The organism is Geodermatophilus sp. SYSU D00700, from assembly GCF_054050255.1.
Window position 1 is genome coordinate 1 of the sequence record NZ_JBJGZA010000023.1, and the last position, 57,671, is coordinate 57,671.

At 73.0% G+C, this 57,671-nt stretch carries 40 protein-coding genes and 1 tRNA gene (1 of these 41 running past the window's edge); 21 read left to right on the forward strand and 20 right to left on the reverse strand.

Annotated features, from left to right (window positions below; translation table 11 throughout):
• Window positions 1-74: 74 nt before the first annotated feature.
• Window positions 75-908 carry an undecaprenyl-diphosphate phosphatase gene (locus ACI79V_RS16230; RefSeq protein WP_456890741.1) on the reverse strand — a complete coding sequence of 278 codons (834 nt, stop codon included), beginning with the start codon at window positions 906-908 and terminating at the stop codon, window positions 75-77.
• Between the two features lie 178 nt (window positions 909-1,086).
• Between ACI79V_RS16230 and ACI79V_RS16235 the strand changes: the two genes are divergently transcribed.
• Genes ACI79V_RS16235 through dapB form a run of 3 tightly spaced genes read left to right on the forward strand, consistent with a single transcriptional unit; the run spans window position 1,087 to window position 4,876 of the window.
• The gene (locus tag ACI79V_RS16235) at window positions 1,087-2,067 is read left to right on the forward strand and encodes an aldo/keto reductase (protein ID WP_456890743.1); all 981 of its coding nucleotides are present in this window, start codon (window positions 1,087-1,089) and stop codon (window positions 2,065-2,067) included.
• On the forward strand, window positions 2,064-4,040 hold the full coding sequence (locus ACI79V_RS16240) for an AAA family ATPase (protein WP_456890745.1): 1,977 nt from the start codon (window positions 2,064-2,066) through the stop codon (window positions 4,038-4,040). Before ACI79V_RS16235 ends, ACI79V_RS16240 begins: the two co-directional genes overlap by 4 nt.
• A 38-nt stretch (window positions 4,041-4,078) precedes the next feature.
• Complete coding sequence (gene dapB / locus ACI79V_RS16245) at window positions 4,079-4,876, forward strand: 4-hydroxy-tetrahydrodipicolinate reductase (RefSeq protein WP_456890748.1); 798 nt, start codon at window positions 4,079-4,081, stop codon at window positions 4,874-4,876.
• Between the two features lie 13 nt (window positions 4,877-4,889).
• Here the strand turns inward: dapB and ACI79V_RS16250 are convergent, their stop codons facing one another.
• Together ACI79V_RS16250 and ACI79V_RS16255 are read right to left on the reverse strand one after the other, a co-directional pair.
• Window positions 4,890-5,675 carry a DUF2470 domain-containing protein gene (locus ACI79V_RS16250; protein ID WP_456890750.1) on the reverse strand — a complete coding sequence of 262 codons (786 nt, stop codon included), beginning with the start codon at window positions 5,673-5,675 and terminating at the stop codon, window positions 4,890-4,892.
• Window positions 5,676-5,776: 101 nt separating this feature from the next.
• Entirely contained in the window at window positions 5,777-6,037 is a 261-nt protein-coding gene (locus ACI79V_RS16255; RefSeq protein ID WP_456890752.1) for a hypothetical protein, read from the reverse strand.
• A gap of 130 nt (window positions 6,038-6,167) precedes the next feature.
• Between ACI79V_RS16255 and ACI79V_RS16260 the strand changes: the two genes are divergently transcribed.
• On the forward strand, window positions 6,168-6,371 hold the full coding sequence (locus ACI79V_RS16260) for a DUF5703 family protein (protein WP_089404027.1): 204 nt from the start codon (window positions 6,168-6,170) through the stop codon (window positions 6,369-6,371).
• 6 nt (window positions 6,372-6,377) lie between these two features.
• On the opposite strand, the gene ACI79V_RS16265 is transcribed toward ACI79V_RS16260, so the two are convergent.
• The 3 genes from ACI79V_RS16265 to ACI79V_RS16275 form a co-directional block, all read right to left on the reverse strand.
• Window positions 6,378-7,331, reverse strand: a complete 954-nt coding sequence (locus ACI79V_RS16265) for an NADPH:quinone oxidoreductase family protein (protein WP_456890754.1) — start codon at window positions 7,329-7,331, stop codon at window positions 6,378-6,380.
• A 165-nt stretch (window positions 7,332-7,496) separates the two neighbouring features.
• Window positions 7,497-8,303, reverse strand: a complete 807-nt coding sequence (locus tag ACI79V_RS16270; protein ID WP_456873331.1) for an SDR family oxidoreductase — start codon at window positions 8,301-8,303, stop codon at window positions 7,497-7,499.
• Between the two features lie 7 nt (window positions 8,304-8,310).
• The gene (locus ACI79V_RS16275; RefSeq protein WP_456890756.1) at window positions 8,311-9,009 is read right to left on the reverse strand and encodes an aspartate/glutamate racemase family protein; all 699 of its coding nucleotides are present in this window, start codon (window positions 9,007-9,009) and stop codon (window positions 8,311-8,313) included.
• 82 nt (window positions 9,010-9,091) lie between these two features.
• On the opposite strand from ACI79V_RS16275, the gene ACI79V_RS16280 reads away from it, so the two are divergent.
• Window positions 9,092-9,964 carry a LysR family transcriptional regulator gene (locus tag ACI79V_RS16280; RefSeq protein WP_456890758.1) on the forward strand — a complete coding sequence of 291 codons (873 nt, stop codon included), beginning with the start codon at window positions 9,092-9,094 and terminating at the stop codon, window positions 9,962-9,964.
• 7 nt (window positions 9,965-9,971) lie between these two features.
• Here the strand turns inward: ACI79V_RS16280 and ACI79V_RS16285 are convergent, their stop codons facing one another.
• Complete coding sequence (locus tag ACI79V_RS16285; protein WP_456890760.1) at window positions 9,972-11,291, reverse strand: M20/M25/M40 family metallo-hydrolase; 1,320 nt, start codon at window positions 11,289-11,291, stop codon at window positions 9,972-9,974.
• A 93-nt stretch (window positions 11,292-11,384) separates the two neighbouring features.
• On the opposite strand from ACI79V_RS16285, the gene ACI79V_RS16290 reads away from it, so the two are divergent.
• Together ACI79V_RS16290 and ACI79V_RS16295 are read left to right on the forward strand one after the other, a co-directional pair.
• Window positions 11,385-11,469, forward strand: a tRNA-Leu gene (locus ACI79V_RS16290).
• A gap of 353 nt (window positions 11,470-11,822) precedes the next feature.
• The gene (locus tag ACI79V_RS16295) at window positions 11,823-12,050 is read left to right on the forward strand and encodes a hypothetical protein (protein ID WP_456890762.1); all 228 of its coding nucleotides are present in this window, start codon (window positions 11,823-11,825) and stop codon (window positions 12,048-12,050) included.
• A 690-nt stretch (window positions 12,051-12,740) separates the two neighbouring features.
• On the opposite strand, the gene ACI79V_RS16300 is transcribed toward ACI79V_RS16295, so the two are convergent.
• Window positions 12,741-13,136, reverse strand: coding sequence for a hypothetical protein (locus tag ACI79V_RS16300; protein WP_456890764.1), 396 nt, complete (start codon window positions 13,134-13,136; stop codon window positions 12,741-12,743).
• A 224-nt stretch (window positions 13,137-13,360) separates the two neighbouring features.
• Here ACI79V_RS16300 and ACI79V_RS16305 point away from each other — a divergent pair, with 224 nt between their 5' ends.
• From ACI79V_RS16305 to ACI79V_RS16335, 7 genes are all read left to right on the forward strand, one after another.
• The gene (locus tag ACI79V_RS16305) at window positions 13,361-16,114 is read left to right on the forward strand and encodes a hypothetical protein (protein ID WP_456890767.1); all 2,754 of its coding nucleotides are present in this window, start codon (window positions 13,361-13,363) and stop codon (window positions 16,112-16,114) included.
• Between the two features lie 525 nt (window positions 16,115-16,639).
• A complete protein-coding gene (locus ACI79V_RS16310) occupies window positions 16,640-18,034 on the forward strand; it encodes a UvrD-helicase domain-containing protein (protein WP_456890770.1) in 1,395 nt (464 codons plus the stop codon).
• A complete protein-coding gene (locus tag ACI79V_RS16315; protein WP_456890774.1) occupies window positions 18,031-18,759 on the forward strand; it encodes a DarT ssDNA thymidine ADP-ribosyltransferase family protein in 729 nt (242 codons plus the stop codon). Before ACI79V_RS16310 ends, ACI79V_RS16315 begins: the two co-directional genes overlap by 4 nt.
• On the forward strand, window positions 18,756-20,615 hold the full coding sequence (locus tag ACI79V_RS16320; protein ID WP_456890776.1) for an ADP-ribosylglycohydrolase family protein: 1,860 nt from the start codon (window positions 18,756-18,758) through the stop codon (window positions 20,613-20,615). The genes ACI79V_RS16315 and ACI79V_RS16320 overlap by 4 nt, the downstream gene beginning before the upstream one ends.
• Before the next feature lie 239 nt (window positions 20,616-20,854).
• Window positions 20,855-22,909, forward strand: coding sequence for a CHAT domain-containing protein (locus tag ACI79V_RS16325; RefSeq protein ID WP_456890778.1), 2,055 nt, complete (start codon window positions 20,855-20,857; stop codon window positions 22,907-22,909).
• Between the two features lie 688 nt (window positions 22,910-23,597).
• Window positions 23,598-24,407, forward strand: coding sequence for an 8-oxoguanine DNA glycosylase OGG fold protein (locus ACI79V_RS16330; protein ID WP_456890780.1), 810 nt, complete (start codon window positions 23,598-23,600; stop codon window positions 24,405-24,407).
• 370 nt (window positions 24,408-24,777) lie between these two features.
• On the forward strand, window positions 24,778-25,530 hold the full coding sequence (locus tag ACI79V_RS16335; protein WP_456890782.1) for an endonuclease domain-containing protein: 753 nt from the start codon (window positions 24,778-24,780) through the stop codon (window positions 25,528-25,530).
• Window positions 25,531-25,556: 26 nt separating this feature from the next.
• Here the strand turns inward: ACI79V_RS16335 and ACI79V_RS16340 are convergent, their stop codons facing one another.
• Genes ACI79V_RS16340 through ACI79V_RS16360 form a run of 5 tightly spaced genes read right to left on the reverse strand, consistent with a single transcriptional unit; the run spans window position 25,557 to window position 33,542 of the window.
• Window positions 25,557-26,189: a hypothetical protein gene (locus ACI79V_RS16340; RefSeq protein ID WP_456890784.1), complete on the reverse strand. Its 633-nt coding sequence runs from the start codon at window positions 26,187-26,189 to the stop codon at window positions 25,557-25,559.
• Window positions 26,186-27,454 carry a Wadjet anti-phage system protein JetD domain-containing protein gene (locus ACI79V_RS16345; protein WP_456890788.1) on the reverse strand — a complete coding sequence of 423 codons (1,269 nt, stop codon included), beginning with the start codon at window positions 27,452-27,454 and terminating at the stop codon, window positions 26,186-26,188. The genes ACI79V_RS16340 and ACI79V_RS16345 overlap by 4 nt, the downstream gene beginning before the upstream one ends.
• Window positions 27,451-30,990: an ATP-binding protein gene (locus ACI79V_RS16350; RefSeq protein WP_456890790.1), complete on the reverse strand. Its 3,540-nt coding sequence runs from the start codon at window positions 30,988-30,990 to the stop codon at window positions 27,451-27,453. Before ACI79V_RS16350 ends, ACI79V_RS16345 begins: the two co-directional genes overlap by 4 nt.
• 3 nt (window positions 30,991-30,993) lie before the next feature.
• Window positions 30,994-31,941, reverse strand: coding sequence for a DUF4194 domain-containing protein (locus ACI79V_RS16355; protein ID WP_456890792.1), 948 nt, complete (start codon window positions 31,939-31,941; stop codon window positions 30,994-30,996).
• A complete protein-coding gene (locus tag ACI79V_RS16360) occupies window positions 31,938-33,542 on the reverse strand; it encodes a DUF3375 family protein (RefSeq protein ID WP_456890794.1) in 1,605 nt (534 codons plus the stop codon). The genes ACI79V_RS16355 and ACI79V_RS16360 overlap by 4 nt, the downstream gene beginning before the upstream one ends.
• Window positions 33,543-33,977: 435 nt before the next feature.
• Here ACI79V_RS16360 and ACI79V_RS16365 point away from each other — a divergent pair, with 435 nt between their 5' ends.
• The 4 genes from ACI79V_RS16365 to ACI79V_RS16380 all read left to right on the forward strand — a co-directional run bounded on the left by ACI79V_RS16365 (window position 33,978) and on the right by ACI79V_RS16380 (window position 44,860).
• Window positions 33,978-36,470 (forward strand): ComEA family DNA-binding protein, encoded by a 2,493-nt coding sequence (locus tag ACI79V_RS16365; protein ID WP_456890796.1) that lies wholly within the window; start codon window positions 33,978-33,980, stop codon window positions 36,468-36,470.
• A gap of 966 nt (window positions 36,471-37,436) precedes the next feature.
• Entirely contained in the window at window positions 37,437-38,099 is a 663-nt protein-coding gene (locus ACI79V_RS16370; RefSeq protein WP_456890798.1) for a hypothetical protein, read from the forward strand.
• Window positions 38,100-38,339: 240 nt separating this feature from the next.
• Window positions 38,340-40,358, forward strand: coding sequence for a DNA methyltransferase (locus tag ACI79V_RS16375; protein WP_456890799.1), 2,019 nt, complete (start codon window positions 38,340-38,342; stop codon window positions 40,356-40,358).
• A 233-nt stretch (window positions 40,359-40,591) separates the two neighbouring features.
• Window positions 40,592-44,860 (forward strand): DEAD/DEAH box helicase, encoded by a 4,269-nt coding sequence (locus ACI79V_RS16380; protein ID WP_456890800.1) that lies wholly within the window; start codon window positions 40,592-40,594, stop codon window positions 44,858-44,860.
• A gap of 271 nt (window positions 44,861-45,131) precedes the next feature.
• Here ACI79V_RS16380 and ACI79V_RS16385 read toward each other — a convergent pair whose 3' ends face one another.
• Window positions 45,132-45,446, reverse strand: coding sequence for a hypothetical protein (locus tag ACI79V_RS16385; protein WP_456890801.1), 315 nt, complete (start codon window positions 45,444-45,446; stop codon window positions 45,132-45,134).
• Window positions 45,447-45,761: 315 nt separating this feature from the next.
• On the opposite strand from ACI79V_RS16385, the gene ACI79V_RS16390 reads away from it, so the two are divergent.
• Window positions 45,762-46,097: a hypothetical protein gene (locus ACI79V_RS16390; RefSeq protein ID WP_456890802.1), complete on the forward strand. Its 336-nt coding sequence runs from the start codon at window positions 45,762-45,764 to the stop codon at window positions 46,095-46,097.
• A gap of 80 nt (window positions 46,098-46,177) precedes the next feature.
• Here ACI79V_RS16390 and ACI79V_RS16395 read toward each other — a convergent pair whose 3' ends face one another.
• The 3 genes from ACI79V_RS16395 to ACI79V_RS16405 are packed head-to-tail and all read right to left on the reverse strand — an operon-like array spanning window position 46,178 to window position 50,195.
• Window positions 46,178-46,651, reverse strand: a complete 474-nt coding sequence (locus ACI79V_RS16395) for a tetratricopeptide repeat protein (protein ID WP_456890804.1) — start codon at window positions 46,649-46,651, stop codon at window positions 46,178-46,180.
• A 56-nt stretch (window positions 46,652-46,707) separates the two neighbouring features.
• Window positions 46,708-48,387 (reverse strand): CHAT domain-containing protein, encoded by a 1,680-nt coding sequence (locus ACI79V_RS16400; RefSeq protein ID WP_456890806.1) that lies wholly within the window; start codon window positions 48,385-48,387, stop codon window positions 46,708-46,710.
• A 5-nt stretch (window positions 48,388-48,392) separates the two neighbouring features.
• A complete protein-coding gene (locus ACI79V_RS16405) occupies window positions 48,393-50,195 on the reverse strand; it encodes a tetratricopeptide repeat protein (RefSeq protein ID WP_456890808.1) in 1,803 nt (600 codons plus the stop codon).
• Between the two features lie 54 nt (window positions 50,196-50,249).
• Between ACI79V_RS16405 and ACI79V_RS16410 the strand changes: the two genes are divergently transcribed.
• Window positions 50,250-50,660 carry a DUF1471 domain-containing protein gene (locus ACI79V_RS16410; protein WP_456890810.1) on the forward strand — a complete coding sequence of 137 codons (411 nt, stop codon included), beginning with the start codon at window positions 50,250-50,252 and terminating at the stop codon, window positions 50,658-50,660.
• A 511-nt stretch (window positions 50,661-51,171) separates the two neighbouring features.
• Here ACI79V_RS16410 and ACI79V_RS16415 read toward each other — a convergent pair.
• Both ACI79V_RS16415 and ACI79V_RS16420 read right to left on the reverse strand, forming a co-directional pair.
• A complete protein-coding gene (locus tag ACI79V_RS16415) occupies window positions 51,172-52,179 on the reverse strand; it encodes an aldo/keto reductase (RefSeq protein WP_456890812.1) in 1,008 nt (335 codons plus the stop codon).
• A gap of 1,186 nt (window positions 52,180-53,365) precedes the next feature.
• Complete coding sequence (locus ACI79V_RS16420; RefSeq protein WP_456890813.1) at window positions 53,366-53,770, reverse strand: hypothetical protein; 405 nt, start codon at window positions 53,768-53,770, stop codon at window positions 53,366-53,368.
• A gap of 920 nt (window positions 53,771-54,690) precedes the next feature.
• Between ACI79V_RS16420 and ACI79V_RS16425 the strand changes: the two genes are divergently transcribed.
• Entirely contained in the window at window positions 54,691-56,301 is a 1,611-nt protein-coding gene (locus ACI79V_RS16425) for a hypothetical protein (RefSeq protein ID WP_456890816.1), read from the forward strand.
• A gap of 60 nt (window positions 56,302-56,361) precedes the next feature.
• Here ACI79V_RS16425 and ACI79V_RS16430 read toward each other — a convergent pair whose 3' ends face one another.
• Window positions 56,362-57,671: the 3' portion of an MFS transporter gene (locus tag ACI79V_RS16430; protein ID WP_456890818.1), read on the reverse strand. It continues 136 nt past the right edge of the window; the window shows 1,310 of its 1,446 coding nt (coding positions 137-1,446); its start codon lies off the right edge, out of view; the stop codon is at window positions 56,362-56,364.

A 57,671-nucleotide genomic window follows, 5' to 3' on the forward strand; every position in this document is an offset into this window, starting at 1 on the left:
AGGGCGTCCTCCCTCGTGGCCCGCCGTGAGGGAGGACGCCCGACGATCAGGTCACCTGATCCCGGCGGGACGCCTCAGTTGGGTGCCAGCACCCCCGCGCCGACCAGTGCCAGCAGCGCCAGGCCGAGCACCACCCGGTAGACGACGAACGGGGTGAACGTGCCGCGGTCGAGGTAGCGCAGCAGCCAGGCGATCACCGACAGGCCCACGCCGAACGCGATCACCGTGGCCAGGAGGGTCGGCCCCCAGGCGACGCTCTCGCCGGCCACCCCGCCGGTGAGCGCCTCGTAGGCCTGGAAGAACCCCGACCCGAGCACCGCGGGGATGGCCAGCAGGAACGAGTAGCGGGCCGCGGCGGCGCGGGTGTAGCCGAGGAACAGGCCCATCGTGATGGTGCCGCCGGAGCGGGACACGCCCGGCACCAGCGCCATCGACTGCGCCAGCCCGAACAGCAGCCCGTCGCGGACGGTGAGCTGGCGCAGCTCACGTGTCTTGCGGCCCACGCGGTCGGCCCAGTAGAGGACCAGCGAGAAGGCGACGAGCGCGATCGCCACGATCCGCAGGTCGCGGAAGGTGGTCTCGATGTCGTCCTGGAACAGCAGCCCGAGGACCACGATCGGGATGCTGCCGACGATGATCAGCCAGCCCATCCGGGCGTCGGGGTCCGCACGCATCGAGCGGTCGGTCAGCGCCCGCAGCCAGGCGACGACGATGCGCGCGATGTCCCTGCGGAAGTAGAGCAGGACGGCGGCCTCGGTGCCGATCTGCGTGATCGCGGTGAACGCCGCGCCCGGGTCACCCCAGCCCGACGCCTCGCCGACCACCCGCAGGTGCGCGCTGGAGGAGATCGGCAGGAACTCCGTGAGCCCCTGCACCAGCCCCAGGACGACCGCCTCGAACCAACCCATCCCGCTCAGCCCCGCGCTCGGGTGGGACGGCGGACAGGACGGTTCGGGACTCGCGACGGCACGGGGGGACAGCCTAGGCCGACCCCCGCGGCCGACCCGGGCACGACCCGGCGCGGCGCCGTCCACACCCGCCGCGTCCCCCGGCTCCTGTCGGCCGGCGGCGGTAGGTTGGCCCGTCGTGGAACAACGGGCGCTGGGACGCAGCGGCCTGGTCGTCTCCCGGCTGGCGCTGGGCACCATGACCTGGGGCCGCGACACCGACGAGGACGAGGCGGCGATGCAGCTGACCGCCTTCGTCGACGCCGGCGGCACCCTCGTCGACACCGCCGACGTCTACTGCGACGGCGACAGCGAGCGCACCCTGGGCCGGCTGCTGACCGACGTCGTCCCCCGCTCCGAGGTGCTGCTGGCCACCAAGGCCGTGGGCCGCACCGGGCCCGGGCCGTTGGGCCGCGGCGCCTCCCGCGGGCACCTGCTGGCGGCGCTGGACGCCTCGCTGCGGCGGCTGGGCGTCGAGCACGTCGACCTGTGGCAGCTGCACGCCTGGGACGACCTCACCCCGCTCGAGGAGACCCTCGCCGCCTGCGACGCCGCGGTCGCCTCGGGCCGGGTCCGCTACGTCGGCGTGAGCAACTACACCGGCTGGCAGACCGCGCAGGCGGCCACCTGGCAGCGCGCCTGGCCCGGGCGGGCGCCGCTGGTGAGCACCCAGGTCGAGTACTCGCTGCTGCAGCGCGGCGTCGAGCGGGAGGTCGTGCCCGCCGCCGAGGCGCTCGGGCTGGGCGTGCTGGCCTGGTCGCCGCTGGGCCGGGGGCTGCTCACCGGCAAGTACCGGGCGGCGACGCCGGAGGGCTCGCGCGGCGCCTCGCCGCAGTGGGCCGGGTTCCTCGACGACCTGCGCTCGGCCACCGCCGACCGCATCGTGGAGGCCGTGGTCACCGCCGCCGACGGGCTGGGCACCACCCCGCTGGCGGTGGCGCTGGCCTGGGTGCGCGACCGCCCCGGCGTCGTCGCGCCGGTGGTCGGCGCCCGCACCGCCGCGCAGTTGCAGGAGTCCCTCGACGCGGAGTCGGTGCGGCTGCCCGCGGCGATCCGCACGGCGCTCGAGGACGTCTCGGCGCCGCACTTCTCCTACCCCGACCAGCGGGCGGCCCGGTGACCACTCCCTCGACCGGCACCGCCCCCTCCCCCACCGCGCCCGACCCGGTCTTCGCCGCGTTCTGCGCCGCCGGGCTGTGGCCGAGCCTGGGCAAGCGGGCCGCCGCCGAGCTGCCCGGCGCGGGCATCACCTCGCCCGACGACGTCACCGTCGCCCGGCTGCTCAAGCTCCCCCGGGTGGGCAAGCAGCGCGCCGAGCGGCTGTTCTCCTCGTTCCTGGCGGCCGCGCCCACCTACGGCGTGGTCGAGCTGCTGGTGCGGGCCGGGCTGGAGGCGCGGCTGGCGTCCTCGGCGGCCGACGTCCTCGGTGACGACGCCGCCCGCCGGCTGCGCGACGACCCGTGGTCGCTGCTCGGCCTGCCCGGCGTCACGCTCACCGACGCCGACCGGCTGGCCATCTCGGTGCTGCGCGGGGCCGACCGGCAGGACTCCCGCCGCGGCCGCGCGATCGTCGTCATGACGCTGCGCACGGCCACCCGCGACGGGCACACCGTGCTGCCGGCCGACCTGGTGGTGGCGGCGCTGCGCGCCGAGGGCATCGCCGATCCCGCGGCGGCGGTCGTGGCGGCGGTCGAGTCCGGCGACGTGCTCGACCACGAGCCGCCCGAGCCGGAGTGGGACGAGGACGCCGACACCGAGCCGCCCGAGCCCGACCCGGCGCTGCGGACGCTGTCGCTGGCCCGCTACGGGATGGCCGAGGAGGCCGTGGCCGAGAACGTCGCCCGGCTGGCCGCCACCGCCGAGCGGATCGCCGACCCCGCCGCGGTCCGGTCGGTGGCCAAGGGCCTCGACGAGGCGCAGAAGCAGGCGGTCGCGCAGGTGCTCAGCGCCGGCGTCTCGCTGCTCACCGGCGGGCCCGGCACCGGCAAGAGCCGCACGGTGGCCGCCGTCGTCCGGCTGCTGCGGGCCAAGGGCACCGAGGTGGCGCTGGCCGCGCCCACCGGCCGGGCCGCCAAGCGGCTGGAGGAGCTCACCGACCACCCGGCGGTGACCGTGCACCGGCTGCTGGGCGCCCAGGGGTTCGGCGGCGGGTTCGCCCGCAACGAGGAGTGGCCGCTCGACGCCGACGTCGTCGTCGTGGACGAGGCCTCGATGCTCGACGTCGAGCTGACCGCGGCGCTGCTGGAGGCCTGCCCCGACGGCACCCACCTGCTGCTGGTGGGCGACCCCGCCCAGCTGCCCTCGATCGGCCCCGGTCACGTGCTCGGCGACCTCATCGACTCCGGGGTGGTCCCGGTGACCGAGCTGACCACGCTCTACCGGCAGGCCGAGGGCGGCGCGATCGCCCGGCTGGCCTCGGCGGTGCGCACCGGCGAGCTGCCGCCGGTCGACTCCCCCGACCGGGAGGTCGTCGTCGTGCCCGCCACCGGCAGCGGCGAGGCCGCCCGGCGGGTGGTGCAGCTGGTCACCGACTCGATCCCGCGGGCGCTGCGGATCGACCCGCGCAACGTGCAGGTGGTGACGCCGGTGCACCGCGGCCCGGCCGGCACGATCGAGCTCAACAAGGCGCTCAAGGACCGGCTGAACCCCGGCGAGGGCACGGTGTTCGGCTTCGACGTCGGCGACCGGGTGGTGGCCACCGCCAACCACCTCGACCTCGAGCCGATCGGGTTCGCCAACGGCGAGGTCGGCGTGGTGACCGCCACCGGCGAGGGCTCGCTGACCGTCGACTTCTCCTCCGGCCCGGTGACCGTGCCCGGCGACGCGCTGCCCGACCTCAAGCACGGCTGGGCGATCACCGTGCACCGGGCGCAGGGGTCGGAGTGGCCCGGCGTCGTCGTGGTGCTGCCGCCGGAGGCCGGCGGGATGCTGTCGCGGCCGCTGGTCTACACCGCGCTCACCCGGGCGCAGCAGCACCTGTCGATCGTGCACGCCTCGGGTGCGGCGCTGGCGCGGGCGGTGCGGGAGGTCGACGTCCGCCCGCGGCGCACCCGTCTGGCCGGGCTCCTCCGCGAGAACCTGTCCCCGGCGTAGGCGGCGTCCTCCGATCCGGCGCGCCGTAGGGTCGAACCGTGATCCGGGTCTGCTTCGCCGGCGTGACCGGCTGGACCGCGCCGCCCATCCTGGCCGCCATCGACGCCGCCGACGACCTGGTCCTCACCGCGGGCGTGTCCCGGTCGGCCGCCGGCCAGCAGCTGACGGCGGTCACGGCGTCGCGCAGCGAGGGCCGGGTCTCCGCCTCGGTCGCCGACGCGCTCGCGTCCGCGGAGGTCGACGTGCTGGTCGACTACACCAGCGCCACCGCGGTCGAGGAGAACGTGTGGACCGCCGTGCGGGCCGGTGTGCACACCGTCGTCGGCTCCAGCGGGCTGACCGACGACGACTACGCCCGGCTCGACCGGCTAGCCCGGGACCGGGGCGTCGGGGTGGTCGCCGCCGGCAACTTCTCCGTCCAGGCCGCCGTGCTGCAGCGCGCCGCCACGCTGGCCGCCGCGCACGTCGACCGCTGGGAGATCGTCGACTACGCGAGCGCCGGCAAGCCCGACGTGCCCAGCGGCACCGCCCGCCAGCTCGCCGAGGCCCTCGGCGCGGTGCGCACGCCGGCCCCGGCGGTCCCGCTGGCGGAGCTGCACGGCCCGGTCGAGGCGCGCGGCGCGGAGGTGGCCGGCAGCCGGGTGCACTCGGTCCGGCTGCCGAGCTTCGTGGTCAGCACCGAGGTCGTGTTCGGCGGCACCGGCGAGCGGCTGGTCCTCCGGCACGACGCCGGCGAGACCCCGGACCCCTACGTCGCCGGCACCCTGCTGGCCATCCGGCGGGTGGCCGAGACGCCCGGCGTGCGCCGCGGCCTGGACACCCTGCTGTTCGACTGAGTCGTCGTCGGGATCAGTCGCGTCGGGCGAGCCCGGCGCGCAGGGCGCAGAGCAGCCGGGACGTCGCCGCGTCGACCTGGCCCGCGCAGGTGAGCGGGCGCGGGAAGGGCACCCGGACGTCGCGGTGCCCGCCGGCGCCCTCGACGCGCAGCCGGTAGCCGAACCGGTCGAGGCCCAGCGGCCGCAGCGTCTCCCCCGCCGTCACCGGCACCCGGCTGCGCGCGACCGCGCTGCCCAGCAGGGCCAGCACCTCGGGGTGGTCGCGGTCGAGGTGGCGCAGCAGCCGTTGCTCGACGCCGGCCAGCGGGTCGGGGCGCGCGGCGGCGTAGTCGGCCGGCGAGACCTCCGCGCAGCCGGGGCCCTCGCGCAGCACGACCTCGGCGAGGTCGAGCCGCAGCAGGGTCGCCGCCCCGCCGACGTCGAGCAGCGCCTCCTCGGGGCGGACCTCGGCGAAGGCGACGGCGGCCGCGCGCCGGTCGGCCTCGGGCACCGGGGTCAGCCAGCCCGACAGCCACAGCGTGGCGCGCACCGGGTCGCGCAGCGCCACCGGCGCCCGGTCGCTGACCATGAGCAGCGCGCTCACGTCCCGGTCGGGCGCGCGGTCGAGGGCCGCGGCCACCTCCCCGTCGCCGGGCACCAGCACCAGCACCTGGCCCGCGGCGGTGGTGGCGTGTGCCAGCGGGCGGCTCGGGTCGCGGCCGGGGAGGCAGAGCGCGGCCGCGGCACGGGTGGCCACGGTGCGCGCGCGCTCGGGAGCGGCGGCGACGGACGGCGCCTGCGGACCGTTGCAGGTGGTCATGGCTCCCCCTCGGCATCGAGTTAGGGAAGCCTAACCACATCGGCGGACCCGTGGGTAGCCGCGCGCCCCCCGATCGGGCGGCGAGCCTGCGCCGGACGTCGTCAGAGGGCGCGGTCGTCCTCGTCGTAGGGCACGTCGGCCTCCTGCTCGAGGACGTCGGCCTCGTTGGCGTCCACGTCACCGACCGACCGCGGCGCGCCCGCCGTCCCCGGCGCGGCGGCCAGCTGCTGCTCGAGCGCGTCGGCCTCGGGGACGCCGTCGCCGATCGGGTCGGCGTCCCCGGCGAGCTCGGGAGCGGCCGGCTCGAGCAGCGCCTCCTGCTCCGCGCGGTCGGCGTCGCTCGCGGTACCGGGATCGGTCACGGGTCCTCCTCGTGCTGCGGACGGTGCTCGGGTGAGGCGCTGCCCATCCTGCCGCCGGGGGCTCCCGGGGGCAGGCCGGGAGGCGGCGCACACATGACCGGCAGGTGTCGTGCGTGGCAACATCGGTCGGGTGAGCGCGGCCGACGACTGGGAGTACGCGCCGCTGCGGATCCCGCCGGGCACGTCCCGTTCCGCAGCGGCGACCATGCTGAGCCTGCAGGTGGACGTCGGCGGCTGGGAGCTCGCCCGTCTGCAACTGCACGCCGACGGCACCCGCAAGGCGATCCTGCGACGCCGGGCGCGGCTGTCCTACCTGCCGATGCCGGTCACCTAGCCGGACTCAGGGGACGAGCACGACCTTCCCGACCGTGCCGCGGTCGGCGAGGGCCGCGAGCGCCTGGGGCGCCTGGTCGAGCGGCAGCACCTGGCCGATGAGCGGGTCGATCGCGCCGGCCTCGACCAGCCGGACCAGCTCGTCGTGGGTCTGGCCGATCACCGCGGGGGCCTTCTTCGCGTACAGACCCCAGTGCAGGCCGACGACGCTGTAGTTCTTGACCAGCGCGTGGTTGGCCGGCGCCTCGGGGATGCGGCCGCTGGTGAAGCCGACGACGACCAGCCGGCCCTCGAAGGCGATGCACCTGCGGCTCTTGTCGAACACGTCGCCGCCGACCGGGTCGTAGACGACGTCGGCGCCCTCGCCGCCGGTGACCTCCTTGACGACCGGGACGAAGTCCTCGGCGGTGTAGTCGATCACGTGGTCGGCGCCGAGCTCGCGGCACACCTCGACCTTGTGCGGGCCGCCCGCGGTGGCGATCACCTTCGCGCCCGCGGCCTTGCCCAGCTGGATCGCCGCCGACCCGACGCCGCCGGCGCCGGCGTGCACCAGCAGCCACTCCCCCGCCTGCAGGTCCGCGCGGCGGTGCAGGCCGACGTGCCCGGTCTGGTAGGTGAGGTAGAGCGCGCCGGCCTTCTCGTCGCTCATCGAGTCCGGCACCGGCCAGGCGTCATCGGCGTTCATCAGCGCGTACTCGGCGAAGGCGCCGGGCCCGCCCGCCGGGCTGCCGATCACCCGCCGGCCGTCCTCGGTCTCGCCGCACAGCTCCACGCCGGGCGTGTAGGGCAGCGGCGGGCGCTCCTGGTACATGCCGGCGGCCATCAGGACGTCGGGGAAGTTCAGCGCCGCCGCCCGCACCTTGACCAGCAGCTGACCCTCGCCCGGGGTGGGCCGGTCGACGTCCTCCAGCCGGAGCACCTTCGAGGGGTCGCCGAGCTCGTGTACCCGCCATGCACGCATGCGCCCGACCCTGCCAGACGCCCGGTGACCGCCGTCACCGGGCCCGGGGTGGCTCCGGCGGGATCAGGTGACCTGATCATCGGGCGTCCTCCCTCACGGTGGGCCACGAGGGAGGACGCCCTGCGGTGAGGGAGGACGCCCCGCGGTGAGGGCGGCCCGACCGCGTCAGAGCATCGACGGCGGCCGCAGCGCCTCGGGGACGACGGCGGTCTCACCGGTCGCCGTCTTGGCGCTGGGGACACCCTTGAACCGGTAGGGCACGGTGCCGACGCCGGGCTGGATGACGTACGCCGCGCCCGGCTCCCCCGACTCCCAGGCCCGGACCATCGCGTCGGCGACCTCGGCGGCGGGGATGACTGGGAAGCCGGCGGCCTCGAACTCGTGCCGGATGCGGTCGATGATCGCGGTGTCGGCGAACCCGGGGCAGATCGCGGAGATGGTGATGCCCTCGCGGGCCAGCCGCGGCGCCATCGACCGGACGAAGGCGATCGCGCCGCTCTTGGCGACGCTGTAGCCGGGGTCGCTGGGCATCGGCGAGAGGCCGGCCAGCGACGCGGTCACCACGATCGCGCCCCCGCCGGCCCGCCGGATCGCCGGGCGGGCGGCCACCGCGCCGTAGACGACGCCGAACAGGTCGATGTCGACGACCCGCATGAACTCGTCGAGGTCGAGCGCGTCGTCGCTCTTGGCGGCGGAGATGCCGGCGTTGAGGTAGGCGGCGTCGAGCCGGCCGTGCTCGGCCTCCACGCGCGCGACGACGGCCTCGTTGGCCGCGCGGTCGGTGACGTCGAGGGCGGCGAAGGGGCAGCCGAGCTCCTCGGCGACCGACCGGTTGCGCTCGGTGTCGAGGTCGGCGAGGACGGCGGTGACGTCCCGCTCGCGCAGCGCGGTGGCGAGGGCCCGGCCGAAGCCGCCGGTCCCTCCGGTGATCAGCGCGACGGAGCCGGGACCGGGAGGCGTGGGAGAGGTCACCCGGGCATCACACCACGGTCGCCGACGGCGCCAGCGCGGCGTCGACGGCGGCGGTGACGTGCAGCCGGGCGGAGGGCAGCAGCGGCACCGGGGAGTCCTCGGGCGCGAGCAGCAGCTCCAGCTCGGTGCAGCACAGCGCGACCGCGTCGGCGCCGCGTGCGGCCAGTCGGGCGACGACGCCGCGCAGCTCCGCCCGGGTCACGTCGGAGAGCACGCCCCGGCACAGCTCGCCGAAGATCGCGGCGTCCACCCGGTCGACGTCGTCGTCCGGGGGCACGAGCACCGTCAGGCCGGCGGCGGCCAGCCGCTGCCGGTAGAACGGCTCGCGCACGGTGCCGGCCGCCCCGAGCAGGCCGACCACCGGGCCGGGCGCCGCGGCGGCCACCGCGTCGGCGATGTGCAGGAACGGCACGGTCAGGCCGGTCTCCAGCGCCGGTGCGACCTTGTGCATGTAGTTGGTGCACAGCAGCACGAGCTCGGCTCCGGCCGACTCCAGCGACCTCGCCTCGGCCAGCAGCAGCGCGGCGGCGTCGTCCCAGCGGTCCTCGACCTGGCACGCCCGGACCGCCCGGAAGTCCAGGCTGCGGACGAGCAGCGAGGCGCTGGCCAGGCCGCCCTCCCGCTCGCGCACCAGCTCGTTGGCGACCCGGTAGTACAGCGCGGTCGACTCCCAGCTCATCCCGCCGAGCAGCCCGATCGTCCTCATGGCGGTCAGCCTGGCGGCGCACGAGCCTGCCGACCAGACCGAGAGGTCGACCGCCGGACCCAAGCGCTGCTTGGATGTCGCCGTGGACCCCCGCCGGTTGCTCGTCTTCCGCGAGGTGGCCCGGGCCGGCTCGCTGGCCGGCGCCGCGCGGACGCTGGGCTGGACCCAGCCGGCGGTCAGCCAGCAGGTGCGGCGGCTGGAGGCCGAGACCGGCACGCCCCTGGTGGTGCGCGAGGGCCGCGGCGTCGCGCTCACCGAGGCCGGCCGGGTGCTGCTGCGGCACGCCGAGGGGGTCGCCGACCGGCTGGCGGCGGCCGAGCAGGACCTGGCGGCGCTGACCGGGCTCGCCGCCGGGGTCGTCCGGCTGGCCGCGTTCCCGACCGCCGCCGCGGTGCTGGTGCCCCCGGCGCTGGCCGACCTGCGCGGCCGCGCGCCCGGCCTGCGGGTGCACTTCGCCGAGCTGGAGCCGCCGGAGGCCGAGGCGGCGGTGCGCGAGGGCGCGGCCGACCTCGCCGTCGTCTTCCGCCACGACGAGGACGACGACGCCGTCCCCGGCGACCTGCTGCGCGAGCCGCTGCACCGGCACGCCGTGCAGGCCGTCGTGCCCGCCGGGGCGCCGGCTCCCGTTCGGCTGGCCGACCTGCGCGACGAGCCGTGGATCGCCGGGTGCGACCGGTGCCGGCAGCACCTGCTGCGCTGCGCGCGGCGGGCCGGCTTCACCCCCGACGTCCGGTTCGCGACCGACGACCACGTCGTCGTCCAGCGGCTGGTCGCGCGCGGCCTGGGCGTGGCGCTGCTGCCGGCCTGGGCGCTGGCGGTCAGCACCCAGCCGGGCGTGACCGCCGTCGCGCTGGCCGACGTCGACGACCGGGTGGTGGAGACGCTGGTCCGGCCCGACGCCCGGCGGGTGCCGGCCGTCGCCGCGGCCCTCGAGGCGCTGCGGGCCGCCTGCTGAGGCGTCCTCAGACCGACCGGAGGAACCGGTCGAGCACCCGGACGCCGAAGCGCAGCGACTCCACCGGCACCCGCTCGTCGATGCCGTGGAACAGCGAGGCGAAGTCGAGGTCGGCGGGCAGCCGCAGCGGCGAGAAGCCGAAGCAGCGGATGCCCAGCCGCTCGAAGCTCTTGGCGTCGGTGCCGCCGCTCATGGTGAACGGCACCGGCCGGGCGCCGTCGTCCTCGCTCTTCAGGGCCGCGACCATCGCGTCGACCAGCGGGCCGTCGAAGGTGGTCTCCACGGCCTGGTCGTGGACGATCCACTCGCGCTGGATGCCCTCGCCGATGAGCGAGGCGAGCTGCCGCTCGAACTCCTCCGACTGGCCGTGCAGGAAGCGGCCGTCGACGGTGGCGCTGGCCGTCCCCGGGATGACGTTGGTCTTGTAGCCGGCGTCGAGCATGGTCGGGTTGGCGGTGTTGCGCAGGGCCGCGCCGATCATGCGGCTGATGCTGCCGAGCCGGGCGAGGGCCTCCTCGGGCTCGTCGGGGTCGATCTCGATGCCGTAGGCCTCCTCGACGGCGGCGAGGAACTGCCGCATCGGCGGGGTGAGCACGGTGGGCAGCCGGGTCGAGCCCAGCCGGGCGACGGCCTGGCACAGCCGGGTGACGGCGTTGTCGTCGTGGACGAACGAGCCGTGCCCGGGCTTGCCGCCGGCGGTCAGCCGCATCCAGGCCAGGCCCTTCTCCGCCGTCTGGACGAGGTAGAGCCGCAGGCCGTCGCGGACGGTGATGCTGAACCCGCCGACCTCGCTGATCGCCTCGCTGCAGTCGGCGAACAGGTCCGGGTGCTCGTCGACCAGCCAGCGGGCGCCGAGGGTGCCGCCGGCCTCCTCGTCGGCGACGAAGGCGAGGACGACGTCGCGCGGTGGCCGGACGCCGGTGCGGGCCCAGTCGCGCACCAGCGCCAGGACCATGGCGTCCATGTCCTTCATGTCGACCGCGCCGCGGCCCCAGACGTAGCCGTCGCGCTCCTCGCCGGAGAAGGGGTGCACGCTCCACTCGGCCGGGTCGGCGGGGACGACGTCGAGGTGTCCGTGGATCAGGAGAGGCGGTCGCGAGCGGTCGGTGCCCTCCACGCGGGCGACCAGGCTGGCCCGTCCCGGCTCGGACTCCAGGATCTGCGAGCCGATGCCGACCTCGTCGAGCTTGCCGGCCACCCACTCGGCGGCCACCCGCTCGCCGGCGCCGGTGGCGGTGTCACCGGTGTTGGTGGTGTCGATCCGGATGAGCTCGCTGAGCAGTTCTGCGACCTCGGCCTGGGCCTGGACGGGACCTTCGCTCTCCACCCGGCGAGCGTAGGGCTGGACGCCGTCCGCACGACGCAGCGCCGGGCCCTGCTCCGGTAGGCGCCGCCGGGTTGGTATCCTGGTCCCGCACTCGTCCGGGTGGCGGAATGGCAGACGCGCTAGCTTGAGGTGCTAGTGCCCTTTATCGGGCGTGGGGGTTCAAGTCCCCCCTCGGACACCCATCGCGGGGCAACCGCCCCGACCGCGGCGGCCGATCGGACTTCTGATCGGGCCGCTGATCGGGGCAGTGATCGGGCTGCTGATCGGGCTGCGGCCTTCGCCCGGCGCGCCCGCCTCGGTCGCGGGCCGGCCGGCGCGGGCCCCGGGTGGGCGCCCGGACCACCGGCCGGGTCCTCACTGGCCGGGTCCTCACCGGCCGGGCTCGCGTGGTCGGGGGACGTCACCTCGGCTTCGGCCGCGGCGGGCACGGTCGGCGCGGGCACAGCCGGGGCGGGCGCGACCCAGCCGTCGGCAGCCCAGCCGTCGGCAGCCCAGCCCTCGGCAGCCGAGCCGTCGGGGACCGGATCGGCCGTGCTGGCCGTCACCGTGCCGGTGGGCTGCCGCGTGGTGATCGAGGTGCTTGCTCCGGTCGCCGAGGCGGGTGGCAGCGGCGCGGCCGACAGCGGGCTCGCGGGCGTCCCCGCCGGTCGGCTGCGGCTGGTGCCCTCACAGCCGGCACCGCGACCGGCACCGCCGCCGGTGCCGCCGCCGGTGCCGCAGCCGGTGCCGCCGGGAGAGGCGCCGGGGGCGCGGCCGTGACCGGGGCACGGCGGGCGGCGCGGGTCGCCGACGGCGGCGGACCGGCGACCGCTGCCCGGTTGGTGTTCGTGCCCACGGCCGGTGCGCAGCCGGCGGTCGGGCCGGCGGGCCGGGCCGAGCGCCGAGCGGCGGGCCGGGCCGAGAGCCGAGCGGCGGGCCGGGCCGAGAGCCGAGCGGCGGGCCGGGCCGAGAGCCGAGCGGCGGGCCGGGCCGAGAGCCGAGCGGCGGGCCGGGCCGAGTGCCGAGCGGAGGCCGGGGTCAGGGCCGAGTGCCGAGCGGAGGCCGGGGTCAGGGCCGAGTGCCGAGCGGAGGCCGGGGTCAGGGCCGAGTGCCGAGCGGAGGCCGGGGTCAGGGCCGAGTGCCGAGCGGAGGCCGGGGTCAGCGCGGCAGCGGTGATCCGGGCGGTGTTCGCCGGCGCCCGGCCCGCCGGTGTGCTGCAGGTCCGGTCCGCACCGCCCGGCGCGGCACCGCCCGGCGCGGCACCGCCCGGCACCGTCGCCGACCGCACCGTCGCCGACCGCACCGCCGCCGACCGCACCGCCGCCGACCGCACCGCCGCCGACCGCACCGCCGCCGACCGCACCGCCGCCGACCGCACCGCCGCCGACCGCACCGCCGCCGACCGCGCGGCACGGTCGCGCGGTTCCGCGCCCGCGCGGTCGCCCGCCGGCGGTGCCGCGGGCACGGGAATCAGCGGCGGGGCGTCCAGCGGGCCGAGACCAGCCGCCACAGGGCACGGTCGAGGGCGTCGGTGAGGTCGAAGCGGTGCCGGCCGTAGCAGACCGCCAGCGCGTCACCGCCCGCGGCGAAGGCGGGCAGCATCTCGGCCAGGCCGGTGCGCAACAGCGGGCTGGCGACGGCCAGCACGGTGGGCGGATCGTCGAGGACGAGCTCGATCGGCGCCTCGGCGGCCAGCCAGCCGATCAGGTCGGCGGCGGCAGGAGGTGCGCCGTGGGCGGCCGCGGGCGGTCGCGGCGGGCCGTCGGCGGCGGCGGACAGGGTGAGGACGGCGTCGACCGGCACCGCCCATCGGGACAGGAGCGGCACCGGCAGGCTCAGGTGCACCCGCGGCACGGACAGCGGCATCCGCCCACCCTAGTTCGCTCACAGCGAAGTAGGGTGGGCGGGCACGCCGCCGCAGGCGAGGAGACCCGACGATGACCCCACCGGCAGCGCCCCCCCGGGCAACGACCCCCCGGGCAGCGACGCCACCGGCAGCGACCCCCGGCCGGGCGACGCCGCGACCGGCGATCCGGCGGGCGGGCAGTCACCGGGCCGCGCAGCCGGCCGGCACCGGAGCACCGCACCGGGTGCGCCTGGGGTCCGCCGCCGATCCGCTGCTGGCCGCGCAGCTGCGCGCGGGCCATCCGGTGCTGCTGGTGGCCCGCTACAGCGACGACAGCGGCCCCCGCGCGGTCCACCGGGCGGTGCAGCAGATCTACGCCGCCGCCCGCGGCCTGCGGGTCCACCACGTGCACGTCGAGCACCTGCTGCCGGCCGAGCCGACCGACCTGGAGGCGCAGGTCCGCGCCGACCTGGTCCCGCTGGCCAGCACCGGCTTCGACGAGCGCCGCTTCGACAACCGGTTCTTCTTCTGCGACCGCCAGCGCGCCGGCGGGCTGCTGCTGGCGGTCTCCATCGGCAGCGGCCGCAAGATCGACGCGGAGTCGCTGCACCAGCCGGCCGTGCTGCACACCGCCGCGCTGATCCGCAGCGAGCGGCCGGCGGTGCTCTACACCTCCGAGATCTCCCGGCTGGGCCGCTCCCACACCGCGTTCGGGCCGATCCCGATGCGGCTGCACGAGCTGCAGCAGCGTTTCCGGCGCGCCGGCGGCGCCGGGCCCTGGGTGGGTGATGAGACCGGCAACCGCGACGACGACGCCGGCCTGCCGCTGCGGCCCTACACCGCCGAGGTCGGCACCCGGATGATGGCGCTGGCCGCCCGGGCCGAGACCGAGGCGATCAGCATCGCCCGCCGCAACATGCGCGGCAAGGAGACCGCCACGCCCACCCGGCTGGTGCAGGGGCGGGCCCCCTTCGGGTGGGAGTTCACCCCGCCACCGGGATTCGCCACCGCCGTGCTCATGGACCCGGTCACCGGCCGCCGCGGCGGCAACCTGCTCTACCTCGACACCGCGGCCTGCCGCCCGGCGGCCGGCGAGGTCGCGCTGCGGCTGCCGGTGGTGCACGACGCCGCCGGGCAGCCGGTCGACCAGGCCGCGCTGGTGTGCTGGCTGCTCGCCCACCTGGGACGGCCCGGCTACGACTTCGCCGCCTGCGCCGACGTGCTGGTCGCCGGCGGCTTCTCCACCCCCGGGCTGCGTCGCGCGCGCGGCGCCAGCGCGGCCTGGCCCCGGCACGACCGCCGGGGCCGCAGCCTGGCCGGCAAGATCGTGCAGTCGGTGCTGCGGCACCTGCCGACGTATGAGACCGGCGTGTGGCGGGTGCAGCGCTGCGAGGCGGCGCCGATCCGGATCGAGAACATGCTGCCCGCCGCCGGCCGGTGGCTGACCGCCGCGCGGGCCGGGGAGATCCGCGCCTACCTCGCCGAGCTGGCGTCCATCCGGCCCCGGCCCCGGGTGTACACCTTCAGCGGGCATCCGGCGCGGATCGGCCCGGTGCCGGCCGCGCTGTGGGCGCGGCGGCGGGCCGACGGCGAGGTCGTCTACGCGCTGCGCACGCCGGCGGCCCGGATCACCCCCGGGGCGCTGCGGGCCGCGCCGCTGCCGCCGATCCCGGCCCGCGACCTGGCCGCCTCGCTGGCCCACGGACTGGCCGAGGCCGCCGACCACCTCACGCCGCTCATCGACGCCACCGCCGTCGCCCGCGCCGACCAGCACGCCGCCGCCGAGCAACGGCTGGCCCACCGCCGCGACGCCCTCACCGAGGCCAACCGCCGCCGGCACGCGCAGCTCGACGCCGGCGATCCGGCCTTCGAACCGAGTTCCCGGGTGCGCGCGGCCCTGCGGACCAGCCTCGACCGCGACGCCGACCTCATCGCCGACCTGACCGCCGAGCTGCATGTGCTGCAGCGGCAGGCCGCCGCCGACGCCGAGCAGGCACGCGCCGGCGTGCCCACCGAGGCGCTGCTGGACTTCGTCGCCAGCCTGCGCGACCCCTGCGCCGCCGCCTTCCGGCCGGCGCTGCGCGCGGCGCTGTCCGAGCTCGTGCTCACCCGCGTCCCCCCGCCCGCGCCCTCCCCCGCGCCCGCCGCTGCCACGGGCACACCGGCCACCGCACCCACCGGCACACCGGCCACCGCACCCGCGGTGGCCTGGGCGGCGCAGCTGACCCTGGCCGACGACACCGGCACCTGGACGGTGCCGGTCACCGGGCAGGCCACCGCCCCACCCCCGCGGCTGACCGGACCGATCGACGACCGGGTGCACCGCGCCGTCGCCGGCCTGCGCGCCGGCCGGTGCCTGCCCGAGACCGACGGGCCCAACTGGCGGCGGGTGATCCCCGGCGTGCGCGCCGCGCTGGCCGTCGCGGGGCCCTTCCACCTCGGCTCGGTCACCGATCCGCGGCTGCTGCGGCTGGGCATGGCCGTGGTCCATCCCGCGCCCGGCCGCGGCCGCCCGGCGCTGGCCGCCGACGGCGAACCGGCGCTGACCGCCGCGCCGCTGTCGACCGGCGGCCTGCGGCGACTGGCCGCCGACACCGGCGAACCGGTGGCGCTGCTGCAGCGGCTGGCCCTGCTCTACGCCCGCCCGGGGCGGCGGACCCAGTGGCTGCACGCGCAGGCGCCCACCATCACCGAGGTGTGGCTCGCCGCCCGCCAGCGCGCAGGCCGGCTGGACCGGCGCACCGTGCAGAGCATGGGCTTCGACAACCTGTGGCATCCGCGCGACCAGCTGCGGCGCAGCCCCTGGGCCGGCGGGTGGGACCTGACCGATCCCGAGGCGCTGCTGCTGGTGGCCTGTCCGCACTGCGGGCAGCACGACCTGTGGCCCTCGCGGCTACGCGAAGCCGACGGCCCGATCTGCCACACGTGCCGACACGACCGGGCCGGGGTGACCTGGCCGATGGATCCCTACACCCGCTTCGACCAGCCACCGCCCTGACCGGAGCGCACGGTGACGCCACCAACCCCCGCGGCTCGCCCGCATCCCCGCGCCCACATGACGGGCTGGCCAGGCGGGCGCGGGGGTCCGGCGCGTCGACGCGTGCGGTGGCGCCGACCGACCGGTGGGCGTCGCCCCCGCCACCCGGGCGCTGCTGCCGAGGCCGTGCCCCCACCGCTCGGCGGCCCGGTGCTCGCCATCCGGCTGGGGCCGCGCCCCTGCGGCACCACCGCCGATCCTCCCGGTGGGGGCACTTCCCCGCCGGGCCCGCCGGCGGGGCCGCCGGGATCGATGACGCCCAGCACCACGACCCCGGTCAGCCGTCGACCCGCGTCCCGCGACCGGCGAGGCGGCTCCAGCGCCTGCCGCCGCCGGACTGGCTGTCGAGTGTCGGTGACCGGCGCTGCGGGCGCCGCTCGACGACGGCCGGAGCCCGGCAGCAGGTCCGGATAGACTCCCCCCGCCTGGTGGGTCAGCGTTCGCGCTGGACTCCCGTCCATCAGGCCAAACAGGGAGGACGAGCACATGCCGCTGCCCAAGCCGGTGGGCCGCCAGACCGACGTGGTCTATCTGCCCGCCACCGGACACCTGGTCGTCCTCGGAACGGCGGGCACCGGCAAGACCGTGATGGCCATCCACCGGGCCGCGCACCTGGCCGATCCCGCCACCACCAACAACGGCCCCACGCTGCTGCTCACCCACACCAATGCGCTGGTCAACTACCTGCGGCACATCGCAGCCGACCACGCCGACCGCGTGACGATCGAGGTCTACGGCAAGTTCGCGCGCGGGTACCTGCACAGCCGGGGACTCATGCCGGCGCGCCGCGGCATCGCCGATCCCGCCGAGAAGCAGACCTTCGTCCAGCGGGCCGTCGCCGAGGTCCGCACCCGGTTCACGCCTCACCCCTTCTTCGACCGTCCCGAGACCTTCTTCATCGACGAGCTGGAGTGGATCGACGGCCACGGCCTCACCCGTCTGGACGCCTACCTGGCCGTTCGGCGGATCGGTCGATCCGCCGGGCTGCAGCCGGGTCAGCGGCGGGTCGTCTGGCAGATCCGCGAGCGCTACCTCGAGCTGCGGACCGCCGCCGGCCGCCCCTACGACTGGAGCGGTCTGCCGCTGGCGGTGCGCGCGCAGCTGTGCCAGGACCACCGTCCCCGCCGTTACCGGCACATCGTCGTCGACGAGGCCCAAGACCTGTCCCCCGAGGCGATCCGGTCGCTGGTCGACGCCGTCCAGCCCGGCGGCAGCCTGACCCTGTTCGGCGACTACGCCCAGCAGATCTACGGCCAGCGCATCTCCTGGTCCTCCGTCGGGCTGTCGGTCACCGCTCCCGAGCTGTTCACCGACAACTACCGCAACACCCGGCAGATCGCCGATCTCGCGCTGGCGATGACCGAGATGCCGCACTTCAAGGACTCCCCCGACCTGGTGGCCCCGAAGGCGCCGATCGTCGACGGTGCCATGCCGACGCTGGTGACGTGCGCCAGCCCGGCCGCGGAGGCCGCCCTGGTCCGCAGCCGCGCGGCAGCCGCCGGCCGGTACGCCCGGGTCGGCATCTTCGTGCGTACCCGGCAGCAGGTCCGCGCCATCACCGCCGGACTGCGCGGCGTGACCGTGCTGCACAAGGACATGGGCTCCTGGAGCGACGACCCCGGGGTGTACGTCGGGACCTATCACTCGGCGAAGGGGCTGGAGTTCGACGTGGTCATGCTGCCCTTCTGCAGCGCCGACCAGTTCCCCGACCCCGAGCACGTCGCCGCCTTCGGCCGCGCCGACGCCGAGAGCCGCGACGCCCGACTGCTGTACGTGGGAGTCACCCGGGCGCGCACCGAGCTGCTGGTGACCTGCACCGGCACGCTGACCCCGCTGCTGCCGGCCAGCGCGACCGGGCTGTGGACGGTGACACGACCGTGACACCGCCACCGACCACCGATCCGGACGTCGCCGCAGCCCTCCGAGCACGCGGCGTCACCCGCCTGCTGCACTTCACCCCGGCCCGCAACCTGCCTCACATCCTCGGCGACCAGCGACTGCGGGCGGTGCAGGAACTCACTTCGGACGTCCGAGCCGTCTACGCCCACACCGACCCCCACCGCCTGGACGGCCACCCGGACAAGATCAGCTGCAGCATCGAGTACCCCAACGCCTTCTACCTGGGTCGCGTGCGGGACCAGGGGCCGGCGCTCAACTACCCCGACTGGGTGTTCCTCGTGCTCGACCCGCTGGTCGCCGCCACCCCCGGCGCCCTGTTCTGCGCCCGCAACGCGGCGGCCGCCGGGGGCAGGCTGCTGCAGCCCGGCAGCGCCGGGCTGGCGGCCTGCTACGCACCCGCGGTCCCCGGCGCCCGCGGCCGCACCTACCGGCGGGGACCGCGACACGACCCCGCGGCGCCCACCGACGCCCAGGCCGAGGTGCTCGTCCCCGGTCCGATCGACCTGACCGCGGTACGCATGATTGTCGGACCCACCGGAGAGCATGTCGCCCAGGAACGGGCCCGACTGACTCAGGTCGGCCTCGATCCCGACGTGGTGCCGTGGGGCGTGGGGGCGCCGTTGTTCTCGGCGCAGGAAGCATCCGACGCCGCCCGCTTTGGCGGCACCCTCACCATCAGCCCGTGGGCGAACGGAGGAGCTCGGTGACCACGAGTGCAGGCCGGCTCGACAGCGAGCGGGTCACAGGGCTGCTGCTGGGCGCCGCCGCCGGGGACGCGTTGGGCTGGCCCCAGGAGGACCGCAGCAACATCGTCGGTGGGCAGAAAGCCCGGAACCAGCTCTCGCCCCAGCCGCACTACCACCCCTGGGAGCGCACGGCCGGCAGCCGCTTCTCCGGCCGGTACCGGGATCCGGTCCAGCCCGGGGAGTACAGCGACGACACGCAGCTGCTGTGCGCGGTGGCGCGGTCGCTGCTGACCGGACCGCGCTGGTACGAGCGGCTGACCGAGGTCGAGTTGCCGGCGTGGCGGTCCTATCAGCGCGGCGGCGGCGGAGCGGTGCTGCGGGCCGCCGCCGCCTGGGCCGAGGGACGTCCGCCCTGGGTGGCCGGCAGCACCGCCCGGCAGCGCGACGCCGCCCAGCGGTACCGCAGGGCCGGCGCCAACGGAGTGGCGATGCGCATCGCACCGCACGTGATCGCGGCCGCCAACCGCACCGAGGACGACCTCTTCGGCCGCGTCGTGACCGACGGGCTCACCACACACGGACACCCGCGGGCCCTAGTCGGCGCCCTGCTCTACGCCGGCACGCTGCGCGCCGCGCTGGGTTCGACCGAGACCGTGCCGTACGGCGCGCTGCTGGATGCCGCACGGAAATCGCTGGTCGACGAGGAGATCGCGGTTGCCGTCCTGCCCCCGGACTGGGGTGACACCGCCGCGGTTGCTCAGTTTCGGGAGGCCTGGCAGGCCGCGTTGAGCGAGTGTGGCGACATGCTCGATGCGGTCGAGCGGTCCTTGGCTCGCGGAGCCATGTCCGATCCGGAGGAGGCGCTCCGCGAGATCGGTTGCATCGACTCCGCCATCAGCGGGGCCGGCACGGTCACCGCTGTCGGCGCCGTCTATCTGGCCAGCCGCAACGCCGCCCGGCCGATGAGCGGACTGCTGACTGCGGCCTTCCTGCGCAAGGCCGACACCGACACGCTGGCGTCGATGACCGGGGCGCTGCTCGGCGCTGTCCACGGCGGCCGGTGGCTCGGTGAGCTGGCCGGCGTGCAAGACGCCGACTACCTGGTCAGCCTGGGCGAGCAGCTGGCCACCGGAGCGCGGTGGGACGCTCCGACACCCTCGCGTGCGATCCGGCAGGCAGCCACGCAGCTGCAAAGCGAAATCGCCGGCGCTGCTCCCGACCAGCACGGCGAGTTCGTGGACGGACGCTGGTACCGGCTGCTCAGCCTCCACGCGTTGGAGGACGAGACGCGAGCGCGGGCCAAGTTGGCCTTGGAGGACGGTCAGACGGTGATCGTCGACGTTCCCTCCCGCGACCTTCCCTCCCGCGACGTTCCCTCCCGCGACGTTCCCTCCCGCGACGTTCCCTCCCGCGACGTTCCCTCCCGCGACCTTCCCTCTCGCAACCGATCCCAGGATGCGCCTCCGGCGACAGGCGCGGCCGAGCGTGCACCGACCGCGCTGCCTCGGCCCGACCCGCCGGCCCGCCAGCCGTCGGGCAGGCCTGCTGCAGGTCCGGTCGAAGTCAGTCTGCTCACCGCGAACGCCCATCGAATCGGAGCGTTCTACGCGAGACTGCTCGGACGCGACGTCGAAGTCCTTCCGCAGCGGCGCGTACGGGTAGCCGACTGCCTGGTGTTTCGTGAGACGGAGGGCGACAACGTGCACGGAGCCGAGCACTCGCAGATCTGCTTCACGGTGCCCGACCTCGCGGAGTCTGCTCGCCAGCTGCAGGCCGAGATCGGTCGCGGTCCGCACGGCGACGAAGCCCGCGGACGGGATCCAGACGGCCGTTGGGTGCTGCTGCGCCAGGCGGGCGACGCCTCGCCGGCTGGCTGAGGCGGCCTGGTGGAGGCGGCTAGGGCGACCCCACCGGGCGACCCACCGGGCGGGCACCCGGCCGGTCGCGCTCACCCCAGGCGGGCCACGCCGGCGTCACCGCGTGGCGCGCAGTCGGCCGCTGACGACAGCACCGCACGCGAGCACCGCCGCCTGGGCTGTGCGCCACCGACGCAGCGAGGTGCCCCGACCGTGGAGGCGGCACACTGATGGTCCGCCTCGATGCTGTGCTGCCCCGGGTGGGCGGCCAGCTGCCCCCCGGCCTGTCCCAGTTCGATCCCGCACCCGAGCCGATGACCGCGCTGCACGTGTGGTTCGCGGTCAATGCCGCCTCCGCCGCGCAGGCTGCCCATGGCCGGAGCGCCGCTGAATGGATCACCGAGCTGGCCCTGGCCGACCTGACCGATGCCCAGGAGCAGGCCCTGCTGCCGGAGCCGACCATCGCCGCCGCACGAATCTGTGCCGTGATGGGCGTGGTGCACGGACTGATGGCCCACGGCGACGCCGATGCCGCTCGCACCTGGCTGGTCCGAGGACTGGGCGGCAGCACCGCCACCGTCACCGAAGTCGACACTGCCGGGCCGGTGCAGCTGCTCCGGCTGGCCGGGCGCGGGAATCCCACGGCGCAGGACGCCCTGGCCAGCCTCGCCGGAGCGCTCTTCGCCCTCAATCAGCACGCCGGGTACCTCCCGGAGGTTGTCGATCCACTCGCTGACTCCTTGATCGCAGCGCTGCTGGACATGCCGCCGACCGACGCGGCCTGCGATGGCGCCCGTGCGGCGCTGACCTGGGCGCGCCACCGACACCTCGACGGATACGTCCAGCCACTGGCCCGCTGGTGCCAGCACGCCGCCGGACGGGTGGGACACCCGGAACAGTCGGTGGCGCTGCTGCTGGCCGTGGCCCTCACCCGTTCCCCAGGCGAACGAGACCTGATGCTCCGGGCGCTGCGCCGCGCACTTCCGGCCTCGCTGCCGGTGGGCCTGCGGCTGCAGGTGGTGTTGGCCGCGCTCGACGGCCACACCCCGACGCCTGAGGAGCTGAACGAGGCACTGACCATGATCGACGCCCACTGGCAGCAGCTGCAGACCGAACTGAGCGCCGCGGATCTCGCCCGGCTGCGCGAGCGGACGTTCAGCACGATCGGTCCGCTGGTGACACGTCTGTCGCAGGCTGGAGCGGCAGGCGACGTGCTGCGGGTGCTGCAGCACTGGGTCGGCGTGCCCGAGGACGCCACCGACATCGACTGCCTGCTGCTGGAGCACACCGCCGACGGCATCCGCTATGTCTGGCCGGGCGGCACCTGGCTCCGTCCTGCACCGACCGGCGGGCAGAGGCTCGACGACGCCGTCAACGCCGCCCTGGGCACCGCGCTGGCCAGCACCGCCGGGGCCGGCCAGCCGGTGTACGTCGCGGCGTCCGGCCTCCCGGACCGCCCCGGCGGACTGGATCTGGACCAGGTCTGCCGGGACGTGCTCGGCCTCGCCGCGGCACCCTGGACCGCGCGGCTCCCCGAACACGCCCTCCTCGTTCCGGTGCCCGGACACCGCCTGCCCTACCAGGCCCTGCTGGCCGAACACACACCACGCTGCCCCGCCCTGTGGACGAGCCTGCGGCGACCACGAGCGGAACGCTGGCCGCAGACGGTGGTGCTGTGGGTCGGCGATACCGCGCTGTCAGCAGTCGAGGCCGCTCTGGTCGCTGACATCCTCACCGGCGCCGGCTTCGACGTGACCGCCCACCGGGGCCCGGCCGCCACGGTCGCCGCGTTCGCAGAGACCTCGGGCGATCCCGACATCGACGTGCTGTGGCTTACCTGCCATGGCCGCCAGCCGCCCTACGACCCCGACGCGGCGGTCCTCGCCCTGCACGAGGACCAGCTGCTCACGGTCGAGCATCTCCGCAGCACCGGACCCGGTTCCGGCGACCAGCGCCTGCTGGTGATCAACAGCTGCGACGGAGCGGCCACCGTCACCGCCGGCGGATTGCGGGCTCGCGGGCTGGCTGCCGAAGCCGCCGGTCCCACTCAGGCGGTGATCGGTCACCAGTGGGTGGTCGACGAGCGGCTCGCAGCCACCTTCGGCGTGCTGCTGGCCTGCGGCCTGGCCGACACCCGCAGCGCCGCAGCCGCCTTCACCGTCGCCCTCAAGGCCCTGCGCCGCCCCTGGCCGGTCATCGCCGAGCTGCTCGCCGAGCACGGCGCCGCCCCCGACGCGATCACTAGGTTGACCCCGCCCACCGGCAGCTTTGCCGACAACATCCTCGACTGGGGCGCTCCGGCGCTGTACTGCTGAGCGGCGAGGCACTGTCTCCGCAAGGCCAGCGATCCCCCTCACACCTCGGTGGTCCGTCGCTGCTCGTGCGCGCCTGGCCGCCGACGCCGGACCGCCAACGCCGGACCGCCGGCGCCGGGCCACGGCATCGCCGCGGACCTCGGCGTCCGGCGACCCTCCAGATACACCGCGCTCACCCTGGCACCAGCTCGGCACCAGCTCGGCACCGCTGTCGTGGGGTGCGGCGCCCATCGCCGGGCACGCGCATACGCGAACGGCTCGTCGCGCCGACCGCCGACACGAACCACGACCGGATACCGAGGGCGGCCTCGCCGAGCACGGCCCCAAGTGAGAAGTTGCACGCGATTGGCGGGCTCGGTCTTGCGGCCACCGCCAATGATGGCGCCGCGCCAAACAGGATTGCGTCGTGCCAATCTGCAGGCATTGGCACGACGTCAGGTTCGGCGCGTGCAAGAGATGGCACGTGCAAGCCCTCGCGGCATCGACCCGTACTGGTGAGGACCGCTTGGGCCGTCGGCCGATACGGTCGGCGAGTGCCGTACCCGCCCCGGCCTCAGCTGGCCCCTGAGCGGGCGTACGCGGGTCCGGCGAGCCCCCGACCCGATCCGGCGGTTCAGGCCGAGGTGGAGCGGTACGTGGTCAAGCAGTACGCAGCCGGCCGGAGCCCTGGGGGGGGGGGGGGGGGGCCGTGCTCACCGACCCCAGCTTCACCGCCGTGCGCAACATCCTCAGCCCACACGGTGTCGCGCCGACCTGCCGGGGCGCGACCGGTCACCGCAGACACGGAGACGTCCTGACCGACCAATCGACGTTCCCATTCCGTGGGCCGGCACCGGACCGGGACACCGTCGTCCTCGACCAGGCGACGACTGTCTCATTGGCCGCGTGGCAGGCCGCGCTGCCGCCGGAGTGGCTTCCTCTGGCGTTTCGAGCTCAGGACAGCCGGAAGGTCGTCGTGCGGCGCCGGGACGTGTTCGCGCTTGCTGAGCATGCCCACACGCCGGTCGGCGCGATGCACACCTACGTCGCGGCGGCCGCGTGGGGCAGTCGTCCCGGGCGCGAGGTCAGCCGCCGCCTGGCGGCCTTCGGCGACGTGGGGGCAGTCGCGGTCAAGCTCGCTGCGGTCACGAACATCCTGGCTACCGGTGGCGCCGTCGCCGGCTTCACGGCGTTGCGCGGTGAGCACCGGATCGCCCACGTTGGGCCGGCGTTCGGGACCAAGTTCCTCTACTTCGCGGGCTACCGGCGGGTCCCGTCCGAGCTGCAGCCGCTGATCCTGGACAAGAACACCGGGGTGGCCGTGCAGCGGCTGACGGGAGCCCCATGCCCGTACCTGGACGTCAGCACCGCCGACTACACCAGCTACCTCCGGCGGCTGCATCGCTGGGCGGAGGACTGGGGCGGCTGCGAGCCCGATGTGGTCGAGCGTGCGGTCTTCGACGTCGGCAGAGCCCCCCGGCTGGCGGTCCATGTCCTCAGCGGCGTCCCTGACCCGTGAGCCGTCGGGCGGGCTCTCGCCGGGCCCTCGGCGTCATCAGGTCCGTGGACAGGCGTGCGCGGACGAGCGACGCGCTCTTGCTGAGTAGACCTACCCGGCTGGTGGAGGGCAGCTCCTGTCACAGATCCGTGGTCCGATTCGGGACATGCTTGTGAACGTGCCGCCCGCTGAGTCGGCTCGGCGCTACCTCCGCGGCTCGCGCCACTGGGGGGGGTGAGCACGAGTGAGGGGTCACCGCGTCACGCAGGTGTGCGGCCGATGCGGGAAGCGCCGCGGGATCACCGAGTACACCCGCAGCGGATGGGGCGTGCCCGGGCAGTACTGCCGCGCATGCCGAGACGCGTACCGCCGCGGGCGGCACGACCAGACGATGAGCACCCAGCGCGCCCGCCGATCGGGCCGGTCCCTGCCGCGCGAGTTCACGCACTGCGTGAACCCTGAGTGCGGAGCCGATCTCGCCCATCTCCGCCGCGACGCCAAGTACTGCAGCCGCCGCTGCTGCAACCAGGTGAAGAACGCGGAGAAGTCCGCCGCCCGCGAAGCTCGACGCGGGCGCCCCTGGGTGCCGTCGACGACCGGCTGCGAGACGTGCGGGGCGGACCTCGGGGAACGACGTGCGGCACGCCCCAACGGCCCGGTCCGCTTCTGCAGCGATGACTGCTGGAAGGAGGCGTACTACGGCCGCCCGGAGTGGCCACTGGAACGACGGGACTACAACGCCCGGTTCAACTTCAACCTGCCGCCCGGCCGCTACATCGAGATGGTGCACGAGCAGGGTGGCCTCTGCGCCATCAGCGGCTGCGATAACGACGCCGTCTCGATCGATCATGACCACCGGTGCTGTGACGGTGCCTACTCATGTGGGCGATGCGTGCGCGCCATCCTGTGTCGTCAGTGCAACTCCGGTATCGGCATGCTGCGGGACAATGCCGCGCTGTTGCGGGCCGGGGCTGAGTACCTGCAGGCATGGGACGAACGGCTCGCGCTCGACCGCAACGACGAGCCGGTACCCACGCTGCCACCGCGGGCGCGTACCCCCGGTGCCCGCGCAGCGGGCTCGAGCGGCGGACCGTCGACATCGTCCCCGGCGGCCACCGGTGAGGCGGCCGCCGCCGTCGGCTGACTGCCCGTCCAACCCGCGGGGGACGCTCAGGGACGCGGGGTGAGCGAACCGGTGTTGCCCAAGTCGATGTACAGCTGCTTGGTGGCCTGGGTGAGCTTCGTCGCGTCGGCGACCCACACGACCGCGGCCAGCAGCCGCTCGTTCTGCGGGATGTAGCGGATTCGAGCTCGTGCCTCCGGGTCGGCATGCACGAGATCGCCGTAAAGGAAATCGCGCGCGATCTGCCTGTCTGTCCGCATCTGCCCGGCGCGGTCGCCGGGAGCCTTACTGGCGCCCATCGACCAGCGGTAGCTCTCCTCCTGCTTCTGCCACGCCTCCTTCAGCTTCTGTACCTGGACCTTCTCCGCGTCGGAGGCATGGTGCTGGGCCAGGCCCTTCAGGGCGTTGGTCACCTTTCCATGGAATACGGGGTCCTGCTGGAGGTACAGCGGGCGGACCCGCGCGGCCGCCGATTCGATGTCGGCCTCACGAGGGAGCTCGTACTCGATGCGGTGCCGGACGTCGCCGTCGATGATGGAGGCGATGAGGTTGAACGTCGTCCCGACCGTGGCGAAATCTTCGCTGCGAGCGACCTCGCTGCTCAGGACGCGATCCGCACGCTCAAGGAACTCGTCGATGGTGAACCACCACTTGCCGAGCTGACTCGTCGGCCCGCTCACCGGCTTTCACCTCTTACGGGGCTGTGCTCCTTACGGGCGCGGTCACGCCCTGCGGGAGGCGCAGGCCGGCGGGGGACGCTTGCGTCGCCACCGGCGGGCACGACCCCGTGTAAGACGTGCGCGAGGGCCACGTTCAGGGGGATGCGTTCCTGCTCGACGCGCCGATGCCGGGTCCAGTCCGGCGCGGTGAGCTGGTGGTACAGGCTGCGTTCGGCGTCGGTGAGGTGCGGCACCGGCCGCGCCGGGCGCGGCCCCAGCGGCTTGCCGTGCTGGTCGACGTTGGTCCCGAACCGCTCCCAGGCCTTGTACGCGGCCCGGTCCATCAGGATGGAGGTGGCGGGCACGCCGGCGGCCCGGAACCCGTCGAGGATCTCCAGGCCATCGGCATCCATGTCACCCCAGTAGAGGACCCGCGGCGCCGCGGTGATCCAGTCGAAGGCCGCGACCGTCGCCCCACCCCGCCCGACGCCCTCCACGGACACCCCGCCGAGCAGCGGCGGGAAGTGGATGGCGGTGTCCTTGTTCTCCGAGATCACCACTACCTGTGGGCGGTAGGGCAGGGCGACCGGGTCGCCGACGGTGGCCGAGTCGTGCAGCCGGCCGCCCGCGGCGCGGTGCCCCGGGTCGAGGTAGGTGAAATGGATCCGTGGCGGGTGCGGCGGCAGGAGCCCGAGGTCGTCGAGGCCGGCGAGCTCGCGGACCAGTGCCTGGCGGGTGTTGAGCCACTTGGCGTGCAGCCCTGCGATCGGCACCTGGCGCGGTGTGAGCCCGGCCGCGTCATGGTGGGCGAACCAGTCCGCGGCGCGGCACAGCAGGTCGAAGTCGACGTCGGTGAGCTTGTCGACCGCGGTCAGGGTGCGCTCGGGTACGGCCAGGTGGCCGTATCGGCCGGTCAGGACCACAGCCCGGGCTCGGCCGCGGGCGATGCGGTCGGGCCAGCCGTCGCCGGCCAGGCCCGCGGCGGTGTCCAGGTCGGGCACACGCACGTGGGTGGGCAGCTCCTGGTCGGTGCCCGACACGTGGCGGGCGCGCCACGTCACCTGCACACCGGTGTCCGGGAGGGTGTGGCGGGCCTGCCAGGCCCGCCACGCGGCGACGGTGTCCATCGTGGTGGTGAAGTCCGAGGCCAGCTGTGCTGAGGTCGGCTCCCCGAGCGGGAAGGTGTGCGGCCACGCGGGCGCGTCGTCCGCGCCGGTGACGGTGGCCGCCCAGGTGTTCTTCACCCGCCGGGTGATGTCGGCGGTCAGCTGTCCGGGGGTCTTCATCCCTGCCCGCCGGGTCCTCCGGTGCCGCCGGTGGTGGTGGCGGTGGCGGTGGCGGTGGCGGTGGCGGTGGCGTCGGTGATGTGGGAGACGAAGGAGTAGCCGGTGGCGGTGTCTTTCGTGATCGCCAGCAGGTCGTCCATGTGTGGCTCCAGGGCGGTGACGTTGTCCAGCGGTGCGCCGACGATGAGCTGGAAGCCCAGGCCCTTCCAAGCCTGTACAGCGCGGCCGGCGAACTCGGCGTCCGACTTGACGAAGCCCTCGTCGAGGAACACGGGTGCGAACCGTGGGCGGGTGCGCAGCTCGTCGCCGAGGCGGAAGCGGAGGGCGGCGCCAACGATGAACGCGACCAGCTCCTGGCTCTCGCCGCCGCTCTTGCCGCCCAGGGAGGAGTGGGTGCTGAGCAGCGTGCCGTCGGAGCTGTAGCGCTCGGCGGTGATCTCCACGTGCTTGCGGACGTCGAGGAGCCGGTCGCGGTCGGTCAGCTCCGCGGTGGCGCGCGGGTCGTCGCGGCGGCGCATCTGCCCCATGAACGTCTGCAGCTCGGCGAACCGGCGCTCCAGGGCGCTGTCCTCCAGGCCCTTCGTCGCGGCCGAGGACAGCTGGCGCAGGTCGCGACGGAACTGCAGCACGTGTTCAGGTGCCAGGCGGCGCAGCCGGATGCGCAGCCGGTCGCGGTTCGCGCCGAACGGCAGCGTGGCCAGGATCGCGTTGATGGGCTCGAGGCGGTCCTCGATGTCTTCGACGGCGGCGTCCATCGTGCCCGACAGCGGCACCAGGTCCTGCCCGCTCCAGGTGGTCAGCCTGCGGCGCCACTCCTCCCGGCGGGTGTGCAGGCCGGTGGTGACGATGTGGTCGAGGATGTCGGCGTAGTCGCTGTAGGAGGCGGCGGTGCGGCCGAGGTTGGGGTCCTCCCACCGGTCCTGGTAGGCCTCGAAGATCCGCGCGAGGTCGCCCTCGGTGCGGGTGACCTCGGTGCGGGCGGTCGACAGGGCGGCGAGCAGCCGGTGGCGCAGCCGGCTGAGGTTGGTCCCGAACTCGGCCAGGTTGGCCGGGTCGGCCGGCGCGGCGGCGGCGGTGAACTCCGCGTCGAGCCGGGCGGCCTGGTCGGCGTCGAGGACGACGCGCTGCTCGTCCTCGAGGCGGGCGAGGTCGAGGTGGACGATGTCCTGCCGGTCGGCGAGGTCGCCGTGCTCGCGGTCGAGCTGCTCCTTGACGCGCTTGAGGCCGAAGTGGCGCTCGCGGGCGGTGTCCAGGCGCTGCTGGAGGGCGTCGATGTGGACCTCGAGGGCGCGCAGCCGGTCGTCGGCGTCCAGGATCGCCTGCCGGTCGGCGCGCAGCGCCGTGATGCGCTGCTCGGCGCCGGTGACGTCGATGTCGTCCCACCGGGCGGCCTGCACCGCCTGGTAGGCGGCCCGCCGGCGGTCGAGGTCGGCGGCCTCGTCGGCGAGGGCGCCGCGGAGGCGGTCGATCTCGGCCAGCTGCGGCTCGAGGTCTGCCAGCTGCCGGTCGAGCTCGGCGATGGCCTCGGCGCTGGAGAAGCCGATGATGTTGGCGGTGTCGGCGCGGCCGTGGCTGCCGCGGGTGCCCGAGCGGGTCTGCCCGGCCTGGGTGACCCGGTAGCCGTCGCCGGGCAGCTCGGCGGCGGTCGGCACGCACAGCGCGTTGCGGGCGGGGTCGGCGACGTGCCGGGCGACCCACCCGCGGAACGGGGAGTCGGCGTAGAGCAGCTTGCCGGCGATCCGGCGCTCGTCGGTGCTGGGTGCGTGCGGCAGCCCGGAGGGAACGCCTTCGAACTGCAGCCGGCCGCGCAGGCGCAGCGGGTCGATGGCCGCGGAGAAGTGCTGCAGGCGCTCAAGCGGTACCAGCAGCAGCCGGGCGCTGCCACCGAGGACGGTCTCCACAGCGGTCCGCCAGCGGGCCTGGTCGGGGTCCACGTCGATGAGCTCGGCGAGGAACGGCAGCTCAGCGAGGCTCATCCCGGCGGCGGCGGCGACCTGCTGGCGCATCTCGTCGAGGAACCGGGGCACCCGCCCCTGCCGGCCGGTGAACGACTCGCGCTCGGCGGTCAGCTCCCGTTTGCGCTGCGCGAGCGGGTAGAGCCGCTCACCGAGCGCGTCGCGGCTGGCGGTGAGCGCGGCGGCCGCGGCGTCGTAGCCGGCGAGGAAGGACTCCGCGGCGGCGTGCAGCGCGGCGAAGTCCCCGCGGGTGCCCAGCGGGGCGGCCAGCGCGGTGGTGAGCTGCGCCAGGGCGGAGCGGCGCTCGAGGCGCTCGTCGCGGGTCCGCTGCGCGCTTTCGATGTCGGCGGCCAGCCGCTCGAGGTCAGCGCCGCCGCTGCGGTGGTGGTCGTCCTCGGCGGTTCTCACCTCGCGCTCCAGGTCCTCCACGGCGGTGCGAGCGTCGCGCAGCTGCCCGGCGTTGGCCGCGCGGGCGTCGCGGTTGACGTCGACGGCGTCGGTGAGCAGCCGGGCCTCGGTCTGCTGGGACCACAGCGTCAGCGGGGTGTCCCCGTCGTGGGTCAGGCCGACGGTGTCGAAGGTGTCGATCTCGGCGCGGGCCCCGACCAGCCGGGTGTGCAGATCGGTGATGGGCGCGAGCAGGTCGGCCTTCTGCTGCTCGGTCTGCATGGCCAGGTAGGCGGCCTCCAGCGCGTCGAAGTGGTCGATGGCGCGGTCGGCGGCGTCGTAGGTGGCCGGCCGCTCCAGCACCGTCTCCTTGTACAGCTCGTCGACGGTCTTGATCTGCTGGCCGGACTGAATGCGCACCAGCAGCCGCAGCGCCTTCGCGCCGTCGCCGTTGGCGCCGATGCCCAGGCGGGTGTGCAGCGTGGTGGCGAAGTTGGCGTAGGTCTTCCACGTCTTCAGGCCCGGGACGGCGGCGGTCAGCGCCGTCGGGATGAAGTGCTGGTCCCCGGTGCCGATGGCCGCGACCAGGTCGGCGAGGTCCAGGGCGCCGTCGAAGGTCGCCATCCGCATGGTGATCTCGGTGGCGCTGCGCGCGCGGGCGGGCACGTAGTAGACGCGGAAGGCGGTGAAGCGGCGGCGGCGGTCGTCGATGAAGGTCATTCCGACCGCGCCCCAGGTGGCGGCGCGGTCTCCGCGCAGCACCTTCGCTCGGTCCCGGCCGTCGGCGTCGGTGGTGGTGTCGGTCTGCCCGCGCAGGTAGCTGAGCAGGTTGCGCTGCTCGGCCGAGCGGGCGCGGCCGGCGACGGCGTCGTTGGAGGCGCCGTTGAAGGAGGTGTCACTGGGCATCATCAGCGCGATGTAGGCATCGAGCAGGGTGCTCTTGCCGGTGCCCGACGCGCCGGAGATCAGCGTCGCGCCGGGGTTGAAGGTGAACCGCACCCGCCCTTCGAACCCGCCCCAGTTGACCAGCTGGAAGGTCTCGGCCTTCCACTGCGACGTGCCCTCGGTGGCGCCGTCGACGTGGAACAGCAGTCCGGCGTCGGCGGCCACGCCGCCGACGGTGACCGGCAGGCCCGCCGGTTCGGTTGTGTCCGCGGTGGCGGCGGTGAACAGGTCGATGTCACTGGTGGTCACGGGTCAGCTCTCGCTCTCATCGTCGAGCGCGTCGGCGTCGGTGGCCTCGGCGGTGTCCTCGACGGTGTCCTCGGCGGTGTCCTCGGCGGTGTCCTCGGCGGTGTCCTCGCCTGTGTCCTCGGAGACGGCACCGCCGGAGGTGCTGTCGCCGTCGGCGTCGGCGTGGCCGGCGGTGGCGCCGGCGCCGTTCTGGGTGCGCAGCCAGGTGAGCAGCTCGGTGAGCTTGTCCATCGGCAGCAGCACCTCGATGGCGTTGCTCACCTCGAACCGGTCGGCGGTGGACGCACCGATCAGCAGCCCGGCGCGGAACAGCGTCTCGATCGCCCGGTGGGCGCGCTTGGCGTCGCCGGATTGGTCGGTGGCGTGCGCGGGCCGGTGCTGCTCGATGAACTCCAGCATCTCCTCGCGGTCGACGAACACCCGCTCGGCGCCGGCGGCCTGCTCGGCGCGCAGCCGGCGGCGCAGGTAAACCAGCAGGATGGTGTCCTCCCGGCCCCAGGGGGCGTCGTAGAGCAGGGTCGGGTACGCGCGGCCGCCGCCTTCGGGGGTGACCTGCCGCTTGTAGGCGACCTCACGGTCGGTGTCCATCTGTAGCTGGAGGAACAGGTCGTTGAGGCGGGCGCGGATCGGGCGGGGGTTGCGGATCAGTGCCCGCCACTCCTTCGGATGGGTCCGGCCGCTGATGAACCGGTGCTTGAGCAGCGCCACCAGCGCCCGGCGCTGGTCGACCTCCAGGCCACCCTCGTCGCCTTCGAACAGCGCGACGGTGGAGGTGGACTCCCGCTCGGGATCGTCGACGTCGACCGCGCTGACGGCACCGGCGGGCACGGCGTCGGCGGACTCGTCAGCGATGGGCACGTCCGCGATGGGCACGTCCGCGATGGGTACGTCACCGGCCGGCCAGGGCGGATCCACCGCAGCGGTGCCGGCGGGGTGGTCCAGTGCGCTCATCGGATCTCCTCCGCCGCAGCCGGCGTGGGCCGCGCGGGGTGGTCGGGTCGGGGGCTGGGTGCCGTGGTCGGGGCGGCGGCTGCCACCGCGCCTGCCACCCCGCCGGTCGGGTCGGGGCCATCGGCGGCGCGGGGTGCGATCCGCGGGACGGTGAACTCGCGGGCCGACCCGTCGGTGCGCAGAGCCCGGTAGGTCTCGCTGCCCTCGGCGCGGTCGGGACGGTGCAGGGCCGGGGTGTTGGCGGCCAGGTGCAGCAGTCCAAAGATCTCCACCGGGCGGCGCAGGTCGGGGTCGAGCCGGGCGAACAGCGCGCCGAGGGAGGCCAGCAGGTCCGGTCCGGTCATGGCGGTGTGCAGCTGGGCGCGCAGCGCGTCCAGCGACGGGCCGCCCTGGGCGAGCAGGTCGCCCAGTGACACCGCGTCGGGCTGGTGGGCGCTCAGGTCGGCCAGCGGCGGCGGCTCGGCGTCGGCGTCGGTGCTGTGGAACCGCTCGCGCAAGTGTCCGACCTCGGCCCGGGAGGACAGCAGTTGCAATGGCACGGTGGCGCGCGGGCCGGCGGTCTGCATCCAGGTGGTCAGCTCGGCGTCCAGCTGGCGCAGCGTGGCGTCCAGTTCGCGGTCGCGGGTGATGTCGTGGGTGACGATGTAGTCCCGCAGGGCGGCGCTGACCCGGCTGCGGCGGGCCAGCACGCGCTCCAGACCGCCGCGGATGAGGGCGACGGTGCCGCGCAGCTCGCGGCGGTCGACGTCGAGCAGGATGTCCTCGGCGAGCGGGTGGGCTAGCAGGTCGGCCAGGTCCTCGCGCAGCTGCAGCAGCAGCGCGTCGTCGCCAAGCAGAGCCAAAGCGCCTTCGAAGGCGCGGCCTTCGGCGGTCGCGGTCATCAGCGTGTCGGCGCGGGCGAGGTAGTCGTCAATCACCTCACCGGCGGGGCGCTGCTCGGCGCGGAAGGAGGCCAGGATGCTCCCCCGCAAGGCGGTGTAGGCCTCCTCCACCCGCGCGAAGTCGCTCGGCAGCGCGGCGACCAGCGACATCAGTTCACCGAAGCCCTCGAGCAGGTAGTCGGCCGGCACCTGCGGCAGCTCGTCGCCGTCGAGCAGGCGGGTGCGCTCGGCGGTCAGCCGACCGATCTCGGCCTCGAGGATCGCCACGCGAGCGGCCCGGTCGGGGTTGACCGCGGTGTTGAACCGGCGGACGGCGTTGACGATGGTCGCAATGCGGTGCTCGGACAGGCTGGCCCGCTCCCGGGTGAGCCCGGTGACCAGGGTCAGCGCGTCCTGGGCGTGCGAGGTCAGCGAGTACACCTCGGTGCCGTCGTCGTCGGTGCTGCGGACCAGCCACTGCCCGCGCATCCACCGCAGGCACAGATCCCGGCCCGAACCAGTGGGCAGGTCGCCGGGCGCGACCCCGGCCAGCCGCAGCTCGTCGAGGTAGGACTCCACCTGGTCGTGCAGCCGAGCAGCGGGAATGGCGCGGGCGTCCCGGCCGAAGGAGGTGCGGAAGATCGCGATGACCACCGGTGCTTGCCGCTGGTGCAGCAGAGTCAGGGTGGGCTGCTCGTAGGCGCCGCGGACACGGGCGAGCTCGCCGGCGATGTCGCTCACTGTGCTCCCCGTTGCTCGCGGTCTCCGGCCTGCGCCGCGCGTCCCGCGGGCGGGCTGCGGCGCTGGAGACGACCGTGCGCCACCGGCCGCAGGAGGCAGTCAGCCGCCGTCGGCCGGTGCCCTGCTGACCGTTGGCGGGATGGTAGGGGCGCCGGGCGACGAAACGGCGCAGGTCGCGGCGATTACGGGTCGCGGGCGTCCGCTGCGCCCGCCGGTCGTCACGCCGGCGTGGTGAGCCGGTCGGGGTGGCGCGCCCGCCGGTGGGCGGGCTCCGGCCAGCCACATCCCGCAGCCGGCCCGGCTGGCCAGTCATGCCCGGCGACCGCCGCCACGCCGGGCGCCACGCCGAGCCGTGTGCGCTCCATCACGTCAAGGGCTTCCGCCGGCGCTCGACGCCCCCTACGTTGCGCGACGACCAACACACGGGGGGCACTCATGGACCTGCTTGCGCGCCTGGGCTGGAAGAGAACTACGCCGCGAGGAGGTGGTCTGGGCGCGGCCACCGCGCTGGTCGTCGTCCTCGCCGGTGCCGGACCCCTCCTGATCACGACCGCCACGCCGGCCCACGCCGCCCCACCGCCCCCGGCCATCGACCTGGCCTCCCCGGAGGCCACCGTGCAGGACCCCGTCGCCGACCTGGCTCCCGTGAACACCGAGTGCCACTCCGGGCAGGTCGACCTCAACACCGCGTCCGCCGCCGAGCTGTCGTCCGCGCTGCGGCTGCCCAGCCAGCCCACCGTCGGCCGGATCATCGCCTTGCGGCCGTGGCTGAAGGGCGCCGACCTGTCCTCGGTGCCCGGCATCGGCCCCTCCACCGCGGCCGCCCTCGCGCCCCGCACCTGCGCCACTCAGGCCGTCCTGCCCGCCGCAGCGCCGCGCGCGTGCACGACGGCGACGCAGGTGGACCTGCAGTCGGCGAGCGCCGCCACGATCTCCTCCCGCCTCGGGCTACCCGGCAACACCGCGAACGCCCTGGTCGCAGCGCGACCCCTGCCGCAGAACCTCACCCAGGTCACCGCACCCCGGGTGCCCGGCTTCCCGCAGCCGACGGTGGACTCACTGATCGCCGCCGGGAAGATCTGCGTGACCCCGGCGCCGATGCTCGCCGGCGGCTCGGCGTGGCGCTGGGCGACCACGGCCGGTGGTGCGGTCGTCCGCCGCGACGGCTACGCCCTGATCGTCCCGCCGGGCCGGGTGACGGCGCCGACCGGTGCCTACATCTCGGTGACCCCGCTGCCCCCGACCGACGGCGCCCTGCCCCACCTCGACGCCCACATTTGGGGCTCCTGGGCGGCAGGCGCCACGACGGTGGCGGTGCAGTCGCCGTGGTCGGCCGACGGGCAGCCCGGCGCCCGGCCGGTGTTCCTGCACGACGCCGCCGACGGAACGCACCTGTCCACCGGCGACGCGGTCGCGCTCTCCACGGTCAACGGCGTCACCACGGCCACCACCGCGCTGTACTCCCTCAGCGAGTCCTCCGTCGGCACCAGCGTGTGCAACCCGAACGGGCTCGGCGGCAGCACCCAGACCGGACCCAACCCGCTGTGCCTGCAGGCACTGACCGACGGCAGCCTCGCCCAGGCGTGGCTGGACGCGGCCACCGCCCAGGGCCGCGAGGCGATGGCGACAGTCACCCGGCAACCCAGCTGCCTGAGCACCGGCACCAACCCCGTCGCCGCCTCCCTCGGCGAACTGCCGTGGGGCATCGCCTGCGAGGCCACGCAGAACCCGGCCGGCACCGCGACCTGGAACTTCCTGAACAACGCCACCACGGACGCCAATAGCGTCAACGGCGCCGTCCTGCCCGCCAACGTCATCTACGACTACTCGGTGCACGGCGGCACCTCCACCCACTACGTGGACGGGCCCGGCGACGACGCCAACCCGCTCGCCGACCTCCTCATCCGCGAGATCCGCAACCACACGCCGTTCCTGATGGGCGGCCAGACCCTGCACGTCACGAAGGCCCCCGACAGCGGGGAGACCTACGTCGACATCGACGGCGACCCGGCCGCCAGCGGCGGCTGGGCGGTGGCCAGCACGATCGCCGACGCCATCGGCGGCACCGTGCTCGCCTGGTGGAAGACGGCGGACCCGGCCGCGTGGGCGGAGATGACAGCGGTCTGCAACGGCGGCCTGATCAGCAACAACTGGGCAGCCGTCGGCACCTGCGTGAAGAGCATCGCCGACCGGGCCAGTGCGGCCTACCTGACCGCCCACCCGGTGCCCACGGCACCGAACGGCTGGGCGAACTGGCGGGAGGCGCCCCTACTGCAGAAGACCCTCGCTACCGCAGCACGGGCGGTGAAGGTCCTCAACGTGGCGTCCTTCGCGCAGAACTTCGCGCTGGGACTGCACGCCGGCATCCAGGGCGGGTCCGGTGTGCTCCTGCGCAACAACACCCTTCCGCCGGCCAACGGCGGCCCCGGCCCCGGCGGCACCGCTGGCGGTGATCCGTGTGGAGCCGCCGTCCCCTCGACCGACTCCTGCATCATGCGCGACCCGAGCTCGGGCCGGTCGGTGCTGGTCAAGCCGAGCGGCACGGTGCTCAACATCGCCGACGGCGGGACGTTCCGGTGCCTGGCCGCCACCTGGGTCGTCTGGGACGTCGCCGGGGTGAAGCAGCTGAACACCCGGCCTGCGCGGAACGCGACCTGTGGTGATGCCGGCCCAAGGACCTGGGACGTCGGGCCGGCCGGTGCCGGCGGGAACATCCCGAACAACGTGCTCCTGCGCGAGCACCCGACCGATGCCGGGGACAACCCGCAGGCGACGTGGCTGATCAACAGCCGCGGCGAGATCCAGTCCATCCCCGACGGGGGCACCTACCTGTGCCTGGCCTACACCAATCCCGTCATCTGGGACGTCCGCTACGTCGACGTGACCGCGTGGCGACCTGTCGGCACCCGGTCTGCGTCCTGCGGCTGAGGTTCTGCGACCCAGCCGGCCGTCCGACCGCGTACTAGGTCGGACGGCCGGCTGAGCTGCCGCTACGTCAGGCGCCGCTGCGAGGCAAGTCCGGTAGCGGTAGCGGGTCCTGGCCCTCGATCACCGTCGGCGGTTGCTCGAGCACCGGGATCGGGTACGGCCAACTGCGCCGCTAGCTACCCGGCACTGACGAACCGGTCGGAGTTTCACCGGTCAGCGCCCACCACCAGGTGAAGGCCGCGGGGTCGACGCATCGCTCGGCGAGCAGCTGGAGCGCGCGGTCACCGTCCGCCCGGGACGCGACTGCGGCCAGTGCGGTGAACTCACCGGCGGCGGCCAGGCCATCGTCACGGAGGCGGCCGACGTCCCCGGCTGGACGGGTGAGCTCATCCGCACTTCCCCCGTCTGCTGTCACGTGCGTGCCGACGTCCCCACTGTCGCCGACGGTACCGACGCCAACGACACTGCCCGTCCTCTGAACTCGGACGCTGAGCGCCCGCGGACAAGCCGTTGACGGCGATGCTGTGTACTCCGCGCGCCGGGCGGCGACCGGTGCCGGCTGGCCCGTTGCGACTGAGCAGGCGGCCAGCGTCCGCTACCCGGGACGGGGACCCACACCTCGAGCGGCCGCTGGGGCCGCGGGCCGGAGCCGGCCTGGCAGTCTCGTTTCAGGTGCAAATCGTGGCGGGCGCAAGGAATGGCGCGACGCAAGCCGTGGCACCCGCGTAAGGATTGGCACAGCTGCAAGACGTGACATGAGCAAGAGCCCGTGCCAACCCCGTGCAAGTTCTCACCAAGAACTGACACCGCGATCACCTCCGCGCGCGGACGGCACGACGTCGATCGATCGAGCCAGTGTCGTCACCTGCCGCCGTCGCCTGACTCACCTGGACAACTGGCCTCACAAGTGCCCGCCCGCCCCTGCATATACGACCTCTGCCCCGCGCTGAGCCATAGTCTCGAGCCATGGCGGCACCAGCAGCAGGCGGCATCGCGCAGCCGACCCTTCTCATTCCGCCGCTGATCGAAGCGGGGATCGCCAGCGGAAGGTTCTTTCGCAACGGCAGCGTGGTGCGCGTCGTGGCGACCGGACGGATCCACAAGTTCCTCGACGAAGTTCCTGGTCCTGAGCATTTAGCCCAGGAAGCTGTCAAGCGGGCCGCACGAACGAACCTCAAGGTCATCGCCCCGGTCGTTATGACGGCACTAGCCGTCGTAGCGGGTGCGGCTGTCGTCATCAAGAAGCGCAAGACCGCCGACGGAGGAGGCGCGCGCGCCGCGGTGCAGGCCGACACTCCCGAGTGCCTCAGCGACTTCGAGGCGTCCCTGCGCACCTACGTCGACGCCGGCCGCGGCGCCCGTCTTGACGCCGGGATCGTCGATCGGGTCCTCGCGGACCTCGACAAGGTCAAGGACTGGGTTGACGCCGGCAACAAGGTGGCGTTCTCCTTCGAGCAGTTGGAGCCGTTGTTCGATCTGGTGATCCGACACACGCCCGCGCTGGCGCGGGCCTACTCCGTAGCCCTGACCGACTGGGAGCACCCGGACCCCGGCGGCGGAAGCGGGAGCGTCGTTCAGCTGCGTGAGCACCTGGAGCTGCAGAGGAAGATCCTGAGCGAGGCGGCTTAGGCGGTCACGTCCGGAACTGGTGGGCCGTCCCCCGCCCACGGGAAGAACACCCCCCGACCTCCCGGTCGGGCTGCTACCCCTCCGCCGGAAACATGCATCGTGCCGCCGCGGCTCACTCTCCCAGCCGAGCGGCCGCCACGGTGCGGCGAACATCGCCGGTCGGCGGCAGCTCAGTACCCTCCCGGGCGTGGCGGACCGCGCAGTGCACCAGGGTCCCCGGCGACCAGGCGTGACTCGCCCGTGACGCTGCTCGAGACCGCGTTCCCGTTTCATGACGTGTCCCGCCTTGTCGCGGCCGACCGGCGAGCACCCGACCCGGCCTACCAGGCACACCGGTGGTGGGCGCGTCGGCCGCCCGCGCTCGTGCGGGCTGCCCTCCTGGCCGCCAGTCTTCCCGGCGATACTCCGGCGGCGACCTTCTGGCGCGCCTATGCCACCCCCGGTCGCCATCTGACCGGCATGAACGTGCTCGATCCCTTTCTCGGTGGCGGTACCACGCTGGTCGAGGCCGCCCGGCTCGGCGCCCGCGTCATCGGCACCGATGTGGATCCGCTGGCCGTCCTGCTCAACGAGCACCAGGCCCAGCCTGCCGCCATCGACGACGTCCACGCCGCCGGCGGGCAGCTGCTCACTCACCTGCACGCCACGCTCAACCACCTGTGGCCCGAGGTCGCCGATGCCGACGGCTCCCGCTGGACGCCGCTGCACTACTTCTGGTTGGCCCAGGTCACCTGCCCGGAATGCGCCCACACCGCCGAGCTGTACAAGTCCCTGATCATCGCCCGCAGCATCGGGCGGCCGGGCTCGGTCCGGCGGACCACCGCCGTCACCGCCTTCTGCCCGCAGTGCCTGGCACTGCACGCTCTGCACCCGAAGGACACCACGCTGACCTGCTGCGGCCAGGTCCACCCGGTGTCCTCCGGGACCTTTCGGGCCGGCCGCTACACCTGCCCCCACTGCGCTCGCAGGAGCAGTCATGAACAGCTCCAGACCGGCGCCGCTCCCCGCGTCCTGCTGGCGGTCGAGGACGCCCCTCTGCCGCGCGACGACGACCGCCCGTCCACCCACGCTCCGACGGTCCCCGCCTATCGGCGTATCCGTCCCCCACGTCTGCAGGACCGGGCCGCGGTTACCGCCGGCGATGACGCCCTGGCCGCTATCACGCCTGACCCGGTCCACGTCAAGCTGGTCGCCACAGCCGATGACGCGCGTCCCCTCAGCTTCGGCATCACGACCGTCGGCGCGCTGCACACCGCCCGCCAGCTGGCCTATCTAGGCTCGGCTCAGGCATGGATCGACGCCGCCGACAACCTGCCCGCACCCGTCACACGAGCCCTGCGCCTAGCACTGTCGACGACCATCACCTCCAACAACCGGATGTGCGGCTATGCGACCGACTATGGACGCCTCGCGCCGCTGTTCAGCGTGCGTGCCTTCGCCTTGCCCTGGCTGACTGTCGAGTTAAATCCTCTGCACCGCACCGGCGGACGAGGAACTCTGGCCGCCGCGTTGACCCGGGTGGCCAGATCGTGCGAGGACACCGTGCGCCGGCACGTGTTGACCGGGCGCGGCAGACTCACGCCGCTGACCATGACCCTGACGCGCACGACCACCGGACATCAGGTGGCCGGCGCCGACGCCACCGCTGCTCCCACCGACACACCGCCCACCGCTGCTCGCATCGACGTCGCAGCGGCTCATCTGGTGTTCACCGACCCCCCCTACTTCGACTTCATCTCCTACGACGCACTAAGCCAGATCTTCCGCGCCTGGCAACCGCAACCGCCGCTGTGCGGCCGGCCTCTGCTGCCCGACGGGGATGATCCGGTCGAAGCCTTCGGCCTCCGCCTGGGGACCGCGCTCACCTCCGCAACCGCTCGATGCCGTCCGGACGGACTCCTGGCGTTCACCTACAAGGGAGGTGACGACGCCTGGGACGCCGTAGGCATTGCTCTGGATGAAGCGAAACTCCGCGTCACCGCGTTGTGGCCCGTCCTGGCCGATCCACACATGGGTCACCACGCCCACGCCGGGAACTGCGAGTACGACCTGCTCGTCGTTGCCCGCCCGCTTGCCGCCACCGTGCCGCGCACCCACGATGCCCCCGACACGGCAGCCCTGCTGAACCCCCTCCGGCGACGGTCGCTGACCGTGTCCGATGCCGATAGATCGAACATCCGCAGCGCCGTCCGCATCGCCAGGCCTCGCTGGGGAGCGACAGCTCCCTTACCTATTGCCTCCCCGCCCGCCACCCAGTGACAACCGGCGAGGCGGACCGCTGATCCGCGCCACGAGCCAGCACACGCACCACACCACACAGCCCGCACCGGAGGGCCCGCGTTCAGGGCCTGCCGGGCACCGCCGGATGATGCGCCGGACGGCCGCGGCGGTCAGCGCAGCGCCGCAGCCCGGGGCAGATCCCGCGAACTGTCAGACCATCCGCCTAAGGTCCGAAACAGTTCTGTATGCCGGCGCGGTTCCCGGAGGTCTACGTGCCCCGTTTCGACAAGACCTGCGTCACCCAGTTCGCCAGCACCGGCTGCGAGAAGCAGCTGCGCATCGCCCTGCACCCGGACACCGCAGCCCACCGCAGCGAACGTGACGCGCTGGATCTGCCCCATCCGCAGGTGCGCCCCGCCCTGGCCGAGATCCGCAACGCGGGAAACGAGTGGGGCTACAGCAAGATCGCCGACCTGGCGGCGGCGTTCGGCCCGGCCCGGCTGCTGGGTGGTCCCAGCACGCCGATCCGCACCGCCGCCAGCCCCGGCCTGCGATTCGCTGCCAGTGAGCTGCACGAGCACCTGCACCGGGACGTCCACCCCGGCGACTTCCTCGTCGAGACCGAGTTCGACGCCGACACCCGCACTCTGCGTGCCCTGCATGCACTGGACGACCTGCGCACCGACGGCATCGACGCTCCGCTGGAGTTCGCCCGCGTCCGTCCCGACCTCATCGAGGTACTCGCTGCCGACGACCCGGCCGCCCCCCGGACGGTGGTCACCGCCGCCGGCCAGCTCGAGCCGGCCGACCCCGGCGATGCCCGGCTGCGTCTGCGCATCATCGACGTCAAGCTGACCAGCGAGCCCGGTCCGCACTACTTCGCCGAACTGGCCTACTACACGGTCGCCCTCGCCGCCTGGCTGGTCGACCACCAACTGGACACGCGGTTCGCGGTCAGCGGGGATCCGGCCGTCTGGCCCGGCAGCGAGAACGACAGCGCCCTGCACAAAGCCGTGCGCGACGGCGCAGCGCCCGCAGCGCTGTCCACCGCACTGCACGAGGACCTCGAGGTCGCGCCACTGCGCATCTTCCTCGCCGAACTGGCCCGCCTCCTGCACGACCTGCTGCCCCGGGTCCTCGCCGCGCCGTTGCCGCAGCTGCCCTGGGCGGTCACCTCCGGCTGTCAGGGATGCGAGAACCTGGGGCAGAAGTTCAAGCCCCAGCCGGGAACCAACCCCAGCGACTGGGATCCGCGGCACTGCCTCCCGCTGGCCGAGCAGACCCAGGACCTGTCCCGGCTTCCCTTCGTCTCCCGCGGTGCTGCCCGCGTGCTGCGTTCCCGAGGACACACCGACGTGCCAGCCGTCGCCCACCTGGACGAGACCGACAGCACCTTCGATGCGCATCACCGTCTGCGCGGTCAGCGCAGCGTGGTCTCCGCGCGGGCACGCGCGCTCACCGGCCAACACCCGTCCCCGATCGCGTCCGCGACGGCGACGACCGCGGCCATCCCCGCCTTCGCCAAACTGAGGCTGTACCTGACCGCCGACTTCGACCCCGGCAGCGCCATCACCCTCGCCTTCGGGCTGCGCTGGGCATGGCTGGACCGGACATCGCGGTTGAGCAGGGTAGTCAGCCCGCGCGTGCACTACGTGCCCGGCAAGACCGTCGCCGACGAGTGGCCGGTCCTCGCGCTGCTACTCGACGACCTCGACGCGCTGCTGTCCGAAGCGCAGGCGGCCGACCCCCAGGCCACCGCGCAGGTCTACGTCTGGGACAGCGTGACCTTCGACCACCTGACCCGAGTCGTCGGTCGCCACCTGGGCAACATCATCGCCACCGGCCGACTCGGCCGGCTGGCCTGGCTGTTCCCGCCCGAGGAGGTACTCGAAGCACCACAGCTGGCCGGCACACCCGCCGTCAGCGTGGTGCGCGACGCGGTCAAGAACCTGCTCAGCCTGGACCTGGCACACACCTACACGCTGCTGGAGACCGCCCGCCGCTACCACGACCCGGGCCACCCCAACCCGTCGTTCCGCGTACCGCCGTTCTGGCACGACCCGTTCAGCGACCAGATCCCCCCGGAACGGGCGCACCAACTGTGGCGCGGACGGATGACCCCGGGAGCTCCCACCGCCGCCCAGCTGCAGTCGGATCTGACCCAGACGGTACGGGCCAAGCTGGGCGCCCTAGCCACCGTGACCGACCGGCTCGGGCAGGACCTGCGGCCCCGCCTGCGCCGGTCGGCGCCGCGAATCGGCCAACTGCACGGTCCCGTCGACCTGCCCGGCACCAGCCACCTGGGACTGCTGCTGCATGCCCACGCCAAGCTCAACGCCGCTCTCGACGAGCTGGCCACCAGCCGCGTCCGCGCTCTGCCGGCCGCCGAGCGCGAAGCGACCTTCGCCAGCGCCCGCCTCACCCACCGGCTGACCGGCGAGGACGAACGCACCGCGTTGACAACGCTGGGGCACCCGCCACGGCCACACCGCGCGGTCTATGCCCTCGCCGCCGGCAGCCGAGAGGTCAAGGCCAAGGTGGGCGACTTCTCCTGGGCCATCGCGCCGGAGTCCGACGTCGGCCTGCTGGAGTACTCCGCCGGTGCCCTGCTCCGCCGCGACCCGGACCTCGCCACCCGCTGGTCGGGCAACTGGACGGCGCAGCGAGCGCGCTTGACCAAGGTCCTCGGCGTCCGCATCGTCGACCTCGACCGCGACCGCGGCCTGCTGGTGGTCGACTTCGACAACTGGGGAGACTCCACCCCGATCCGCGACGACCTGCTGGACCACGACCTCGTCCAGCTCGACCACGACCTGGTGCTGGATCCGGTGGCCGTCGACTTCTTCACCAGCAAGGTGCACGACACCGTCCGCGCCATCGGCAACCCGCCCACCGCCGTTCGGGAGCCCCGCATCCAGGCCGCGCTGGGCATCAACCGCAATCCGCGCCGCGGCGCACCGCACCCGGTCGAAGACTTCCTGTGGAACGCCCGGGCGACCGCCAGCACCGTCGTTCCGCGCGATACCGCAGCCGCGCGATCAAGCCTCCAGAATCTCGGGTACACCCTCAACCCCAGCCAGTGGGACGCCTGGGAACGGGCGCTCACCCGGCGACTCACGCTGATCTGGGGACCGCCGGGCACCGGCAAGACCGCCACCGTGCGAGCCATCCTCGCCGGCCTGGCCGCCACCAGCACCGGCAGTGCACCGCTGCGGATCGCCGTCGCCGCCGGCACCTACACCGCGGTGGACAACGTGCTGCAGGTCCTCGCGCGCGACCTGACCGCACACTGGCCCCAGGTCGCGCTGCGACGGCTGCGCAGCGCCGGGCGGCCCGCGCCGTCCTGGCTGCCTCACGGCGCCGACGTGGACACCTCCGACCAGGCGGCTCTACAGCAGACCGCGGCACAGCTGAACGGTCCAGACACCACCATCGTCGCCGGAACCACCGAGCAGCTGTTCCGGCTCATCGACCACGCCGCCGGCACCGCCGGACCCCTGTTCGACGTGCTGGTCATCGACGAAGCCGGGCAGCTCGACGTGGCACACGCTCTGCTGGCGCTCGCCGGCGTCGCTCCCGGTGCCAGCGTCGTGGTGGCCGGTGACCCCTTGCAGCTGCCCCCCATCCACGCCGCAGCGCCCCCGGCGGGACTCGAGCCGCTGGTCGGGTCGGTGTACAGCTTCTTCCGCGACTGGCACGACGTCCCTGACACTCCCCTACTGCGCAACTACCGGTCCAACGCCGAGATCGTGGCGCTGGGACAGCGGGCCGGCTATCCGCCGCAGCTGACCGCACACGACCCGCAGCGACGCGTGCGCTACACCATCGCCGGCACGGCTGCGGCGGCGTCCACCACGCCGCCGGACTGGTGGCCCGCCGGACTGCCCTTCAGCTCGGCGCTGCCCGGGATCGCCGATCCCGACCGCCCCGTCGTCTGCCTCACCTATCCCGAAGGGGTATCCGGGCAGTGGAATCAGTTCGAGGCCGACACGGTCGCCGCCCTCGCGTGGTGGTACGCCCACACCCTGGGCGGTGTCGACGCTGACGGCGGTGCACCCGCCGCCATGGCCGCGCACCGATTCTGGACCCGCGGGCTGGGCATCGTCACACCGCACCGTGCGCAACGCGCACGCATCGTCGCCCGACTCACCGCACTGTTCGCCACCGCCGACGCCTCTCCGGGCACGGCGCAGTGGATCGCCGACGCCGTGGACACGGTAGAACGTTTCCAAGGACAGGAACGTGACGTCATTCTGGCCAGCTACGCCGTGGGCGACCCCGACACCGTCGCCGAGGAAGCCGAGTTTCTGCACAACCTCAACCGCTTCAACGTGCTCGCCACCCGCGCCAAGGCCAAGTTGATCGTGATGGCCAGCCGGGAGGTGGTGAGCCACATCAGCGGCGACCTTGAGATCATTCGATCCAGCGAGCTGCTGAAGGACTTCGTCGACACCTTCTGTGCGCAGAGCCGTCCGGCCACCTTGCACTGGCGCGACGGGGAGATCAACCGGGCGGTGGTGGTCGAACACCGATGGCATTGACCCGGCCCGCCGAACTGCGCTCGGCTGTCGATCCGCCCGTCCTCAGACGTCAAGCGAACGGTGCGGGCGTCGCGGTTTCAGTCAATCGCGGGGGCAGTCACCGGCGCTTTCCGGCGACGGGTCGAGGTCCCCTTCACCTTTCAGCGCAGCCGCGAAGCCTCGTGCCGCCGGTCCGGACGAGCGAGCCGCCTGGCTAATCGGGACCGGTATCGGAAGCCGGGCACCGGCCAGCCGCGTTGCGCTGGTGGGAGCCGACGAGTCGACAGCGAACTCAGCCGAGGGGTGGAGGCACCTGCTCGCCGTGGCCTTGACGGCACCGGCCGACCACGACTGGCCCACCGTTCATCCATGCAGCGGTGACGGCTACCGATCCCGCCAACGCCGGATCGGCCGCGTCGACGAAGCGGACTTTGAGATCGTCCTCGAACTGCACGGTTCCCGACGTGAGCGGAACCATGACGTCAGACGTGTCGTCGTGTGAGTGGATCACCGTCACGCCCAGTCCTCGCCGACTCAGCACTTCCAGGGCGCTCAGCACCTCCGGGTCGGCTAGGGCGATGTCGAGATCGGCGATAGAGCGTGCCATGGTGGCCTCCCGGGCGGCGGCGAAGTGGCTTAGGTCACATCCTACGCGTTAAGGGACAAGCTCCTCCTGCGCCCGGCCAGGACGCGGCCGCGGCCGGCCCCTGTGGCACCGGCACAGTTCCGGTCAGCCGCACCTTGGGGCCGGTGGAGCGTGGGTCGGCAGCTCCGCGGCGGCGTCGGTGGACACCGTGATCGGCCTGCTAGTGGTCGACGCACCCTGACCTCGCACCGAGTCCCATCTCGCTGCCACCTCCGGCAGCCCCCACGCCACCGACTGCATCGCCGCCCAGGCCGGGACGAGGGCCTCGAGGGACCTGTGGGACGGCAGATCGGTCAGACCGAGGTTGTACTGGGCGCGGGCTCGGGCCAGCCATTCCCCACTGGCGGCATAGTGGCTGGCTGCACGCCGAAAGTGGACGCGGGCTCGCTCGTCGTCGCCACGGTCGCGAGCGACTTTGCCGAGGCCCAACTCGCAGTCACCGAGCTCGTGCAGCAGACCCCGCCGTCGGTAGAAGTCTGCGGCCCTCCGGTAGAGCGCCTCGGCGGTGCGGTGCCGGTGCATCCGGGCGGCGATGTTGCCCAGGTTGTGGTCGAGGGCGGCCACCGTCGGGCCGGCACTGGCACGCGCGTAGTGCTCGCGGGCCCGGCGTGACAGCGACCAGGCCTGCCGAAGCTGACCGAGCTCCATCAGCACCAAACTCAGATCGCGGTGGACCTCGGCGAGCTTGTCGGTCAGCTGGGGTTCGGCCAGTGCGCCGCGGTATCCGGCGGCGGCGTCCCCAGGAGGGTGACGGCCTCGTGGTGGGCGCCGAGTTCGTTCTCCGCCATCGCCAGGTTGACGCGGCTGTCAGCGATGTCGACGTCGTCGCCATGTTGCCGCAGCAGGTTCAGCGCCTGCCGATAGTCCCGTCGGGCCTCGTACAGCTGGCCGCGCTGCAACGCCACGTTGCCCTGGTACTGCAGCGTCTTGGCCACCTGCCACGCCGATCCGCAGTCGCGATACGTCGCCAGGGCGGCACCGTAGTAGCGCTGCGCGTCGCCCAGGGCGCCGTCGAACCAGGCGACGGTGCCCAGATTGCACATGGCATCGGCGGCGCCGAGGGCATCACCGAGCACGAGGAAGCACGTCAACGCGATCTCATAGCTGCGCCGTCCGGCGGTGGTGTCGCTACGCTGCAGAGCGCTGTTGCCGCGCTGCAGCGCCATGCGCCCGGCCTGCCGAAGGGCGGTCGCCAACGCCTGGGAGAGGTTGGAGTCCGCCGTCACGAGACGGCCGGCGCGTCGGGCAACACATAGGTGACCGGTGCCGCCCAGATCAACGGCGCGTGCCACCGTCGCAGCGCGGCCGTGTCCGCCCGCCGCCAGAGCCGCAGCTGCGTCAGCTGCCAGGCGCGCAGGGCGTCCACCGGATCCGGGGCGCCGTGGGCATCGTCGACCGCCAGTGCCAGCGCGGTCGTCGGGCCCTCTCCAGCCGCCACTCGGGCCTCACCCGGCACCCCGGCGGTCTGATCCGTCGGGAGGGTCCACCGGGTCGCGGTGATCACTCGAGCGCCGGCGTGGATGGCCGCAAGTGTGAGGCCGACCTGTTCGGCGTACCGGCTGTCATCGGCCTGGCAGGCGATGAAGGCCACGCGACGGGGCAGCGGCCACCGTTGCGGTGCATGCAGCCAGACACGAGCGCTGAGCGCGTGGGTATGCCGCGGACGCTCAAGCAAGCGACCGTCATCGGTCTGCATCGGGCGTCGGTCGGCCCACGAACGAAGATCCGGGTCGAACTCCAGCGCGGCCGCCGTCGGCGACAACTCGTCACTAACCGAGACATGGCCCAAGAAGAGCAAGCGACTCCACGCGCCCTCGGTCAACAGGGCGCTGAACTGCTGGCGTGAGCATCCGCGGAGTCGCCCGGCGGCGGCGTCTTCGACGGATCCGCCCGCCAGCACATCGCCGGCGGCGGAATCGAACCGGCGTCGCCATGCGTCAGGCACAAGTTCGGGATAGATGGGCAGCACCGTCGGTCGTGATCGGCTTCGGCTGGGATCCATCACACGCAGCACCGGGCCCTGCGGCCGATGCGGAGCGGCGGGCAGGGGCAGGTCGACCAGGGAGGCCGGACTGATTCCGCCGCGTACTCGGGCGACTTCGACGAGCCGTCGGTCCATGCCGTCGACCGTGAGCAGTTCCCACGGCACCGCACCGAGGTCGGGGCCAGGGGCGATCACGACAGTCGGCACGCCTAATCTGTCTGCCCGCGGCGCGGATGCGGGAGCCTCGTCGCCGGCCGCGTCGACCGCAGGCGAGCGGCCGGCCGACGGGGTGCTGGCCGCGGCACCGTCCGCGGTCGGGGCGGCCAGGTACTCCCGCAGGACGTCCGGCAACAACAGCTGGCCGAGGCCGGCACACAGCTCGCTGTTGGCCGCCGGATCCACCAGCGGGCCCACCCAGGCCCGCTGCAGCGATTCGGCGACGGCGCTGACCTCCAAGTCGGCCAACTGCTGACCGATGTCAAAGAGGGTCGACCAATACGCCTCGTGGCCATCGTCGTCCAACGGCGGAGTCTCCTGCAGCAGGTCCCGTTGCCTCTCCAGCTCGCGGCGCCGCCGCTCGGCCGCTTGGTCCCGGCCGGGCAGTCCTTGGTGCAAGCGGTGCAGCAGCGGCTCCACCTCCGCCCAGGGCCGTGCTCCGGCATCGACGAACGCGGTGCCACGCTCCCCGCTGCCGGGCCGGGCTTCGCTTGACGACGGCTGCGGCGGAACGCGAACGCGCGCCCAGGTCTGAGGCGAAACCCGCGCTTTCACGGCCTGCCGAGCCGCGTGGTCATCGCCGTCGACAGCGGTTGCGGTGGTCCACCAGTAGAGGCTCTCCCCGGCCCGCCACAGGCCGAGCCACCAGACGGTCGGCGATGTCCCCGCAACCTCGGCGTCGCCCGGGGTCGGCCGGCTCACGCCGCTCACCCTCCCGGCCATGGGTCTGCAAGCAGCAACGACCACAGCGGAACGGCCCGGTGCGACGGCGGGGGCGGGTCCGGGCCGACGACCCGCAGCCGGTCGGCCTCCTGGTCATAGGGCGCCAACTGCAGCTCCCACCCACAGCGGACACGGGCCGGAGCCCGAACGGCCAGGGAGCCGATGACCTCTTCCGGCTCGCCCACCGCACCCTCCTGCTGACGTTCTCTCCCGGCCCACGGCAGGGCCCGACCCACCACACTCAACGCCGGCGCGCGGGCCACGTCGACGCTCCCGACGGCTCGAGCGCGCTCCATCAGCTCAGCGAGCAGCATCGCATCGCTGGCCGCCACCTCGAAGGCAGCAGCGGCCAGCGAGCCCGTCTCCTCACGCCAGTGAGCCCTGTCATCGGGCCGGTCGAGGTCGAATCGCGTCGCGTCTAGAGCCAGCCACGCCGGCAGCACCATGGTGCGTCGCTTCGCCGATTCCCGCGGCCAGGTCAGCCCCCAGTTGTGCCGGCAGCGGGCTAGGGGCATCCACAGCCCGAGGGCCCGGTACGCCGCGGCCGCGCGGCGGTAGTGACGCCGGGCGGACTCGATGTTGCCTTGGGCTGCCGCCACGATGCCGCGATTGGCCTGTAGCTCCGCAGCCTGGCGCGGTTGCTCGGCTCTCCGGTAGAGCTTCTGGGCCCGGCGGTAGTAGTCGTCGGCCCTTCCCCAGTCAGAACGGCCGGCAGCGACGACGCCGAGGTTGTGGGCCACGGTGGCCTGACCCACCAGCGAGTTCAGCCGCGCGTAGAGCCGCTCGGCCTCCTGCAAGCACTCGGCGGCCTGGTCCCACCGCTTGGCGTCGCAGGCGACGACGCCGAGATTCACCAACGTGCCAGCAATCTCCCGGTCCGCGCCCCGGTCCCGATAGGTCCGCAATGCCGTGCCGTATCCGTCAGCCGCGGCTTGCAGGTTGCCTATCCGCCGGTCGAGACTCGCCAGACCCCCGAGGAGCCTGGCCCGGTCCAACTCCATCCCCATCTGCGTGAACAGAGCGAGCGCTTGACGAAGGCACCACCGGGCCCGGGGGTAGTCGCCGACATGCAGGTGCACATAACCGTGATTGGTCAGGACGTCGGCCAGTTCCTTGGGCATGCCTGCGTCCTCGTACACCGCCCGCGCACCGTCGAGCAGATCGCTGGCGACGGCGAAGTCCCCTCGCTGGCCGGCGACCGCAGACATCGTCGTCGTCGCAGCCGCCCATGACAGCCGTTCATTTGCATCCAGGGCAGCCGCTCGGGCGGCCTCAAGACGGTTCCAGGCAGCAGTCAGCCGTCCGGCTCGTTCATCGAGGACAGCAAGATTGATCCGCACGTCCAACACCGCCTCGCTGCGGCCATGGCGGCGGAAGAGCGTCAACGCACGCCGGTAGTGGCCGGCGGCAACATCCAGTTCGTCACGGCGGCGGGCGACCTGGCCCAGCGTCAGGCGGACGGCTGCCTCATGCAGGTCCCGATCGGCGGTTCCGTCTCCCGAGACGGAAAGTGCCGACTCCAGCAGTCGCGTCGCCTCGTCAAGGCGCCCTTGCCGCATGCGGACCAGCGCGAGATTGTGCTGGGTAGACGATCGCGGCAGCTCCAACCCGGTACGGTCAAGAACCTCGGCGGCACGTTCGAACTCGCCCGCCGCAGAGTCAAGGTCACCGGCCTGCCAGGCACGAAGTCCAACGTCGTTCGCCGCCGCCGCGGCCTCGAGCATCTGTTGCCTTGCCCTGGCCGGCAGCGCGCCAACGGAGGCCTCCTCCGCCCCCCGCTCCCCCACCCTGCTGACCGTACGGCACCCATCGGCACTGAGATCGTCTGGCAACATCCGCACATGCTGCTGAGGACGTACGACCTTGACGACGGATCAGTGCTCGTCGTCCCCCACGTGCACGATCCCGAGCCTTCGACCGACGCGCCCGTGCTCAGCTCGTTTACGGACTTTGTCCAGTCAGCGCTGGCAAGCGGCATCATCGGCAACGCCGGCTACTCGATGCTGATTGCCCTCGCGACGCGCCTGCGGCAAGGGGGCTTCATATCTGCGCGGAGCCGCCGACCCACGATCTCGGAGATGAGCCAAGCCGTCCACGAGAGCCTGACGGCGGTCGGCGTAACCGCAATAACGATCACCAGTGTCCGTGAAGTCACGGGCGGCAACTGGTCGGCTGAGGGAACGGCAGACGGTCGGCCCTTCATTGTCCAGGCCAACCCAGACGGAGCGGTGAGGCTGGTCCGCATTCGGTGAACCACCAGCAAGCTTCTCGGCCCGAAAGAAGGAGCCCGCTGTCTCCGTCCTAATGCAACGTCTTGTACGCGGTCGGCGTGAGTCCGGCGAACGCCCGGAACCCGTGGCATGAGCGAAAGCTCCTGCCGGTTGCCGGGTGGTGAAGCGAGGAGGGTGTCGCACCCCGCCAGCCCGCACGGACAACCGTCCCGTTCCCAGCGCGGCATGACCAAGCCGTCCACGCCTCTGCCTAGCGACCGCTGCCGGCGGTGAGCAGCATGACAACCGTCGTGCTCCCGAAGGCGACAAACGCCGCCGCGAATGAGGCGCCGCCAGCGAGAGCTCCGAAACCCACCATCGCCGCAGGCATGAATACGTCGTCGCCCAAGCGCTGCATAGAGGAAGATCCTTAGAGGGCCCAGCGGCGGGTTTGCTCGGCCGTCCTCAGGTGACATCGCTGGCCCGATCGGTCCGGGGCGGACGGCCGGTATACGAGCAGGTGCCTGCGGATGTGCGCGGCGTAGCCGCCGCGTCAAGCAGCGTCGAGCACGGCCAGATGGTCGGGCGACAACGACAGCTCAAGCGCGGCGACGGCTGCGGCATAGCGTTCCGGCCTCGTCGAGCCGAAGAGCGGAATGATGCGAGGCGAGCGCTGCGCAGCGAGCCATGCCAGAGCTACCTGTCCGGGCTTGACACCGAGCTCCGCGGCCACGTCGTCCAACGCCGCGAGCCTACGGAGGGCAGCGTCGCTCTCGTAGGCCCTGGCCATCTCCGGGTGGTCGAATCGTCGCGCCGCGGGAGCGTCGTACAAACCCTTGAGCACCGGCGAGTACGCGATCAGGCTCAAGTCGTCCCGCTCTCGGAGGTAGTCCAGTTGCTCGCAACCGGTAAGGCCTGGCTTGTCGAGTCCGGGCCGGGGCTGAAGATACGAATGCTGCTGCTGCAAGGCGACGGGTTGGGGCCACCCGTTCTGTTCGCATAGGCCGCGGATCCGCTCCACACGCCACGTTCGAACGTTCGACCAGCCCAGGTAGCGGACCTTGCCCTCGGACACAAAGTTCGCCAGCGCCTGCAGCGTCTCCTCCAGCCGAGTGGTCCGGTCATCGACGTGGACGTAGTAGAGATCGACGTAATCGACATCAAGCCGGCGCAAGCTGCCCTCGAGCGACGAACGGAGCGCGGCCGCCCCAGCACCGACGAAGCGAGCGCGGGACACGTCGGGGTGCGCGACGTCGTCCGGCCAGACCTCCTCGGGGTTGGCCAGCAGCGCGCTGCCCTTGGTGGCCAGGAAGACGTCGTCCCGGCGGCCACTACGCGCTAGCCAACGTCCGACGACCTCCTCGCTCTGGCCTCCGCTCGTACCCCTCTCCTGCCACCACGCGTAGCAGTCCGCAGTGTCGAGGAAGGACCCGCCGTCATCGGCGTACCGGTCGAGCAGGGCCATCGACGCTTCAGACTCTGCAACCGTGCCCATGCCCATGCAGCCCAGCGAGAGCGCGCTGACCTGGACGCCAGTCCGTCCCAGCTCGATGGTGTCCATGTTGCGTCCTCCCATGCCATCACGAGGTCGATCTGTCCCAGGGGCAGTCGGGCACACTGTCGTGCCGGCGCCGCGCTGCGGGCGCGAGGCGCCAGCTCTCGGGTCGCGTGTGGCCGTCGGAAGGTCCGCGGCCGCGCGCCTCCGTCGAGGGCACATGCACGACGGGTGTGCGCCGCCCCGGCGACGTCTGCGGCTCGATCAGCGTCCTAACCGAGCGATGCAACCACCCACCCAGACGACTCTGTCATGCTGCTGGTTTATTGTCCACCAGCGAACCAGGTCGCCTGGCGTATTGTTGCCAACCGCGGCGACTCCGCAATGCGGCGGCCGATGAGCCGCAGGCTGCCCTGAAAGGGGATCCGCACGCTAACCCGCGCCCGGCCGAACGTGGCAGCGAGGCGTTCGCTGCAGGCGCCCCGGGGCGGGCTCGACCGCCGACGCCTGCTCCTGGTCGCGGCGAGCCGCGGGTTGAGTTCCCCGGACTCCTGCGAGCAGGTCCTCGCCGGCAGCGCTGGCCAACTCCAGCGTCCGCCCGACTGTGACGCTAGGTCCCAGCCGTGCGCGATCGGCTTGATCTGACCGAGACCCGAAACAGAGCAGACGAAAGGGCTGGCCGTGCCAGGCGGACGTGCCGTCTAGAACAACCGCGATGGCGACCCGGCTGCCTGGCAGGTCTTCGTTGTGGTGGCTGAGCTCGGAGCAACCCGAACAGCACGTTGCAGTACCTCCGGCTTCCTGCCGAGGAAGCATCGATGCAGCGGTCTTGCTCAAGCCGCCTCATGCCCATCGTCGCGAGTCCGGAGCCGCGGCGGGCGTTGAAATGCGTTATCGAGGCAGTCTTCTTGCCGCCGCCACCACCGATATGCGGTGGGTCACAAAACGTCCATTGACTCGCAAGCACGCGACGTGCACGCTCCGTCAAGCAACCCACTTGGGCCTACAGCATGCGGGTGCGTACGTTGGCGGCCGCCGGCAGGTTGGTGATCAACGGTGTACCAGCCGCTTCTACGCAGCGGTTCGTCGCGCAGGTGAATGAACGTCAGGACCCCGTCCGGTGCGCGGTGGGCCAAGGTTGGGTGAGGCGATGGACCGGCCACGGATTCGTCGCGCGGCTTCGTAGCGAGGTCAGCGTCAGGTGATGCGCAACGCCATGTCCTTGCCGTAGTCGCCCACCTCTCGTTCCCCCTCAGTCTGTATTCGTTGAAGGCGGAGCGCACTCCGGGGTGAGGCGGTCCTGCGCCGTCCGGTCTCCTCGATCGACAATGATCTTGTCAACGGTCGGGAGGGCTGTGATGGGCCCTCGACGCTGAACACTTGGCGTCCATCCTCGTCCAGCCCAGTCGTTGATCACTCGGGAGACTGTTCCGGTCGGAGCGTGACGCTCAAGAGTCTTCGCGAAGTGCCCGGCGAGGTCGGCAAGCAGGGATAGGCACAGATGGGTGTCCGTGGCAGCCAGTGCCTGCACCTTCTGGGCGGCTGACATGTAGTGGTCCTCCAACCGGTCAGGGACGCTGCCGGTCAACTCGTGCAGGCCGAGGTGGAGCATGACGAACTCGATGACGTCGTGGCCAGGGTTGCTGTGCTCAGTCACTGTCGATACCTCAGTTGACGCAGGGGCGGATGACTCTGGCATCGGCGGGTGTCCGGACGGTTCGGACCATTTGTCAGTCGCAGCCGGTGAGCCTTGCTGATGTCGATCCGGTGATCAGCCGATCGATGGCGATCGCCATGCCCGTCGCTCGCTGTTGGCACGGTGGTCGAGTCAGCCGACCAGGGTCTCCATCGAGCGGTGCGCCGTAGGCGAGGTCTCGGGTCAGCCCCCGCCGCTCCGCTGTGGCGCCACACTGCCGCGGTCCGGTCCCGCGTCGTAGGTGTAGAGGACGCGGCCAGGAGGAGGCGTGCCGTTCCAGACGGGCGTTCCCGTCCCAGACTGACGACACCATCGGAGCAACGGGTGAGCCCTGTCAGTCGGGGGCTCGAGGCGCTGCGCCGAGGCTCTTCGACGTCGACGTGCGCGTGTGCGTCTCGGCGCGGTACGTGGTGCCGGGTGATGGGGTCGAGGGGCGGCAGTCGCCGGCGCGGGCGCGGATCGTGCCGATCGGTGCCAGGGGTCGGTGCTGACCCGGCCGGAGTCCCGGAGGGATCGCCGCTTTCGGCGACAGCGCTCGTCGGCAGCGGTCGACGGAACCGGGAGCTATCGACGAAGGCGGCTTCTGGGGTGCGCGGGGACTCTGACCGTCGGAGGCAGGGTCGTGGGACCCTCAACGGGAGCCCGTTGATGTGGACGTGATGGCGTCGACCACGTTTGAACTTTCCTGTGTGGGCGCTCGATCGTCCACCGAGCAGCAGTCGAGGCTTGGCGCGGCGCTCAAGTTTCGCTTTTCGGGCGGTTCCCAACAGCCTGGCTCATGCAGCGACGCTGCTCTAGCGTGACCGCCGCGGGTAAGCGGCGACGCGTCGCTGCCGTCACCGCTCAGATTGGCCAAAGCGTCCATGCGTCAGGGGAATGCCGTGACTGCTACGCCGAAGCATCCTGACCAGGTCGCTGCTGAGGCGCGTTCTGCGGTGCTGAAAGCGGCTCGGGACGCGCTGCCACAGGCGTCGAGCAAGCCGCTGGAAGGCAAGACCGACGTCGGCGATGGGACGGGCCACTTGGCGCAGTGGACAGCGCGAGTGGCCCTGATGGTTGCCGCGGAGCAGGTGGCAGCGGAGATAGGTCAGTTGAGCCAACGCCAGGCGGAAGCCTCTGACGCCTCGGGCGTTCAGACAGCCGCGCCCTCACCGCAGCCGGACACCTCCCCCACCGACCCTGCGCAGGTCTCACAGGCCAGCCCGGCACCAGCGTCCGGCTCGTCCTCGCCGCAGCGCGACCTCGCCCCGACAGCCGCGCCCTCACCGCAGCCGGACACCTCCCCCACCGACGCTGCGCAGGTCTCACAGGCCAGCCCGGCACCAGCGTCCGGCTCGTCCTCGCCGCAGCGCCGGCCCCGACTCCTGCTGGTCGAGCACCGCGATCTCGTTGCCAAGGACTGGCCGTACGCGCATGTGTTGTGGAACTTGCAGCACCACGCCCAATCGTTGAGGCAGCGGAGTGACCTCGTTACTGAGGCCATCAGCGACTTGGATGGCCTCGAGCCGACTCCTCCAGGCACCGACGAGGACCTGAACTCTCTCGCGTCCAGAGATGATCTGTTGCTCTTCACCAGTCGGCGCCGCGGCCTGGGCACCATCCCCATCACCGAGCAGATCTCCGCATATACAGCGTCGGCCGCGGACGTATTGGGCCTCCTGCGCACCGACTATGCGCTCTCCAGCAGCGCACTCGACGTCTCGAGCAGCACCCTCACTGCGGCGGTAGCGAGCGCTCTCATCGCTCAGCCCGTGGATGTCGTCGTAGACGGATTCCACCTGGTGCAGGAGGAAGGGCCGGTACACACCGCGCTCAACGCGACCTTGGCCGTCGACGCCGCCCTCGCGGTGGCGCAGGCAAACCTTCAGCGGCGGCTCTTCGACTACAGCGAAGACGACAGGCCGCAGGTCACACGCGCCCGCGAGCTCGATAAGGAGGCCACGGCGATCCGGGCCGCTTGGGCGGCCACGCTGACCAGCCTCACGACGGCACCCGCTGAGGGACTCCCACCGTTGGCTGCGGCAGCGGTTCAGGCCGCCATCCGCGATGTGCCGACGGGCGTCACCCACGTCGTGCACCTGTCGCTGGACAGCAGTGGAACCGATGTCATCAGCCGCCGTAGCCTCTTCGGGCCGAGCGGACGGCTGCGTCTCGTAGGTGGGGTGACCGTGTCCTGGCTACTTGTCACTACTGCTGCAGGCACCGGCACCGGCGCGCTGATCGGTGCGGGCAGCCGCTACCAGGGGTGGGCGACTGACTATGACCTCGGCACCGGTGCCTTCGCCGGCGCACCCATCGCGGCCTTCGCGCCACTACAAAGGAAGGCGCAGGCTCAGCTTGCAGAATCGCCGCCCGCGGACGTCGTGCCGACAAAACCAGCGCTGAAGATGAGATGGAAGTCGTCGGAGACCGCATCTGGCCTGATCGTCGCCGGACTGGCCGTTGCCGGCGCGGCTTGGTTGTTGTTGGACGGGCTAAGCAAAGTGCTGTGACCTGGTGCCGCCCTGCGCAGAGACGATTGAGCGGCTGAATCTCGGCGGGGAGCGGATCGTTTATTGCTGCGGTGCGTCGTCGCCCGAGCTGGCATCGCTTGCTTGTCGAGCGGCCGTGGCGGGCAGGGCCAGGAGCAGGGCGGTGGCTGCAAGGCCGGCAGCCGCGCCAAAGGCTGCGTGATAACCGTCCACCGACACGGCGGTGTGCCCATCGTTGTTGGTCGTGGCCAGGCGAGTGAGAAGGGCCAGACCGAGTGCTCCGCCGACTTGCTGGGTTGTGGCGAACAATCCCGAAGCGACTCCTGCATCGCCGGCTGGCGCGGAGCCGACGGCGACCGCGGCAAGTGAAGGGAAGGCGAGCCCAAAGCCTGCGGCGATGAGCAGGCCGGCGGGCAGCACGTCGGGCAGGTAGGAGCCGGATGCGGGGATGCGGGCCAGCAGGGCCAAACCAGCGACGATCAAGACCAGCCCAACGACGAGCACGGGTCGGAGACCGAGCCGGGAGGTCAGGCGGGCGGTGAGGACCAGGGACACGATGGCGATCACCATGGGTACCGGTAGGTAGGCCAGCCCGGCCTGCAATGGGTCATAGCCGAGCAGGTGCTGCAGGTAGAGCACCCCGAGAAACTGGTAGCCGAACAGCCCGGCCACTACCAGCACTTGGACCAGGTTGCCCAGCCCGACGGATCGGCTGGTGAGCAGCCGCAGTGGCAAGAGAGGTGCTGCGAATCGTGCCTGGCGGGCGAGAAAGCCGGCCAGCAGCCCGACCGCGGCCAGCGTCAGTAACCCAGCAGTCATCGCGCTGGTGTCGGTAGACAGCACAACGAGGACCGCGAGCATCAGCCCGCCGGTGACCAGCAGCGCACCCAGCAGGTCCGCGCGCCCACCGCTGCCAGGCGGATCGGGCACAAGGCGGTGTACTCCACGCAAAGCGGCCAATCCAAGCGGGACGTTGACGAGGAAGATCCACGGCCAGCTCAGGCCGGTGGTCAACAGCCCGCCAGCGAGCAGGCCAACCGAGGACCCGGCAGCGCCGACGAATCCGAATGCAGCGAGGGCTTTCCCCCGCTCCCCGGCCTCGGGATAAAGGGTGACGATCATGCCTAGGACGACCGCAGAGGCCAGCGCGCCACCGACGCCCTGGACGAACCGGGCGGCCACCAGAACCTCAATACGGGACGCCAGCCCGCAGGCCAACGAGGCGGCAGTGAAGGTAGCTAGCCCGCCCAGGAGCACCCTCCGGGGCCCGAGCAGGTCACCCAGGCGGCCGGCGAGTAGCAGCGACCCACCTAGCGCCACGAGATAACCGTTGACCACCCATGTGAGTGCCGGTCCCGACGTCGCCAAGTCCGCGCCGATCACCGGCAGGG

Excerpts from the sequence above, each read along its gene's own strand:
- ACI79V_RS16335 (WP_456890782.1), top strand. The coding sequence starts at position 24,778 with ATGAGCACCCAGCGCGCCCGCCGATCGGGCCGGTCCCTGCCGCGCGAG.
- ACI79V_RS16355 (WP_456890792.1), bottom strand. The coding sequence starts at position 31,941 with ATGAGCGCACTGGACCACCCCGCCGGCACCGCTGCGGTGGATCCGCCC.
- ACI79V_RS16345 (WP_456890788.1), bottom strand. The coding sequence starts at position 27,454 with ATGAAGACCCCCGGACAGCTGACCGCCGACATCACCCGGCGGGTGAAG.
- ACI79V_RS16275 (WP_456890756.1), bottom strand. The coding sequence starts at position 9,009 with ATGAGGACGATCGGGCTGCTCGGCGGGATGAGCTGGGAGTCGACCGCG.
- ACI79V_RS16250 (WP_456890750.1), bottom strand. The coding sequence starts at position 5,675 with ATGACCACCTGCAACGGTCCGCAGGCGCCGTCCGTCGCCGCCGCTCCC.
- ACI79V_RS16300 (WP_456890764.1), bottom strand. The coding sequence starts at position 13,136 with ATGCCGCTGTCCGTGCCGCGGGTGCACCTGAGCCTGCCGGTGCCGCTC.
- ACI79V_RS16310 (WP_456890770.1), top strand. The coding sequence starts at position 16,640 with ATGCCGCTGCCCAAGCCGGTGGGCCGCCAGACCGACGTGGTCTATCTG.
- ACI79V_RS16365 (WP_456890796.1), top strand. The coding sequence starts at position 33,978 with ATGGACCTGCTTGCGCGCCTGGGCTGGAAGAGAACTACGCCGCGAGGA.
- ACI79V_RS16230 (WP_456890741.1), bottom strand. The coding sequence starts at position 908 with ATGGGTTGGTTCGAGGCGGTCGTCCTGGGGCTGGTGCAGGGGCTCACG.
- ACI79V_RS16370 (WP_456890798.1), top strand. The coding sequence starts at position 37,437 with ATGGCGGCACCAGCAGCAGGCGGCATCGCGCAGCCGACCCTTCTCATT.
- ACI79V_RS16410 (WP_456890810.1), top strand. The coding sequence starts at position 50,250 with ATGCTGCTGAGGACGTACGACCTTGACGACGGATCAGTGCTCGTCGTC.
- ACI79V_RS16265 (WP_456890754.1), bottom strand. The coding sequence starts at position 7,331 with ATGCGTGCATGGCGGGTACACGAGCTCGGCGACCCCTCGAAGGTGCTC.
- ACI79V_RS16415 (WP_456890812.1), bottom strand. The coding sequence starts at position 52,179 with ATGGACACCATCGAGCTGGGACGGACTGGCGTCCAGGTCAGCGCGCTC.
- ACI79V_RS16395 (WP_456890804.1), bottom strand. The coding sequence starts at position 46,651 with ATGGCGCTGCAGCGCGGCAACAGCGCTCTGCAGCGTAGCGACACCACC.
- ACI79V_RS16385 (WP_456890801.1), bottom strand. The coding sequence starts at position 45,446 with ATGGCACGCTCTATCGCCGATCTCGACATCGCCCTAGCCGACCCGGAG.